At 73.5% G+C, this 57,671-nt stretch carries 38 protein-coding genes and 2 pseudogenes (2 of these 40 only partly in view); 23 read left to right on the top strand and 17 right to left on the bottom strand.

Annotation, left to right across the window (positions count from 1 at the left end; all coding sequences use genetic code 11):
• A protein-coding gene (locus ACZ4O3_RS26170; RefSeq protein ID WP_467724520.1) for a non-ribosomal peptide synthase/polyketide synthase crosses the window boundary here: on the top strand, positions 1 to 17,266 show its 3' portion. Its footprint begins 4,802 nt before the window's first position; 17,266 of the gene's 22,068 nt are visible here — the last part of the coding sequence; its start codon lies off the left edge, out of view; its stop codon occupies positions 17,264 to 17,266.
• Between the two features lie 70 nt (positions 17,267 to 17,336).
• Positions 17,337 to 17,540 (top strand): MbtH family protein, encoded by a 204-nt coding sequence (locus tag ACZ4O3_RS26165; protein WP_385000232.1) that lies wholly within the window; start codon positions 17,337 to 17,339, stop codon positions 17,538 to 17,540.
• A gap of 61 nt (positions 17,541 to 17,601) precedes the next feature.
• Here the strand turns inward: ACZ4O3_RS26165 and ACZ4O3_RS26160 are convergent, their stop codons facing one another.
• From ACZ4O3_RS26160 to ACZ4O3_RS26150, 3 genes are read right to left on the bottom strand one after another with little or no spacing between them, the layout of a single operon-like run.
• Positions 17,602 to 18,672 carry an iron-siderophore ABC transporter substrate-binding protein gene (locus ACZ4O3_RS26160; RefSeq protein ID WP_467724519.1) on the bottom strand — a complete coding sequence of 357 codons (1,071 nt, stop codon included), beginning with the start codon at positions 18,670 to 18,672 and terminating at the stop codon, positions 17,602 to 17,604.
• 60 nt (positions 18,673 to 18,732) lie between these two features.
• Complete coding sequence (locus ACZ4O3_RS26155) at positions 18,733 to 20,580, bottom strand: ABC transporter ATP-binding protein (RefSeq protein ID WP_467724517.1); 1,848 nt, start codon at positions 20,578 to 20,580, stop codon at positions 18,733 to 18,735.
• Positions 20,577 to 22,277: an ABC transporter ATP-binding protein gene (locus ACZ4O3_RS26150; RefSeq protein WP_467724516.1), complete on the bottom strand. Its 1,701-nt coding sequence runs from the start codon at positions 22,275 to 22,277 to the stop codon at positions 20,577 to 20,579. The genes ACZ4O3_RS26155 and ACZ4O3_RS26150 overlap by 4 nt, the downstream gene beginning before the upstream one ends.
• Before the next feature lie 742 nt (positions 22,278 to 23,019).
• Here ACZ4O3_RS26150 and ACZ4O3_RS26145 point away from each other — a divergent pair.
• The 7 genes from ACZ4O3_RS26145 (at position 23,020) to ACZ4O3_RS26115 (ending at position 29,184) form a co-directional block, all read left to right on the top strand.
• Positions 23,020 to 23,793: a HipA family kinase gene (locus ACZ4O3_RS26145; protein WP_467724514.1), complete on the top strand. Its 774-nt coding sequence runs from the start codon at positions 23,020 to 23,022 to the stop codon at positions 23,791 to 23,793.
• 29 nt (positions 23,794 to 23,822) lie between these two features.
• Positions 23,823 to 24,239, top strand: a complete 417-nt coding sequence (locus ACZ4O3_RS26140) for a DUF3037 domain-containing protein (RefSeq protein WP_362724964.1) — start codon at positions 23,823 to 23,825, stop codon at positions 24,237 to 24,239.
• A 171-nt stretch (positions 24,240 to 24,410) separates the two neighbouring features.
• Positions 24,411 to 25,172 carry a 3-oxoacyl-ACP reductase FabG gene (gene fabG, locus ACZ4O3_RS26135; protein WP_362724955.1) on the top strand — a complete coding sequence of 254 codons (762 nt, stop codon included), beginning with the start codon at positions 24,411 to 24,413 and terminating at the stop codon, positions 25,170 to 25,172.
• Positions 25,173 to 25,214: 42 nt separating this feature from the next.
• Positions 25,215 to 25,976: an SDR family oxidoreductase gene (locus ACZ4O3_RS26130; RefSeq protein WP_362724952.1), complete on the top strand. Its 762-nt coding sequence runs from the start codon at positions 25,215 to 25,217 to the stop codon at positions 25,974 to 25,976.
• A 230-nt stretch (positions 25,977 to 26,206) separates the two neighbouring features.
• Positions 26,207 to 27,781, top strand: coding sequence for an ABC transporter substrate-binding protein (locus tag ACZ4O3_RS26125; protein ID WP_467724512.1), 1,575 nt, complete (start codon positions 26,207 to 26,209; stop codon positions 27,779 to 27,781).
• Positions 27,782 to 27,873: 92 nt separating this feature from the next.
• Complete coding sequence (gene ung, locus ACZ4O3_RS26120) at positions 27,874 to 28,560, top strand: uracil-DNA glycosylase (RefSeq protein WP_467724511.1); 687 nt, start codon at positions 27,874 to 27,876, stop codon at positions 28,558 to 28,560.
• A 105-nt stretch (positions 28,561 to 28,665) separates the two neighbouring features.
• A complete protein-coding gene (locus ACZ4O3_RS26115; protein ID WP_362724946.1) occupies positions 28,666 to 29,184 on the top strand; it encodes a hypothetical protein in 519 nt (172 codons plus the stop codon).
• Between the two features lie 16 nt (positions 29,185 to 29,200).
• On the opposite strand, the gene ACZ4O3_RS26110 is transcribed toward ACZ4O3_RS26115, so the two are convergent.
• Both ACZ4O3_RS26110 and ACZ4O3_RS26105 read right to left on the bottom strand, forming a co-directional pair.
• Positions 29,201 to 29,662: a hypothetical protein gene (locus tag ACZ4O3_RS26110; RefSeq protein WP_467724509.1), complete on the bottom strand. Its 462-nt coding sequence runs from the start codon at positions 29,660 to 29,662 to the stop codon at positions 29,201 to 29,203.
• Between the two features lie 112 nt (positions 29,663 to 29,774).
• Positions 29,775 to 30,287, bottom strand: a complete 513-nt coding sequence (locus tag ACZ4O3_RS26105) for a DinB family protein (protein WP_467724507.1) — start codon at positions 30,285 to 30,287, stop codon at positions 29,775 to 29,777.
• Between the two features lie 94 nt (positions 30,288 to 30,381).
• Here ACZ4O3_RS26105 and ACZ4O3_RS26100 point away from each other — a divergent pair, with 94 nt between their 5' ends.
• Complete coding sequence (locus tag ACZ4O3_RS26100; RefSeq protein ID WP_467724506.1) at positions 30,382 to 31,293, top strand: Gfo/Idh/MocA family protein; 912 nt, start codon at positions 30,382 to 30,384, stop codon at positions 31,291 to 31,293.
• Here ACZ4O3_RS26100 and lnt read toward each other — a convergent pair.
• Both lnt and ACZ4O3_RS26090 read right to left on the bottom strand, forming a co-directional pair.
• Positions 31,211 to 32,791, bottom strand: a complete 1,581-nt coding sequence (gene lnt / locus ACZ4O3_RS26095; RefSeq protein WP_467724504.1) for an apolipoprotein N-acyltransferase — start codon at positions 32,789 to 32,791, stop codon at positions 31,211 to 31,213. The two genes, ACZ4O3_RS26100 and lnt, sit on opposite strands and share 83 nt — an antisense overlap.
• A gap of 74 nt (positions 32,792 to 32,865) precedes the next feature.
• Positions 32,866 to 33,351, bottom strand: a complete 486-nt coding sequence (locus ACZ4O3_RS26090) for a nuclear transport factor 2 family protein (protein ID WP_362730251.1) — start codon at positions 33,349 to 33,351, stop codon at positions 32,866 to 32,868.
• Positions 33,352 to 33,807: 456 nt separating this feature from the next.
• On the opposite strand from ACZ4O3_RS26090, the gene ACZ4O3_RS26085 reads away from it, so the two are divergent.
• Positions 33,808 to 34,548, top strand: coding sequence for an SDR family oxidoreductase (locus ACZ4O3_RS26085; protein WP_362730248.1), 741 nt, complete (start codon positions 33,808 to 33,810; stop codon positions 34,546 to 34,548).
• Between the two features lie 13 nt (positions 34,549 to 34,561).
• On the opposite strand, the gene ACZ4O3_RS26080 is transcribed toward ACZ4O3_RS26085, so the two are convergent.
• On the bottom strand, positions 34,562 to 34,741 hold the full coding sequence (locus tag ACZ4O3_RS26080) for a hypothetical protein (protein ID WP_362730245.1): 180 nt from the start codon (positions 34,739 to 34,741) through the stop codon (positions 34,562 to 34,564).
• Between the two features lie 245 nt (positions 34,742 to 34,986).
• Complete coding sequence (locus ACZ4O3_RS26075) at positions 34,987 to 35,811, bottom strand: helix-turn-helix domain-containing protein (RefSeq protein WP_467724502.1); 825 nt, start codon at positions 35,809 to 35,811, stop codon at positions 34,987 to 34,989.
• 134 nt (positions 35,812 to 35,945) lie between these two features.
• Between ACZ4O3_RS26075 and ACZ4O3_RS26070 the strand changes: the two genes are divergently transcribed.
• Entirely contained in the window at positions 35,946 to 36,653 is a 708-nt protein-coding gene (locus ACZ4O3_RS26070; protein ID WP_362730388.1) for an alpha/beta fold hydrolase, read from the top strand.
• A gap of 54 nt (positions 36,654 to 36,707) precedes the next feature.
• Entirely contained in the window at positions 36,708 to 37,073 is a 366-nt protein-coding gene (locus tag ACZ4O3_RS26065; protein ID WP_362730391.1) for a nuclear transport factor 2 family protein, read from the top strand.
• Between the two features lie 11 nt (positions 37,074 to 37,084).
• Here ACZ4O3_RS26065 and ACZ4O3_RS26060 read toward each other — a convergent pair whose 3' ends face one another.
• Entirely contained in the window at positions 37,085 to 37,960 is an 876-nt protein-coding gene (locus tag ACZ4O3_RS26060) for an undecaprenyl-diphosphate phosphatase (protein WP_362730394.1), read from the bottom strand.
• A gap of 281 nt (positions 37,961 to 38,241) precedes the next feature.
• Here ACZ4O3_RS26060 and ACZ4O3_RS26055 point away from each other — a divergent pair, with 281 nt between their 5' ends.
• The 4 genes from ACZ4O3_RS26055 to ACZ4O3_RS26040 all read left to right on the top strand — a co-directional run bounded on the left by ACZ4O3_RS26055 (position 38,242) and on the right by ACZ4O3_RS26040 (position 42,402).
• Entirely contained in the window at positions 38,242 to 39,408 is a 1,167-nt protein-coding gene (locus tag ACZ4O3_RS26055) for a Gfo/Idh/MocA family protein (RefSeq protein WP_467724500.1), read from the top strand.
• On the top strand, positions 39,405 to 40,334 hold the full coding sequence (locus ACZ4O3_RS26050) for a DUF6807 domain-containing protein (RefSeq protein WP_467724498.1): 930 nt from the start codon (positions 39,405 to 39,407) through the stop codon (positions 40,332 to 40,334). Before ACZ4O3_RS26055 ends, ACZ4O3_RS26050 begins: the two co-directional genes overlap by 4 nt.
• Entirely contained in the window at positions 40,328 to 41,056 is a 729-nt protein-coding gene (locus ACZ4O3_RS26045; protein WP_384997755.1) for a cupin domain-containing protein, read from the top strand. Before ACZ4O3_RS26050 ends, ACZ4O3_RS26045 begins: the two co-directional genes overlap by 7 nt.
• A gap of 173 nt (positions 41,057 to 41,229) precedes the next feature.
• The gene (locus tag ACZ4O3_RS26040; protein WP_384997753.1) at positions 41,230 to 42,402 is read left to right on the top strand and encodes a thiolase family protein; all 1,173 of its coding nucleotides are present in this window, start codon (positions 41,230 to 41,232) and stop codon (positions 42,400 to 42,402) included.
• 350 nt (positions 42,403 to 42,752) lie between these two features.
• Here ACZ4O3_RS26040 and ACZ4O3_RS26035 read toward each other — a convergent pair whose 3' ends face one another.
• Entirely contained in the window at positions 42,753 to 43,514 is a 762-nt protein-coding gene (locus ACZ4O3_RS26035; RefSeq protein WP_467724495.1) for a TVP38/TMEM64 family protein, read from the bottom strand.
• Positions 43,515 to 43,847: 333 nt separating this feature from the next.
• Between ACZ4O3_RS26035 and tuf the strand changes: the two genes are divergently transcribed.
• Together tuf and ACZ4O3_RS26025 are read left to right on the top strand one after the other, a co-directional pair.
• Positions 43,848 to 45,026 (top strand): elongation factor Tu, encoded by a 1,179-nt coding sequence (gene tuf, locus ACZ4O3_RS26030; protein WP_467724494.1) that lies wholly within the window; start codon positions 43,848 to 43,850, stop codon positions 45,024 to 45,026.
• A gap of 46 nt (positions 45,027 to 45,072) precedes the next feature.
• A complete protein-coding gene (locus ACZ4O3_RS26025) occupies positions 45,073 to 45,918 on the top strand; it encodes a spermidine synthase (RefSeq protein WP_467724492.1) in 846 nt (281 codons plus the stop codon).
• On the opposite strand, the gene ACZ4O3_RS26020 is transcribed toward ACZ4O3_RS26025, so the two are convergent.
• On the bottom strand, positions 45,880 to 47,190 hold the full coding sequence (locus ACZ4O3_RS26020) for an MFS transporter (protein ID WP_467724491.1): 1,311 nt from the start codon (positions 47,188 to 47,190) through the stop codon (positions 45,880 to 45,882). The genes ACZ4O3_RS26025 and ACZ4O3_RS26020 overlap by 39 nt on opposite strands.
• A gap of 69 nt (positions 47,191 to 47,259) precedes the next feature.
• The gene (locus tag ACZ4O3_RS26015) at positions 47,260 to 48,264 is read right to left on the bottom strand and encodes a DUF8017 domain-containing protein (protein ID WP_467724489.1); all 1,005 of its coding nucleotides are present in this window, start codon (positions 48,262 to 48,264) and stop codon (positions 47,260 to 47,262) included.
• Positions 48,265 to 48,420: 156 nt separating this feature from the next.
• Here ACZ4O3_RS26015 and ACZ4O3_RS26010 point away from each other — a divergent pair, with 156 nt between their 5' ends.
• Positions 48,421 to 48,858, top strand: a complete 438-nt coding sequence (locus ACZ4O3_RS26010; RefSeq protein ID WP_362729037.1) for a DUF4442 domain-containing protein — start codon at positions 48,421 to 48,423, stop codon at positions 48,856 to 48,858.
• A gap of 119 nt (positions 48,859 to 48,977) precedes the next feature.
• Here ACZ4O3_RS26010 and ACZ4O3_RS26005 read toward each other — a convergent pair.
• The 4 genes and pseudogenes from ACZ4O3_RS26005 to ACZ4O3_RS25990 all read right to left on the bottom strand — a co-directional run.
• Positions 48,978 to 49,514, bottom strand: a pseudogene (locus tag ACZ4O3_RS26005) (alpha/beta fold hydrolase); the annotation flags it as partial.
• Between the two features lie 121 nt (positions 49,515 to 49,635).
• Positions 49,636 to 50,484, bottom strand: a complete 849-nt coding sequence (locus ACZ4O3_RS26000; protein ID WP_362729035.1) for an alpha/beta hydrolase — start codon at positions 50,482 to 50,484, stop codon at positions 49,636 to 49,638.
• 258 nt (positions 50,485 to 50,742) lie between these two features.
• Complete coding sequence (locus ACZ4O3_RS25995; protein WP_467724488.1) at positions 50,743 to 50,865, bottom strand: hypothetical protein; 123 nt, start codon at positions 50,863 to 50,865, stop codon at positions 50,743 to 50,745.
• A 336-nt stretch (positions 50,866 to 51,201) separates the two neighbouring features.
• A pseudogene (locus tag ACZ4O3_RS25990) lies at positions 51,202 to 52,089 on the bottom strand (UTP--glucose-1-phosphate uridylyltransferase).
• 416 nt (positions 52,090 to 52,505) lie between these two features.
• Here ACZ4O3_RS25990 and ACZ4O3_RS25985 point away from each other — a divergent pair.
• The 3 genes from ACZ4O3_RS25985 to ACZ4O3_RS25975 all read left to right on the top strand — a co-directional run.
• Positions 52,506 to 54,356: an RICIN domain-containing protein gene (locus tag ACZ4O3_RS25985; protein WP_467724486.1), complete on the top strand. Its 1,851-nt coding sequence runs from the start codon at positions 52,506 to 52,508 to the stop codon at positions 54,354 to 54,356.
• An 82-nt stretch (positions 54,357 to 54,438) separates the two neighbouring features.
• Entirely contained in the window at positions 54,439 to 54,699 is a 261-nt protein-coding gene (locus ACZ4O3_RS25980; RefSeq protein ID WP_362732014.1) for a fibronectin type III-like domain-contianing protein, read from the top strand.
• 548 nt (positions 54,700 to 55,247) lie between these two features.
• Positions 55,248 to 57,671 carry the beginning of an SDR family NAD(P)-dependent oxidoreductase gene (locus ACZ4O3_RS25975; protein ID WP_467724484.1) on the top strand. The gene runs 4,353 nt beyond the window's last position, so only the first 2,424 of its 6,777 coding nucleotides appear in the window; the start codon lies at positions 55,248 to 55,250; its stop codon lies beyond the right edge, outside the window.

Here is a 57,671-nt window from a genome sequence, read left to right as displayed (position 1 = left end):
CATCCGGCTGACCGGGCACGCCTTCCACGACGCCGTGCACTATCCGCTGGCCCTGATCGTCAAGCCCGGCCGCCGACTCGACCTGCGCCTCAAGCACCACACCGGCCGGCTCTCCGCCGACGCCGCCGGGCTCCTCGCCGGCCGGCTCACCCTGGTCCTGGACGCCCTCGCCGACGACACCGCCCGTCCGGTGGCCGCCCTCGACCTGCGCACCCCGGCCGAGCGGGCCCACCCCGAGGGCGAGCGGCACACCGTGCCCGCGGTCACCCTGCCCGACGCCATCGCCGCGCAGACCGCCCGCACCCCCGGCGCCACCGCCGTCGTCTTCGCGGACACCACCCTCAGCTACGCCGAACTCGACGCCCGCGCCGAAGCGTTGGCCCGACGGCTGCGGGCCCGGGGAGCGGGACCCGAGCAGTTCGTCGCCGTCGCCGTGCCGCGCTCGGCGGAACTGATGGTGGCCCTGCTCGGCGTGCTCAAGGCGGGCGCCGCCTATCTGCCCGTCGACCTCGACTACCCGGCCGACCGCATCGCGTACATGCTCAGCGACTCCGGCGCCCGGACCGTCGTCACCACCGCCCGGGACGCCGTACGCCTGCCGGACCCGGACGGCCTGGACATCCTGTACGCGGAGGGGGGCGAGGAGGGCGCGGACCTTCCGGACACACCCCGGGGCGTGCCGCTCACCCCCGACCACCCCGCCTACCTGATCTACACCTCCGGCTCCACCGGCCGCCCCAAGGGCGTCGTCGTCACGCACCGCGCCATCGGCAACCGGCTCGCCTGGATGCAGGGTGCCTACCGGCTCGGCGCCGACGACCGGGTGCTGCAGAAGACACCGGCGAGTTTCGACGTCAGTGTCTGGGAGTTCTTCTGGGCGCTGCACGAGGGCGCCGCCGTCGTCCTCGCCGCCCCCGACGGGCACCGTGACCCCGCCTACCTCGCCCGGCTGATCCGGGCCGAGAACGTGACGACGGCGCACTTCGTCCCGTCCATGCTGGAGGCGTTCCTCGCCTCCGAGGAGGTCACCGCGGACCCCGCGTGGGCGGGCAGCCTGCGCCGGGTCCTCAGCAGCGGCGAAGGGCTGCCCGGACAGACGGCGGCCCGCTGGCACGAGCTGACCGGCGTCCCGCTGCACAACCTGTACGGTCCCACCGAGGCCGCCGTCGACGTGACCCACCACACCTTCGACGGCGCACCCGACACCACCGTGCCCATCGGCCGGGCCGTGTGGAACACCGGCCTGCGCGTGCTGGACTCCGGCCTGCGCCCGGTGCCCGACGGCGTCCCCGGCGAGCTGTACCTGACCGGCGTCCAGCTGGCCCGCGGCTACCACCGGCGCCCCGCGCTCACCGCCGACCGCTTCGTCGCCGACCCGTACGCGGCCACCCCAGGCGCCCGGATGTACCGCACGGGTGACCTGGTGCGCCGCCGCCCGGAAGGCACCCTCGACTACCTGGGCCGTACCGACCGGCAGGTCAAGCTGCGCGGAAACCGGATCGAACCCGGCGAGATCGAGGCCGCGCTGACCGGGCACCCGGCGGTGGCGCGCGGTGCCGTCGTCGTCCGCGACCAGCGCCTGGTCGCCTACGCGGTCCCGGCCGCCGGTGCCGTCGCCGACCCGGCCGAACTGCGTGCCGCGCTCGCGGACGCGCTGCCCGCCCCCCTGGTCCCGGAAGCGTACGTCGTCCTCGACGACCTGCCGCTCACCCCGAGCGGCAAGCTCGACCAAGCCGCACTCCCCGCTCCCGAGGCAGGACGCGCCGCCCGCCGCGAGCCCGCCGGCCCCCTGGAACGGCAGCTCACCGACATCTTCGCGGGCGTCCTCGGCATCGCCGACGTCGGCCCGGACGACGACTTCTTCCGGCTCGGCGGCGACAGCATCAGCTCCATCGGCGTCGCGAGCCGGGCCCGGGCCGCCGGCCTCGGCCTCAGCCCGCGCGACGTGTTCACCCACCGCACGCCCGCCGCCCTCGCGGCCAACACCGGCACCGCCACGGCCGCCACTTCGGCCGCCGCCTTCACCCTCACCGACGCCGAGCAGGCCCGCGTCCGCGCCCTCGCCGCCCCGGCGGCCGTCGCCGACGTCTGGCCGCTGGCCCCCCTCCAGGAGGGCCTGTTCTTCCACTCGGCCTATGACCAGGGCGCGTTGGACGTCTACACCGTCCACGAGACCTTCGACTTCGCCACCCGGCTGGACACGGCCCGGCTGCGCGCCGCGGTCCGCACGCTGCTCGACCGCAACCCCGGCCTGCGCGCCGGCTTCACCAGCGAAGGCCTGGACCGGCCGGTGCAGTTCATCGTCGAGGACCCGGGCATCCCGCTGACGGAGGTCGACCTCGCCCACCTCTCGGCGGCCGAACAGGACCTCTGTGTGCGGGAGTTGACCGACGCCGAGCGCAACCGGCGGTTCGACCTGTGCGCGCCCCCGCTGTTCCGGCTGCTCCTGCTCCGCCTCGGCGCCGAGCGAGGCGACCGGCTGGTCGTCGGCCGCCACCTGATCCTCTGGGACGGCTGGTCGGCCTGGCTCCTCCTCGACGAACTGTTCGCGCTGTACGAGACCGGCGGCGACGCCGGCGCACTGGCCGCGCCCGGCAGCTACCGGGACTACCTGACCTGGCTGGACCAGCAGGACGACGCCGCCGCCACCGCCGCCTGGCGCACCGCCCTGGGCGGCCTGGAGGAGCCCACCCTGCTCGCGCCGACGGCCGCGGACGGCCTCGAACCGGTCATCCCCGAGCAGCTCGGGGTACGCCTGACCGCCGCACTCGGCGACCGGCTGCGGGAGACCGGCCGCGCCCACGGCCTCACCCTGAACACCCTGCTCAACGCGGCCTGGGGCCTCACCCTCGCCTCCGCCACCGGCCGCCCCGACATCGTGTTCGGCACGACGGTGGCCGGCCGGCCCAGCGAGGTCCACGACGTCGGGAACATCATCGGCCTGTTCCTCAACACGGTCCCGACCCGGATCGTGTTCGACCCCGCCGAGCCGGTCCTCGGCCTGCTCCGCCGCATCCAGGGCGAGCGGCTCGACCTGATGCCGTACGAACACCTCAGCCTCGGCGTGCTCCAGGCCGAGACCGGGCACCGCAAGCTCTTCGACACCCTGTTCGTGCTCCGCAACAACGACACCGAGGACCGGCTGGCCCGGCTGCGCACCCGGCACGGCGCCACCGCCGTCGCCAACGTCGACGCCACCCACTACCCGGCCAACCTCGTCGTCACCCCGGGTCACCGGATCGCGGTCACCCTCACCCACCGGCCCGACCTCGTCCCCGCGGACCGCGCGCAGGACCTCCTGGACCGCTTCGCCCTGCTCCTGGACCGCCTCACCGCCGACCTGACGGCCCCCGTCGGCTCCCTGGACCCCCTGCTGCCCGCCGAACACGCGGCGCTGCGCGAGGAGTGGGCCGCCGGGCGGGTCGCGGACCCCGAGGACACCATCGCCGACCTGCTGGCAGCCCAGGCCGCCCGCACCCCGGACGCCCGCGCCCTGGTCTTCGGCGAGCGCACCCTGACCTACGCCGAACTCGACGCCGCCGTCAACCGCATGGCCCGGCTGCTGACGGAGCGCGGCGCGGGCCCCGAGCGGATCGTCGCCCTCGCCCTGCCGCGCTCCCTCGACATGGTCGTCGCCCTGTTCGCCGTACTGCGCACGGGCGCCGCCTATCTGCCGCTGGAGCTGGACCACCCGGCCGACCGGCTCTCCCTGACGCTGGCCGACGCCCGCCCGCTGCTGCTGCTCAGCAACACGGCCGTATCGGCCACGCTGGACGGCGACATGACCCGGGTACTGCTCGACGACCCGGACACCGAGGGGGAGCTGGCCGGGCTGCCGGACACCCCCGTGCACCGCCGTTTCAGCCTCGAACACCCCGCCTACGTCATCTACACCTCCGGCTCCACCGGCCGACCCAAGGGCGTCGTCACCCCCTACCGGGGACTGACGAACATGCAGCTCAACCACCAGAAGGAGATCTTCGGACCGTCCATCGCGGCGGCCGGCGGACGGCGGCTGCGGATCGCGCACACCGTGTCCTTCGCCTTCGACATGTCGTGGGAGGAGTTGCTCTGGCTGGTCGGGGGCCACGAAGTGCACGTGTGCGACGAGGAGTTGCGGCGCGACGCCGAGGCGCTGGTCACCTACTGCCGACACCACCGCGTCGACGTCGTCAACGTGACCCCCACCTACGCCCGGCTCCTCATCGAGCAGGGCCTGCTGGAGGGCCACGTCCCGCCGCTGGTGCTGCTCGGCGGCGAAGCCGTCCCGGAGACCGTCTGGACGGCCCTGCGCGACACCGAGGGCACCTACGGCTACAACCTGTACGGGCCCACCGAGTACACCATCAACACCCTCGGCGGCGGCACCCTCGACAGCGCCACCCCGACCGTCGGCAAGCCGATCCGCGGCACCCGCGCCCACATCCTGGACTCCTGGCTGCGGCCGGTGCCCGAGGGCGTGCCCGGCGAGCTGTACGTCGCCGGCATCGGCCTGGCCCGCGGCTACCTCGACCGGCCGGGCCTGACCGCCGAACGGTTCGTCGCCGACCCGTTCGGCGCGCCCGGCGAGCGCATGTACCGCACCGGCGACCTGGTGCGGCGGGGCCCCGACGGCAACCTCGGCTTCCTCGGCCGCACCGACGACCAGGTCAAGATCCGCGGCTACCGCGTCGAACCCGGCGAGATCGAGACCGCCCTGAGCCGCCACCCCCTGGTCTCCCAGGCCGCCGTGGTGGTCCGCGACGAACGCCTCGTCGGCTATGTCGTGCCGTCCGGCGCCGGCAGGGGCGAACGCACCGCCGCCGAGGCCGCACAGGTCGGGGAGTGGCGGGAGATCTACTCCGACGAGTACGAGGAGATCGGCACCGCCGTCTTCACCGAGCAGTACGACGGCTGGGACAGCTCCTACGACGGACAGCCCATCCCCTTCGAGCAGATGCACGAGTGGCGCGAGGCCACCCTCGCCCGTATCCGCTCGCTGAACCCGCGCCGCGTCCTCGAGATCGGCGTCGGCTCCGGCCTGTTGCTCTCCCGGCTCGCCCCGGAGGCCGAGGCCTACTGGGCGACCGACTTCGCCGCCCCCGTCATCCGGAAGATCGGCGCCGAACTGCGCGCCGGGGACCCGGAGCTGGCGGCCAGGGTCGAGCTGCGCTGCCGTCCCGCCGACGATCTCGGCGGCCTGCCCGCCGACTACTTCGACACGATCGTCGTCAACTCCGTCGTCCAGTACTTCCCGAGCATCGAGTACCTCGCCTCGGTCATCGACGGCGCCATGGCGCTGCTCGCACCCGGCGGTGCCCTCTTCATCGGCGACGTCCGCAACCTGCGGCTCGCCCGCACCTTCCACACCGAGATCCAGCACGCGCGGGGCACGGCGGACGGCGAGCTGGAGCGGGCCGTGGAACGCGGGCTGCGCCTGGAGAAGGAACTCCTGGTCGACCCCGACTTCTTCACCACCCTCGGCCACGGCGTCGACCTGCGCACCAAGCGCGGCCGGCACCACAACGAACTGACCCGGCACCGCTACGACGTCGTCCTGTACGCGGGTGAGCCAGACGTGCGGCTGGGCGAAGCCCCGACGGTCGAATGGACCACCGCCCACACCGTGGGTGAACTCGCCCGCGGCGGCTGGACCTCCGAAGCCGTCGGCCGGCTCCTGTCGGCCGGTTCCGGGCCGGCCGGCCGGCGAGGCGACCGCTCGCGCGCCGAGCCGCCCGCGGCCCTGCGCGTGACCGGCATCCCGGACGGCCGGACCGCCGAGGACGGCGTCGACCCCGAGACCCTGCACGCGCTCGGCGCGGCCGCCGGACACCGGGTGCTGACCACCTGGTCGGCACGGACCGGCACGTACGACGCCGTCTTCCTCACCGGCGAGCCCGCCGAACACCGCCTCACCGACGGCCTGTTTCGCCCCGGCGGCGGCAGCGAACCCTACGCCAACGACCCCACCGCGGCCCGCGAGACCAGCGCCCTGGTCCGCAGGCTGCGCGAGGACCTCGGCCGTGAGCTGCCCGCGTACATGGTTCCGGCCGCTTTCGTCACCGTCGACGGCCTGCCCATGAACGCCAACGGCAAGCTCGACGTCCGGGCCCTGCCCGAGGCCGAACCCGCCGTCGCCCTCGGCGGCGGGCGCGGCCCCCGCACCCCGCAGGAAGAGGTGCTGTGCCGCCTGTTCGCGGAGGTGCTGGGGCTGCCGGCGGCCGGCGCCGAGGACAACTTCTTCGACCTGGGCGGCCATTCGCTGCTCGCCACCCGCCTGGTCAGCCGGGCCCGCACCGAGCTGGGCGCCGAACTCGCCATCCGTGACCTCTTCGAGGCGCCCACCCCGGCCCGGCTCGCCGCCCGGGTCGGTGCCGCCGGCCCGGCCCGGCCGCCCGTCACCGCGGTGACCGACCGCCCCGACCGCATCCCGCTGTCCCCGGCCCAGCGCCGGATGCTGCTCGTCGAACAGATCACCGGCAGCGGCGTCGCCTACCACTTCCCGCTGGTCCTGCGGCTGCGCGGGGACCTCGACACCGAGGCCCTGCGTGCCGCCCTGCGGGACGTGGCGGGCCGCCACGAGGCCCTGCGCACGGTGTTCCCCGCCCACGATTCGGAGCCGTACCAGCGGATCGTCCCGGCCGGCGAGGCGGAGCCGGCCCTCACCGTCACCGACGCCCGTGAGGACGACCTGCCCGCGCTGATCGAGGCCGCGCAGCGCCGCCCCTTCGACCTCACCGCCGAACTCCCGCTGCGCTGCCAGGTGTTCCGGCTCGGTGCTGACGAGCACGTGGTGGCCGTCGTCCTGCACCACATCACCACCGACGAGTGGTCCGACCGGCCCTTCCTCGCCGACCTCGACACCGCCTACGCGGCCCGCCGCGCGGACACGGCCCCGGACTGGGCGCCGCTGCCCGTGCAGTACGCCGACTACACCCTGTGGCAGGACCGCCTCCTCGACCTGTTCGGGGAGCGGCAACTCGTCTACTGGACCGAGACCTTGCGCGGCGCCCCCGCGGAACTGGCCCTGCCCCTGGACCGGACCCGCCCGGCCGAGCCCTCCGGCCGCGGCGGCACCGTACGCCGGGCGGTGCCCGCGGACACCGGCCGAGCCCTGCGCGATCTCTCCACCGCCACCGGCACCAGCATGTTCATGCTGCTCCAGGCGGCCACCGCCGCCCTGCTGCACCGGCTCGGAGCGGGCGACGACATCCCGCTGGGCGCCCCCATCGCCGGCCGCACCGACAGCGGACTGGACGACCTGGTCGGCTTCTTCGTCAACACCCTCGTCCTGCGCACGGACCTCTCCAGCGCCGACGGCGAAGAGCTGACCTTCCGTCAGCTGCTGGCCCGGGTGCGGGAGTCGTCGCTGGCCGCCTTCGAGCACCAGGACGTGCCCTTCGACCGGGTGGTGGAGGCCGTCAACCCGCCCCGCGCCGCCGGACGCAACCCCCTCTTCCAGGTCATGCTCGGCTACCACCACCGGCCCGACGGCGACCCGGACACCCTGCTCGGACTGCCCGCCGAGTGGTACGACATGGCCACCGGCACCGCCAAGTTCGACCTCGACTTCACCTTCGTCGACGAGTCCGACGTCTCCGGCCGCATCACGCTCCTGCTGGAGTACGCCACCGACCTCGCCGACCCCGGGACGGCCGCGCTGCTCGCCGAGCGGCTCGTCCTCCTCCTCGACCGGGCCGCCCGCACCCCGGACGCCCCGCTCGCGGACCTGGACATCCTGACGCCGGACGAGCTGGCGAACGCCACCGGCGCCTGGAACGACACCGCGCACCCGGCGGAGACCCGCTCCGTCCCCGAGATCCTCGCCGACACCGCCTGCCGCCACCCCGCCCGTACGGCCCTGGTCACCGGCCCTTCCGGCACCCCGCGCCGCACCACGTTCGCCGAACTCCACGGACAGGTCCAGGCGCTGGCGCAACGGCTGCGCGCCCACGGCGCCGGTCCCGGCACGGTCGTCGGACTCGCCCTGCCCCGCCAGGAGATGGTGCCCGCGCTCCTCGGCGTCCTCGCCGCGGGCGCCGCCTACCTTCCCCTCGACCCCGAACACCCGGCGGAGCGCCTGGAGTTCATGCTCACCGACGCGGCCCCGGCGTGCGTGCTCACCATCTCCGCGCTCGCCGTGCGCCTTCCGGACGCCCCGGCCGTACCACGGCTGCTCCTCGACGCGCCATGGCCGATGGCCGGACCGGCCCGCACCGCCCCGGCCCCGCACCCACTCCAGGCCGCGTACACCATCTACACCTCCGGCTCCACGGGCCGCCCCAAGGGCGTCATCGGCACCCACCGCGGACTGGGCAACCTCTACGCAGCCCATCTGCGCGACCTGATCGAGCCCGCCGTCCGCGACACCGGGCGGGAGACGCTGCGCGCGATCCACGCCGCCTCCTTCAGCTTCGACGGCTCCTGGGAACCGCTGCTGTGGCTCCTCGCCGGGCACGAACTGCACGTCGTGGACGAGCCGACCATGCTCGACCCCGCGGCCCTGCTGCGCCGGCTTGCCGACTCGGACATCGACTTCGTCGACCTCACCCCCACCTATCTGCGCGAACTGCTGCACCATGGCTTCCTCGCGGCCGACGGCACCGGCCCGGTCCCGGCCGTCGTCGCCGTCGGCGGAGAGGCCACCCCGCCCGCCCTGTGGCGGCGCCTGACCGCCCTGCCCGACACCGCCGTGCACGACCTGTACGGACCCACCGAGTGCGCGGTCGACGCCTACGGCTGGCACCACGCCCCGGGCACCGGCCAGGCCGCCGACTGGGCCGCCCCGCTGGACAACATCCGCGCCCATGTCCTCGACGACCGGCTGCGGCCCACCCCCGCCGGGGTGCCCGGCGAGCTGTACCTCGCGGGCGAGGGACTGGCCCGCGGCTACCTGGGCCGTCCCGGCCTGACCGCCGGGCGGTTCGTCGCCGACCCGTACGCGACCACGCCCGGCGCGCGCATGTACCGCACCGGCGACCTGGTGCGCCGCCGGCCCGACGGCACCCTCGTCTTCCTCGGCCGCGCCGACGACCAGGTCAAGCTGCGCGGCTTCCGGATCGAACCTGGCGAGGTCGAGGCCGTGCTCGTCGGCCACCCCGCCGTCGCCGCCGCGGCCGTCGTCGTCCGCGAGGACCGGCCCGGCTCACCCCGCCTGGTCGCCTACGTCGTCGGGGACCGGACGAGCGGGCAGGTGCCCGACCCGGCCGAACTGCGCGCCCATGCCGAGGCCGCGCTGCCGGCGCCGATGGTGCCCGCCGCCTTCGTCGCCCTCGGCGCACTGCCCCGCACGGTCAACGGCAAGCTCGACACCGCCGCCCTGCCCGCCCCCGGCCCGACGGCCGCCGCGAGTGCCGGCGGGCGGCCGCCGCGCACCGCACGCGAGGAACTGCTGTGCGCGGAGTTCGCCGCCGTGCTCGGCGTCGGACAGGTCGGTCCCGACGACGACTTCTTCGCCCTCGGCGGCCACTCACTGGTCGCCATGCGCCTGGTCGGCCGGGTCCGCGCGGCGCTCGGGGGAGAGGTCTCGCTGCGTACGGTCTTCGACGCGCCGACCCCGGCCCGGCTCGCGGCCCGTCTCGACGCGGGCCGTGCCGTCGGCCGGCCCGCGCTGGACAGCGCACGGCCGCGCCCCGAGCGGCTGCCGCTGTCCTCCGCCCAGCACCGGCTGTGGCTCCTCGACCAGGTGGAGGGCCCCAACCCCGCGTACAACATCCCCGCCGCCTGGCGTCTCACCGGCGAGCTGGACCGGGCCGCCCTCGAAGCCGCCCTCAACGACGTCGTCGCCCGCCACGCGCCGCTGCGGACCGTGTTCCCGGCGGTGGACGGGGTGCCGTACCAGCGGGTGCTGGACCCCGCCGAGGGCCGCGTCCGGCTCGGCACCGGGCAGCACACCGAGCCGGCCGCCGAGGCCGCCCGCCCCTTCGACCTCGCGCGTGAACTCCCCCTGCGGGCCGCACTGTTCGAGACCGGCACACCGCGGGAACAGGTGCTGCTGCTCGTCCTGCACCACATCGCAACCGACGAGTGGTCCGACCGGCCGCTGCTCGCCGACCTCTCCGCCGCCTACGCGGCCCGGACCGCCGGCCGCGGCCCCGAGTGGGCTCCGCTGCCCGCGAGTTACGCCGACTACACACTCTGGCAGCGCGACCTGCTGGAGGCCACCGGCGCCGATCTGCTGGCCCACTGGACGGACACCCTGGCCGGGCTCCCGGCGGAACTGAACCTGCCCGTGGACCGGCCGCGCCCCGCCGAGTCCAGCGGCCGCGGCGGCACCGTCGGCTTCACCGTCCCGCCCCGCCTGGAAGGCGCGCTGCGGGCCATCGCCCGCGACCACGGCGTCAGCATGTTCATGGTCGCCCAGGCGTCCGTGGCCGCGCTGCTGCACCGGCTCGGCGCCGGCGAGGACATCCCGCTCGGCGCCCCCGCCTCCGGGCGCGGCGACGAAGCACTCGACGACCTCGTCGGTTTCTTCGTCAACTCCCTGGTCCTGCGCACCGACCTGTCCGGCGATCCCACCTTCGCCGAACTGCTGGCCCGCGTCCGGGAGACCGACCTGGCCGCCTACGAGCACCAGGACCTGCCCTTCGAACGGCTGGTGGAGGCCCTCAACCCCGAACGCTCCCTCGCCCGGCACCCGTTGTTCCAGGTGATGGTCGTCCACCTGGCCGGGCAGCGCACCGGACCCGTCCTGCCCGGCCTCACGGCCCGCCGGGAGAGCGTGGGCCAGGACGGCGCCAAGTTCGACCTCAGCTTCGACTTCGTCGAGCAGGGCGAGGGCAACGGCATCCAGGGCTGGATCGAGTACAGCGCCGACCTGTTCGACCCCGCCACCGCCGAGGCCCTGGCCCTCCGGCTGGAGTCGCTCCTCGAACAGGTCGCCGCCGACCCCGGCCGCCGCGTCGCCACCCTCGAGGTGCTGCGCGACGCCGAACGCACCCTGGTCCTCACCGAGTTCAACGACACCCGCCACGACGTCCCCCACCTCACCCTGCCCGAGCTGTTCCGCGCACAGGCCGCCCGCACCCCCACGGCCACGGCGGTCGTCTTCGAGGACACCTCGCTCACCTACGCGGAACTCGACCGGCGCGTCGAGCGGCTGGCCCACACCCTCGCCGCGCACGGGGCGGGAGCCGAGGCGACGGTCGCCGTCGCCCTGCCGCGCTCCCCGGCACTCGTGGTGACGCTGCTCGCCGCGCACCGCGCGGGCGCCGCCTACCTGCCCCTGGACACCGGCTACCCGGCCGAGCGACTCGCGTACACGCTCACCGACGCGCGCCCGGTCTGCCTGGTCACCACCGAAGGCGTCACCCTCCCCGGCACCGGCGTCCCCCGCCTCACGGTCGACGCCGGCGGCACCCCCGCCGAGCCGGCCCACGCACCCCTGCCCACCGCCTACGACCCCCGCCGTCCCGCCTACGTCATCTACACCTCCGGCTCCACCGGCCGCCCCAAGGGCGTCGCCGTCACGCACTCGGGCATCGTCAACCGGCTGCTGTGGATGCAGGACACCTACCGACTCGGCGCCGACGACCGGGTGCTGCAGAAGACCCCCGCCGGGTTCGACGTGTCCGTGTGGGAGTTCTTCTGGCCGCTGATCACCGGCGCCACCCTGGTCCTGGCCCGTCCCGAGGACCACCAGGACCCGGTCCACCTGGCCGGCCTGATCGAGCGGCAGCGCATCACCACGGCCCACTTCGTGCCGTCGATGCTGCGTGCCTACCTGGACGAACCGGCCGCCGCCGGCCGTACCGCGCTGCGCCAGGTGATGTGCAGCGGCGAGGCCCTGCCCGCCCCGCTGGCCGCCCGCTTCCACCAGGTCCTGCCGGGCACCCGCCTGCACAACCTGTACGGACCCACGGAGGCGTCCGTCGACGTCACCGCCCACGAGGTGCCCGCCGACCCGGCCGCCGTGCCGATCGGCCGCCCGGTGTGGAACACCCGGACCTACGTCCTCGACGGCGCCCTGAACCCGGTGCCGCCCGGCGTGAGCGGTGAACTCTATCTGGCGGGCGTCCAGCTGGCCCGGGGCTACCTCGGGCGTCCCGGCCTGACCGCCGAGCGGTTCGTCGCGGACCCCTTCGGCGAGCCGGGGGAGCGGATGTACCGCACCGGTGACCTGGCCCGCTGGAGCGGGAGCGGCGAGCTGGAGTACCTCGGCCGTGTCGACGACCAGGTCAAGCTGCGCGGCTTCCGGATCGAACCCGGCGAGATCGAGGCGGTGCTGGCCGCCCATCCGGGCGTCGCGCACGCCACCGTCGTGCTGCGCGACGAACGGCTCGTCGCCTACGTGGTCCCCGCCGGCTCCGGCACGGACCCCGCCGGACTCCGGGCCCACACCGCCCGGTCGCTGCCCGACCACATGGTGCCGGCCGCCGTGGTCACCCTCGACGCCCTGCCGCTCACCCCCAACGGCAAGCTGGACCGCCGGGCGCTGCCCGCGCCGGACTTCGCCGCCGAGGCCGGCGACACCCTGCCGCGCACCCCGCTGGAGGAGACCCTGTGCGCTCTCGTCGCCGAGGTGCTCGGACTCGGACGAGTCGGCGTCGAGGACGACTTCTTCGCCCTCGGCGGCGACAGCATCGTCGCCATGCAACTGGTCGCCCGGGCCCGCGCCGCCGGACTGGCGTTCAGCCCCCGGGACGTGTTCCGGCACAAGTCGGCCGCCGGACTGGCCACCGTGACCGCCACGGCCGTCGCCGAACACCGCGAGGAGAGCCTCCTGCTCGACCTCACCGACAGCGAGCGTGCCGAACTCGCCGCCCTGCCCGCCGGATCCGGCGTCCTGCCCGTCTCCCCGCTCCAGGCCGGCCTGCTCTTCCACGCGGCCCTGGACTCCGGCGACGAGGGACCCGACGTCTACACCGTCCAGGTCTCCTACGACCTCGACGGCCCCCTGGACCCCGACCGGCTGCGGGCGGCCGGGCAGGCCGTGCTCGACGCCCACGAGAACCTGCGCGGCGGCTTTTGGCACCTGTCCTCCGGACGGCCCGTCGCCGTCGTACCACGCACCGCCGTACTGCCGTGGCGGCGGCTCGACCTCACCGGGGAAGCGCAGGACTGGACCCGGCTGCTCGAACAGGAGCGGCGCCGCTTCGACCTCGAACACCCGCCGCTGCTGCGGATGCTGCTGGCCCGGGCCGGGCAGGACCGGCACCGGCTGGTCCTCTCCCACCAGCACCTGCTCCTGGACGGCTGGTCGCTGCCCCTGCTGGCCGCCGAACTGTGGGCGCGCTACGAGGGCCGCACCCCGGCACCGGCCGCCCCCTACCGTGCGCATCTGCGGCTGCTGGCCGCCCAGGACCCCGCCGCGGCCACCGCCGCCTGGAACGAGGCCCTCACCGGTCTCGCCGAGCCCACCCGGCTCGCGCCCGCCGACCCCGACCGGGCCGCCGCCGTCCCGCACACCCACACCGTGGAACTGGACGCCGGCCGCACCGCGGAGCTGGAGGCGTTCGCCAGGAGCCGGGGCGTCACCCTCAACACCCTGGTGCAGGCGGCCTGGGGCGTGCTCCTCGGCCGGCTCACCGGGCGCGAGGACGTGGTGTTCGGCGCCACCGTCGCCGGCCGCTCGCCCGAACTCGCCGGATCCGAGGCGATGATCGGCCTGTTCATCAACACGGTCCCGGTACGGGTACGGGTCCGCCCCGCCGAGAGCACGGCCGCCCTGCTGGAGCGGCTCCAGGACGAGCAGTCCCGGCTCATCGCCCACCAGCACCTCGGACTCGCCGACATCCAGCGGGCCGCCGGACTGGGCGAACTCTTCGACACCCTGCTGGTGTTCGAGTCCTACCCGGTGGCCGAGGACGACGAGGGGACCGGGGACGCGCCGCGCGTCACCGTCCGCGACCACGCGGACTCCACCCACTATCCACTGGCCTGGGCCGTCGAACCCGCCGAACGGCTGCGGCTGACCGCCGAGTTCCGCCCCGACCTGTTCGAGGCGGCCACCGTACGACGGATCACCGATGCCCTGACCGCACTCCTCACCGGCATGGCCGCCGACCCGGACGGTCCCGTCGGCCGGCTGGAGCTGCTCGGCTCCGCCGACCGGTACGCCGTCCTGGAGACCTGGAACGACAACGCACTCCCGACATCCGAACGACCGGGCACGGTACCGGCGTTGTTCGCCACACAGGCCGCCGCCACCCCGGACGCGGTCGCTGTCACCGACGGCCGCACCACCTGGACCTTCGCCGAACTCGACGCCCGAAGCTCCGAGTTGGCGTGGACGCTGGCCGGGCACGGCGCCGGACCCGAGCGGATCGTGGCGCTCGCGCTGCCCCGCACCGCCGGCCACATCGTCGCGATCCTCGCGGTGATGAAGGCGGGCGCCGCCTATCTGCCCCTCGATCCCGACCTGCCCGAGGCCCGGCTGGCCGCGACGCTCGCCGACGCCCGCCCGGCGCTGCTCCTCGCCACGACGGACACCGCCGCCGGTCTGCCGCCGGCCACCGGGGTCCCGGTCCTCCTCCTGGACGCCCCCGCGGACGGCCTGCCGCAGTCCGAGCCCACCCCGCCCGGCCCCGACCACCCGGCCTACGTCATCTACACGTCCGGTTCCACCGGCCGCCCCAAGGGGGTCGTCGTCACCCAGCGCGGTGTCGCCAACCTCTTCCACAGCCACCGCCACGACCTGCACGACCTGGCCAGGGAACGCACCGGACGACGGCACCTGCGGGTCGGGCACGCCTGGTCGTTCTCCTTCGACGCCTCCTGGCAGCCGCAACTGTGGCTCCTGGACGGGCACGCGCTGCACATCGCGGACGACGAGACGCGCCGCGACCCCGAGCTCCTCACCGCGTTCGTCCGTGACCAGGGCATCGACTTCGTCGAGGTCACGCCGTCCCTGCTCGCCCGGATGGCGGACAGCGGGCTGATCGGCCCGGACGGCCGCTGCCCGCTGGCACTGGTCGGCTTCGGCGGCGAGGCCGTGCCCGAGTCGCTGTGGCACCGGCTTGCCGCCCTCCCGGACACCGAGGCCGTCAACCTCTACGGTCCCACCGAGGCCACCGTGGACGCCCTCGTCGGCCGGGTCCGCGACAGCGCCCGCCCGGTCGTCGGACGCCCCGTCCACCACTCCCGCGCCTACGTCCTGGACACCGCGCTGCGCCCGGTCCCGCCCGGCGTCACCGGCGAGCTGTACCTCTCCGGGCCGGGCCTGGCCCGCGGCTACCTGGGCCGCCCGTCACTGACCGCCGAACGCTTCGTCGCGGACCCCTTCGGCAACCCGGGGGAGCGGATGTACCGCACCGGCGACCTGGCCCGCTGGACCGAGGAGGGACTCCTGGAGTTCGCCGGCCGCAGCGACGACCAGGTGAAGATCCGCGGCTACCGGGTCGAACCCGCCGAGATCGAGGCCGCGTTGGACACCCATCCGGCGGTCGTGCGGAGCGTCGTCGTGACCCGCGAACACCGCACCGGCGTACGGCAGTTGATCGCCTACGCGGTGTCGGCCGACGCGGCCGGCGCCGAACTGCGCGCCCATGCCGCGGCCGTCCTGCCCGACTACATGGTCCCGGCCGCCGTGGTCGTGCTGGAGCGGCTGCCGCTGCTGTCCAACGGCAAGCTCGACCGGGCCGCCCTGCCCGCCCCCGACTTCACCGCGGCGGGCGGCGGCCGGGCCCCGGAGAACGACACCGAGCACACCCTGCGCGACCTGTTCGCCGACATCCTCGGGCTGCCCGCCGCGGCCGTCGGCACGGACGACGACTTCTTCGCCTACGGCGGCGACAGCATCGTCGCCATGCAACTCGTCGCCCGGGCCCGCTCCGGCGGCCTGCGGATCACGCCCCGCCAGGTCTTCCGGCACCGCACGGTCGCGGCCCTCGCCGCCGTCGCCGTCCCGCTGGGAGCCGGCGAACGGCACGCCACGCACGACGACGGCACCGGCAGCGTCCCGCTCACCCCGATCATGCGGGCCCTGATCGACCGCGGCGGCCCGATCGCCGCCTACCACCAGGCGGCCCTGATCCGCACCCCCGCCGACCTCACCGGACCCGGCCTGCTGAGCGTGCTCGGGGCGCTCGCCGCCCGGCACGACATGCTCCGTGCCCGGCTCGTCCGCGCACCACAGGCCGCCCTGTGGGTGCCGGCCGCGCCCGACACCGACGTGCGGACCTGGCTCACCCGGGTCGACGTACGCGACGCCCTGGCCGACGAGTCCGCACTGCGGGACGCCATCGCCCGCCACGCGCGTACGGCCCTGGCGGAACTCGACCCCGACACCGGGGCGATGGTGCGGGCCGTCTGGTTCGACGCCGGTCCCGGCCGTCCCGGGCGGCTGCTGCTCCTCGTCCACCACCTGGTGACCGACGGCGTCTCCTGGCGGGTGCTGCTGCCCGACCTGGCCACCGCCTGGGCGGCCGTCCGCGGCGGCCGAACCCCCGAACCGGCCCCGGTGGAGCTGTCGTTCGGCCGCTGGTCGCGGCTGCTCGGCGCCCGCGCCGCCGACCCCGCGGCCGAGGACGAGCTGCCGTGGTGGACGTCCGTCCTCGCCGAGGGTGCCGGACTGCCTCTGGCCCGCCCCCTGGACCCCGCGCGGGACACGGTCGCGCGGACCCGCTACCTCTCGCTGACCCTGCCCGCCGCTGTCACCGGGCCGCTGCTCAGCCGGGCCCCGGCCGCCTTCGGGGCGAGCGTCAACGACGTCCTGCTCACCGCGTTCGCCCTGGCCGTCGGTGACTGGCGGGCCCGGACGCTGGGCGCCCCGAGCGCCGGCGGCCCGGTCCTGGTCGACCTGGAGGGCCACGGCCGTGAGGAGGAGATCGCGGGCGACGCCGACCTGTCCCGTACGGTCGGCTGGTTCACCAGCGTGGTCCCGGTACGGCTCGACCCGGGCACGGCCGGACCGGACGCGCTCGCGGGCGGGGCCGCGCTGGACGAGGCGGTGGCCCGGATCCGGGAGCACCTCGGCAATCTCCCCGCGGCCGGTATCGGCCACGGCCTGCTGCGCCACCTCCACCCCGTGACCGGCCCGCTCCTCGCCGAACTCGGCGAACCGCAGATCGAGTTCAACTACATGGGCCGCTTCGACCGGCCCGCGGACGCCGACTGGTCCTACGCCGCCGAGGAGTCCGCCGCCGACCTCGACGCCGACCCCGGCATGCCGATGTCGCACGCCCTCACCCTCAACGCCCTCACCGAGGACCGCCCCGAAGGCCCGGAACTCGGCGCCCACTGGGCGTACGCGGCCGACCTCCTCACCGAGGACGCGGTACGGGCGCTGGCCGAGACCTGGTTCCGCGCGCTGGAGGCCCTGGTACGACGCGCGGAGGAACGCGACTGACGGCCCGCACCGCACCCACCCACGCAGACCGAGCAGACCGAACAGACCGAAAGGCTAAGGACCCGCTGACATGAGCAACCCGTTCGAGAACCCCGACGGTGTCTACTTCGTCCTCGTCAACGACGAGGGCCAGTACAGCCTGTGGCCCGACTTCGCGGCCGTCCCCGCGGGCTGGACGGTCGTCCACGGCCCCGCCGCCCGGCAGGAATGCCTGGACCACATCGAGACCCACTGGACGGACCTGCGCCCCAAGAGCCTGATCGACGGCTCCTGACCGGTGAGAACGAGGAGGGGGGTGGGTCCCGGACCGGGACCCACCCCCCTCCTCGCCCGCGTCACGACGCCGGCTGCCCGACCTTCGTGGCGGGCTTGCCGTCCACCGCCGCCGCCAGCTGCGGCACCAGGCGGTCCAGGACGTAGGGAATGCTCAGCACGGTCGACAGGGACACCGCGTTGCCGTAGTCGCCGGTCTCCTTGACGAAGACCTCACGGCCCTGCTTCACCACGTTCAGATCGCCGTAGATCGCATCCCCGTGCAGCTTGGTGACCGCCGAGGTGGTGTCCGGCACGATCCACACGGCCACGTCCTGGTCGAGCAGGTCGTAGCGCTCCTTGCTGATGTTGGCGCCGAACTGGTCCCCGATCGCCTTGTCGAGGTCCTTCGGCAGCGAGAAGCCGAGGCCGGACAGGAGCCGGGAGCGCGGGTCCTCGCTGCCGTAGACGAACACGCCCTCGTACGGGGTCGCCATCACCGCCGTGGCCCTGGCGAACGCGGGGTTGGCCTGCTTGGCCGCCGCGAACTTGGCCTCGACGCCCGAGACCAGCGTCCTGGCCTCGTCCGCCTTGCCGAGCGCCTGGCCGATCTCCTCGGTCTGCCGCTGCCACGGCACGCCGTAGTCGTTGTACTGCTTCGGCTGGGCCACCACCGGTGCGAACTTCGACAGGCTCTCGTACTGCGCCTTGGTCAGTCCCGAGTACACGGCGAGGATCAGGTCCGGCCTGAGCGCGGCGATCTTCTCCACCTGGGGGCCGGTGCCGGTGTCCTTGAGCACGGTCGGCGCGGCCGCGCCGAACAGCTCGTCCCGGGCCCACGGGCCGATCGCGCCCTTGTAGCCGCCCACCCACTCGGTGGTGCCGACCGGGACCTTGCCGAGGGCGAGGACGGCGTCCTGGTCGGTGAGGCCGACCGTCACGATCCGCTTGGGCTCGGACTCGATGGTGGTACTGCCGTACTTGTGGGCGATCGTCACCGGGTAGGCGCCCGCGGACGCGGACGAGCCCGTGGAACCGGAGGAGGACGAGCCGGCGTCGGAGTCGGAGGAACCGCAGGCGACCGCCGTCGCCGTGAGCAGGAGTACGGAGGCGAGCAGGCCGGTGAGCCTGGACACTCTGGTGGCGCGGGGCATCGGGTGATCCTTCTGTTCTGGGCGACGGGGTCCGGCGGGGTCCGGCGGGGGCGGCTGGGATCAGGGGGAGTCGGTCGGCCGGCAGTTCGGCCAGGGGGCGGCTCGGGAGGCGGCGGGGGGGCGTCCGTCGCCGGCCCGGCTGCCGGCCCAGGCCTGCCACAGCGCCGCGTACCGGCCCCGGGCGGCCAGGAGTTCGTCGTGGGTGCCCTCTTCGACGACCCGGCCGGCGTCCAGGACGACGACCCGGTCGGCCGCGGCGGCCTGGCTCAGCCGGTGCGCCACGACCAGTGCGGTACGGCCCCGCAGCGCCTGTTCGGCGGCCTCGTCGAGCAGCCGGGCTCCCGAGCTGCCGGCCTCGGCGGTCGCCTCGTCGAGCACCACGACCGGCGGATCGGCCAGCAGCAGGCGGGCCAGGGCCAGTTGCTGGGCGCGGTCGGCGGTGAGCCGGTGGCCGCCGTCGCCGACGACCGTGTCCAGGCCCTCGGGCAGGGCCTCGGCCCAGCCGAGGGCACCCACCCGGGCCAGCGCGTCCCACAGCTCCTCGTCGCTCGCGTCCGGGCGGGCCAGCCGCAGGTCGTCGGCGAGCGGCCCGGCGAACACGTGCACCTCCTGGGTGACCAGACCCACCAGCCGTCCCGACTCGTCCGGTTCGGCACCGCCGATGCCGACCCGGCCCGCCGTCGGGCGGTGCAGCCCGGCCACCAGCTTGGCCAGGGTCGTCTTGCCCGCACCGGTGGTGCCGACCAGGGCGATCCGCTCCTTGGGCCGCACCTCCAGGTCGACCCCGCGCAGCACCGGGCGGCCGGGCACGTAGGCGTGCGAGACCCCGGCCAGGGTCACGGACGGTTCGCCCGGCCCGGCCGCCGTACGGGCGTTGCGCCGTCCGGCGACCGTGGGCGCGGGTTCGTCGATCACACCGACCAGCCGGGCCAGGCCCGCCGTCGCCGACTGGGCGTCGTCGAGCAGCACCAGCGCGGTGTTGACCGGACCGAACAGGCTGTGGAAGTACAGGGCGGCGGCCGTCGCCGTGCCGACCGACGCGGACCCGGACCGCACCAGCAGGAACCCGGTGACCAGGACGCCGGCGAGGCCCACGTACTCGGCGATGTGCAGCCTGCTGTAGAAGCGCAGTACCAGCCGCACCCCGCGCATGGTCAGTTCCACCGCGGCCCGCGAGCGTTCGGCGACCCGGCGGCCGTGGCCGTCCTGGAGCCGGTACGCCCGTACCGTGCGCGCCCCGCCGATGGTGTCCAGCAGCTGCTGCTGTTGCTCACCGGTGGCGATCCGCTCCTGCGCGTACAGGGGGACGGCGTTGTGGACGTACCAGCGTGCGGTGTGTGCCTGTACCGGCACGGCGAGCAGCGCGGCCAGCAGGAACCGCCAGTCCAGCAGGGCGAGCGCGGCCAGGGTCAGCACGATCGACAGTGCGGAGCGGGCGAGTTCGGGCAGGGCGGTCCGTACCGCGTCGGCGACCCGGGAGACGTCCCGGGTGACCCGGGAGCTGAGGTCGCCCGAGCCCGCCCGCTCCAGCCGCTCCAGCGGCAGCGCCAGCGCGTGTTCCACGAAGAGTTCGCGCAGCCGGGCGAGCACGGTCTCGCCGAGCCGGGACACCAGCGACATGCCGAGCGAGGCCGTCACGCCCTGGACCACGGCCACCCCGGCCAGCGCGAGCACGGGCGGGGTGAGGGTGGCGGGTGAGCGGTGCCGGGTGACCAGGTCGACGATGTGGCCGAGCAGCGGCTGGGTGAGCAGTCCGACGGCCGTGGCGAGCACCATCATGCCGAAGCCCGCGGCCGCCAGTGTCCGGTTCGGGCGCAGCAGTTCACCGACGGCCGCGCGGGTGCGGGCGGGCGTGGCCGTGGGCAGCAGGGCCCGCCCGGGACCGGCCCCTTGGTCGGTCCGGGTCATGCGAGCACCGCCGTCCGGTAGGTCTCGTGGGTCAGTGCCAGTTCCGTGTGCGTGCCCTCGGCGTCCACCCGGCCGCCGTCCAGGAACACCACCCGGTCGGTGACGGCGAGCAGCGCCGGACTGTTGGTGACCACGACCGTCGTCCGGCCGCGCCTGATCTCCCTGAGCCCCTCGGCGACGCGGGCCTCGGTGACCGCGTCCACCGCGGTCGTCGGATCGTGCACGACCAGGACCGGCGGTTCGGCGCGCAACGCCCGTGCGAGCAGGACGCGTTGCCGCTGCCCACCGGAGAGCGACCGGCCGCCCTCGCCGACTCCGGTGTCCGCGCCGTCCGGCAGCGAACGGGCGACCTCGTCGGCGTCGGCGGCGGCCATCGCCCGGGCCGTGCGCGGGTCCGGCCCCTCGACGCCCCCGGGGGTCACGTTCGCGGCCAGGGAGCCCTCGAACAGCGCCGCGTCGTGCGCGGCCACCAGCACCGCGGCCCGCAGCCCCGCCGGGTCCAGCCGGGTCAGCGGCACCCCGTCCAGCTCGACCGAGCCCGCCTCCGGGTCCGCCTCCCGGCCCAGACAGCTCAACAGGGCCTCGGCGCACGCCGGATCGGTCACGGCGATCCCGGTCAGCCGGCCGGCGGGCAGGTCCAGGTCGACGCCGTCGAGGCCGCCGAACCGCACCGCGCGCAGCCGCATCGCCCCGCGCACCGTGTCCGGCAACGGCTCGTCACCACCGACGACTGCGGGGCCGGCGGCCAGCACCCGGGCGATCCGGGCGGCGGAGGCGCGGCCCTGCGCGAGTTCGGTGTTGACCCAGGCGAACGTCTCCAACGGTCCCAGCAGGAACAGCGCGAGCCCGACCGCCGACACCAACTGCCCCAGCGTCAGGGACCCGTCGAGCGCCAGCCGGCCGCCCACCCAGGCGATCAGCGCGATGAACCCCCCGGTGAGGGCCAGCACCAGACCGGTCTGCCACGCCTCGGCCCGGGCCGCGCGCAGGGTGGCCGCGAGGGAGACCCTGCTGGTACGGCGGTACCGCTCCACCGCCGCTCGCTGCGCGCCGAGCCCCTTCAGCACCCGCAGCCCGGCCACCAGGTCGGCAGCGACCCCGGCGGCGCCCGCGGCCCGGTCCTGCTCGGCCTCGCTGCGCCGCTCCAGCGGCTTGCTGAGCAGATGTCCCAGCCACAGCAGCGCCGGGGTGCCCAGCAGCACGATCAGGCCGAGCGGCACGGAGGTCAGCAGCAGGACCACGGCGCTCACGGTGATGCCGGCGAGCGCCCAGATCCCGCTCATCAGCGCCATGCTGACCGCGCCGACCCGTTTGGCGTCCTCGGTGGCCACGTTGGCGAGTTCGCCGGAGAGCCGGTCCTCCTCCGCGCCGCCCCGGGGGTCGAGCACCCGGTGCACGATCGCCAGCCGGAGGGTGTGTGCGGCCTCCTCGGCGCCGCGTTCACCGGCGCGCGCGCCGAGCCGGAAGCTCCATGACAGGCACACGTACAGGACGGCCAGCACGCCCAGCCACAGCACCAGGCGCCCGGCGTCCTGTCCGGCCACGGCCTGGTCGACGACGACCCCGATGAGGACCGGGACCAGCGCTTCGCCGAGTTGGTGCACACAGCCGAGCGCGGAGCCGAGGGCGAGCCGCCGCGCCTGCCCCCTGACCGAGCGTGCCAGGACATCGCGCCCCGACGGTTCCCTTGATCCCACCAGCCACCCTCCGGAAACCGGATAACTTAGGTAAGGCTACTCTAAGTAAATACGGTGACGTCAATCCCCGACTCCCTTTCACAGCCCGGCCGATGACAATCCCCGCCCCCGACCCGCGGTCTGGCCCCGCGCCCCCGGCCCGTGGTCTCGACCCGCGGCCCTGGTACCCGGCCCGCGGTCTCGGCCCCTGGTGCCGGCCCTAGCCTCCGGCCCGCAGTGCCAGGCCCCCGGCCCCGACCTCCGGTCCCCGACCTTCGCCCTCCGGTCCCCGACCCGCGGTTCCCGGCCCCGGCCTTCGGCCTCCGGTCCGGGTCTTCTGCGCGCGGTTCCCGGCCTTCGGCCCCCGGCGGCAGGCGCGCGGTGCCCAGCGCCGACCTCCGGTCCCCGGCGGCAGGTCCGGGTCTTCGGTCCGGGGTTCTCGGCCCCCTGCCCCGGCCTTCGGCCCCGGCCTTCGGCCCCGGCCTTCGGCCCCGGCCTTCGGCCCCCGGCCCCGGCTCGCCCCCGGTCCGACCCCCGCGGCGCCCGGCCGACGGGTGCCGCGTCCGTGTCGCGGCCCGCGTATCGGGTGGTGCGGGCGGGTGACGAGTGGCGAGGGGTTCGACGGCCGTGCCGTCGGTGGGTGTGCTGCCCGGGCGTGATCACGCGCGGTTACTATGCTCACTTCATGCCGGGGACCGAGGTCCAGGAAGGCGCCGGAGCCGGCCGTGGATGGCAAAGCTGAAGAGACGGGTGGCCTGGGACAGTGCTGAAAGAGGTCATCGCGACCCGTTACATCACGCCCCTGCGTGAGGGTGGGTCCATGCCGGGGCTCGTCGAGGCCGACGACTTCGGGACGTACGTCCTTAAGTTCACCGGCGCGGGGCAGGGCCGCAAGACGCTGGTCGCCGAGGTCGTCTGCGGTGAACTCGCCCGCCGGCTCGGGTTCCGGATGCCCCGTCTGGTCACCGTGGAAGTGGATCCCGTGCTGGGGCTCGGCGAACCCGAACAGCAGGTGCAGGACCTGCTGCGGGGCAGCGGCGGCAGCAATCTGGGCATGGACTTCCTCTCCGGGGCCCTCGGCTTCGACCCCCTGGCCTTCACGGTGAGCCCCGAGGAGGCCGGGCGGATCGTCTGGTTCGACGCGCTGATCAACAACGTCGACCGTTCCTGGCGCAACCCCAACCTGCTGGTGCACCGCGGCGACCTGTGGCTCATCGACCACGGCGCCACCATGATCTGGCAGCACAACTGGCCCGCCGCCGAGGCCTCCGCCGCCCGCCCGTACGACGCCGGCGACCACGCGCTGAGCGGCTTCGCCCCCGATGTCCGGGCGGCCGCCGCCGAGTTGGCGCCCCGGGTCACCGAGGACCTGCTCGCCGAGGTGACCGCCGAGATCCCGGACGTCTGGCTGGCTGGCGAGCCCGGCTTCGAGACCACCGACGACCTTCGGCGGACCTACGCCCGGCCGCTGCTCGCGCGGGCCGCCGTCATCCACGACCGCATCACCGGCATCGAGCCCGGCAAGGGGGCCAAGTGAGCCAGACCCACATCCACGTGGCCGGACATGTGGTAGAGCGCCACATCACCCGGTCCGGCCAGGGCGGTGACCGGGATGTCTTCGAGTACGCCCTGGTGCGTGTCGTGCCCCGCGTGGAGCGCGGCGAGTGCATCAATGCCGGAGTGATCGTCTACTGCCGGGCCAAGGCCTACGTCGGTGCCCGCACCCATCTCGACGAGGCCCGGCTGCTGGCCCTGGACCCGGACGCGGACGTCGCCGGGGTGCGGGCCGCGCTCGGGGCGGTCGAGGCCGTCTGCGCGGGCGGGGAGGCGGCCGGGCTCGCGGCGGGCGACGACCCCGGTCGGCGCTTCCGCTGGCTCGTGGCTCCCCGCTCGACGGTCGTGCAGCCCGGTCCCGTGCACACCGGGCTCACCCTCGATCCGGCGGCCGAGACCGAGCGGCTGACCGACCTCCTGGTGAGGTAATGGATCACACCCGCGCGGTGTGACGTTGACACCGGGTGCCAGGGCTTCTAGCGTCACGTCTACCGAAGGTACTAAGCGGTCGCTCACCACAGGGCGGGCTCCGTGAGCGGGCTCACCCGATCAGGTTCTCTCAAGGGCGACAGGTTCTCTCAAGGGCGAGGAGACACAGGAATGTCCACCACAGAGCAGCGGGTCGCGGTCGTCACCGGTGCCGCACGCGGTATCGGCGCCGCCACCGCCGTACGTCTGGCCGCCGAGGGCCGTGCGGTCGCCGTGATCGACCTCGACGAGGCAGCCTGCAAGGACACCGTGGAGAAGATCACCGCGGCCGGCGGCAAGGCGATCGCGGTCGGCGCCGACGTCTCCGACGAGGCGCAGGTCGCCGCCGCGATCGCGCGGGTCGTCGAGGAGCTGGGCGCCCCGACCATCCTGGTCAACAACGCCGGTGTGCTCCGCGACAACCTGCTGTTCAAGATGTCCGCGTCCGACTGGGACACGGTCCTGAACGTGCACCTGCGCGGCTCCTTCCTGATGACCAAGGCCGTCCAGCAGCACATGGTCGAGGCCGGCTGGGGCCGGGTCGTCAACCTGTCCTCCTCCTCGGCGCTCGGCAACCGCGGCCAGGCCAACTACTCCGCCGCCAAGGCCGGTCTGCAGGGCTTCACCAAGACCCTCGCCATCGAGCTCGGCAAGTTCGGCATCACCGCGAACGCCGTCGCCCCCGGCTTCATCGCCACCGAGATGACCAAGGCCACCGCCGAGCGCGTGAAGATGGGCTTCGAGGAGTTCAAGGCCGCCGCCGCCACCCAGATCCCGGTGCAGCGCGTCGGTGAGCCCGAGGACATCGCCAACGCCATCGCCTTCTTCACGAACGAGGCGGCCGGCTTCGTCTCCGGCCAGGTGCTGTACGTGGCCGGCGGACCGCTGGACTAGCGGGCACCACGGACTCACCAGGGACTATCGAGGATCACGGACATGACTGAACTGCCCGAGCTGTCCGGCAAGGTCGCCGTCATCACCGGCGCCAGCCGTGGTATCGGCTACGGCGTCGCCGAGGCGCTGATCGCCCGCGGCGACCGGGTCGCCATCACCGGCCGCAACGAGGACGCGCTGAAGGAGGCCGTGCAGAGCCTCGGCTCCGAGCGCGTCATCGGCATCGCCGGCAAGGCGCACGACCTGGACCACCAGAGGGAGGTCGTCGAGCGCACCATGGAGGCCTTCGGCCGCGTCGACTTCCTGATCAACAACGCCGGTACCAACCCGGTGTTCGGCCCGATCGCCGACGTCGACCTGGACGTGGCCCGCAAGGTGTTCGAGACCAACGTGGTCTCGGCCCTCGGCTTCGCCCAGAAGACCTGGCACGCCTGGCAGAAGGACAACGGCGGCGCCATCGTCAACATCGCGTCCGTCGCCGGTCTTTCGGCCTCGCCGTTCATCGGCGCGTACGGCATCAGCAAGGCCGCGATGATCAACCTGACCCAGCAGCTTGCGCACGAGTTCGCGCCGCGCGTGCGGGTCAACGCGATCGCGCCCGCGGTCGTCAAGACCAAGTTCGCCGAGGCTCTCTACGAGGGCCGGGAGGCGGAGGCCGCCGCGGGCTACCCGCTCGGGCGGCTCGGCGTGCCCTCCGACATCGGCGGCGCCGCCGCGTTCCTGACCTCCGGGCAGTCCGACTGGATCACCGGCCAGACCCTCGTGGTCGACGGCGGCATCTTCCTCAACGCCGGCGTGGCCTGACGGCACGACAGACCGTCATACCCGTGCCGGGCGTCGTTTTCGTCACAGACATTTCGCCCAGGAGGGGCGGAAGCGACGCCCGGACCGCCGTACGAGATCCGCACGGCCGGGTGACAACGTCGTCATACCACAGTCGATCAACGCCCGTGTTTCCGGGGCGGTTCAAGGAGGACAACGCTGCGGTATGGTCTGCCGCCGACCCCTGGTGCGGCGGATCGAGGAGCGAGCGCGTGTTCAACCGGAACCGAGGCCTTCGAAGAGTGGCCACTGCCGCGTCCCTGTCCCTGGTGGCCGGTTGCGGGGTGTTCGCCGGCAGCGGCACGGGGGAGAGCGGGCCGATCGTCGTCGGGACCACCAGCGCCCCCAGCACGCTGGACCCGGCCGGTTCCTGGGACGGCTCCTGGGAGCTGTTCCGGAACATCTACCAGACCCTGCTCGCCTACCCGGACGGTGCCACCACCCCGCAGCCCGACGCCGCCGAGTGCGCCTTCACGGACTCCGGCAACCGCACCTACCGCTGCGAACTCCGCTCCGGCCTGAAGTTCGCCGACGGTGACGCGCTCGACGCGACGGCCGTCAAGTGCTCCATCGACCGGATCCGGACCATCAACGCGCCCAGCGGACCGGCCGGGCTGCTCGGCAGCCTCGACAAGGTGACGACGAGCGGTGACCGCGAGGTGGTCTTCCACCTCAAGAAGGCCGACGCCACCTTCCCGTTCGTCCTCGCCACCCCGGCCATGTCGATCGTCGATCCCGACGACTACCCGGCCAACTCGCTGCGCAAGGACGGCTCGGTGCACGGCTCCGGGCCGTACACGCTCAAGTCGTACGACGACGGCAAGCGCGCCGAACTCGTCGGCAACGACAGCTACCGGGGCTTCGCCCGCCGGCAGAACGACGCGGTGACCATCCGCTACTTCCAGGACTCGGCCACCATGGTCAAGGCGCTGCGCGCCGGGGACGTCAACGTCACCTACCGCGGCCTCGCCGCCTCCGACATCGTCGCCCTGGAAGCGCGCACCGACGGCGACCTGCAACTGGTCGACGGCACCGGCACCGACATCAGCTACCTGGTGTTCAACCCCAGGGACCCGTGGGCCAAGGTGCCCGCCGTCCGCAAGGCCGTCGCCCAGCTCGTCGACCGCGCCGCGATCGCCCACGCCGTCTACAAGGACACCGTGGACCCGCTCTACTCCATGGTCCCGGCGGGACTCACCGGCCACTCCACCGGCTTCTTCGACGACTACGGCGACCCCAGCACCTCCAAGGCCCGCAAGATCCTCGCCGACGCCGGCATCACCCGGAAGGTCCCGCTCACCTTCTGGTACACCACCGACCGCTACGGCTCCGAGACCGGCCTGATGTTCAGGGAGCTCAAGCAACAGCTGGACGACTCCGGGCTGTTCACCATCACCCTCAGAAGCCGGCCCTGGAAGACCTACGTCGTCGGCTACCAGAAGGGTGAGTACCCGGTGTTCGGGCGCGGCTGGTTCCCGGACTTCCCCGACGCGGACAACTTCATCGCCCCGTTCGTCGGCGAGGAGAACGCCCTCGGGACGCCGTACCCGGCACCCGTCATCACCGGCAAGCTGCTGCCCGAGTCGCGTGCCGAGAGCGACCGCGGCGAGGTCGTCAAGGAGTTCGAGGAGGCCCAGGAGATCCTCGTCAACGACGCCCGGCTGATCCCGCTGTGGCAGGGGCGGCAGTACGTCGCGGCCAGCGACGACATCTCCGGCGGTGAGCAGGCGCTCGACCCCTCGACGATCATGATGATGTGGGAGCTGCACCGCAAGACCAGCTGGTGAACCCGTGTGCGAGGACGATTGTCAGTGGCCGCCTGTAGGTTCCTGGGCATCAGCAGGAACTGCAAGTGACCGCACATCGTGAGGACGTTGACGTGACCGACATCGCCATGCTGCCCGAGTCCTGGCGCGGGGTTCTGGGCGACGAGCTGCAGCAGCCCTACTTCAAGGAGCTGACCCAGTTCGTCGAGAAGGAGCGGGCGAACGGCCCTGTCTACCCGCCTCGCGGGGAGGTCTTCGCCGCGCTGGAGGCCACGCCCTACGACCAGGTCAAGGTCCTGGTGCTCGGTCAGGACCCCTACCACGGCGAGGGCCAGGGCCATGGCCTGTGCTTCTCCGTCCGCCCCGGCGTGCGGATCCCGCCGTCGCTGCGGAACATCTACAAGGAGATGAAGGCGGAGCTGGGCTGGGAGGAGACGCCTGACAACGGCTATCTGATGCCGTGGGCCCAGCAGGGCGTACTGCTGCTCAACGCGGTGCTCACGGTCCGCGCCGGCGAGGCCAACTCTCACAAGAACAAGGGCTGGGAGAAGTTCACCGACGCGGTGATCCGCGCGGTCGCCGAGCGGCCCGACCCCGCGGTCTTCGTCCTGTGGGGCGGCTACGCGCAGAAGAAGCTCCGGCTGATCGACGAGACCCGGCACGTGGTCGTCCAGGGCGCCCACCCGTCCCCCCTGTCCGCGAAGAAGTTCTTCGGTTCCCGTCCCTTCACCCAGATCGACGAGGCGGTCGCGGCTCAGGGCCACGAGCCGATCGACTGGCGGATCCCGAACCTGGGCTGAGCGCGCGGGCCGGGACACGTCGGGTGCGGGGCGGGTCGGATGGCTCCGCGGGGCGCCGGTGGCGGTTAGCGTCGTCGCAGACAGCCGGCGAGCTCGGAGGACGCGGTGGCGGAGCGACAGGAGCGCACGGCACCCGATGCCGTGCTCACACGGATCGGGCAGGTCGTGATGCTGCACCACGCCGGGGACCGGGAGGAGGCCCGCCGGCGCCTGCTCGGCCTGTGGGCGGAGCTCGGTGAACACGGCGAGCCGTTGCACCGCTGCACCCTCGCCCACTATCTGGCCGACACCCAGGACGACCCGACCGACGAACTCGCCTGGGACCTGAGGGCGTTGTCGGCGGCGGACGAGGCGGGTGAGGCGAGTGCGGCGGACGGCACGGTGGGGCTGCGCGGCTTCTACCCCTCCCTGCATCTGAACCTCGCCGCCGACTACGTCAAGCTCGGCCGCACCGAGGCCGCCCGCACCCATCTGCGCCGGGCCCGAGGAGCGGCCGCCGCCCTGGGCGACGACGGATACGGCGACGGGGTACGGGCCGCGATCAGCCGCCTGGAGCTGCGGCTGGGGGAGGACGACACCCCGGGCGGCGACTCCTGGGGCCCTCCACGGCAACGGCCGAACTAGGACCGTTCCGAGTCCCTCAGCGCCCGTACGTCTGCTCGCAGAGCCGTGCCTGGGGGCTGTCCGGGGGCCAGCCGCCGTACTGCCTGCCGAGGGCGCACACGTCCGGGGCCTTCGGTACGGATCCGGACAGGCGCGGGGTGTCGGCCTGTGGGCTGCGGGTGCGTTGCGGGCGGGGACGCGGGGCGGCCGCCCGCGGAGCCGGGGAAGGCTGGTGCGCCAGGGGAGGGGGCGCCGGGGCGGGGGTGGGGGAGGCCCGACGGGCCCGGCGGGCCGGGCCGACCAGTTCCAGGGCCTCCTTGACCGGCGCCTGCACCACCCGGGGCGCGGCGGAGCCGTCCGGTCGGGGCACCGACGGCTGCGAGAGACCCACGCCGGGCGGCGGGCCGGGCGCCGCCGGACGCTGGACCGTCACGCAGCCGGAGAGGGCCGAGACGGTCACGGTGACCAGAAGAGCTGCGGTGGTGGTCGTTCGATGCACCCGCGCAACTCTGCTGGGTCCGCTCGAAGGTTGACACCGGCGACGGGAGTTTGATGCCCCGCTCGGGTGATCTCGTTGCCCGTACGGGGGGCCGGCGGGTGCGAGGCTGACGTCAGTCGCCGGTCGAACCGTCGATGCGCTCCCGGATCAGGTCGGCATGACCGTTGTGGCGGGCGTACTCCTCGATCATGTGGGTGTGGATCCAGCGCAGGCTGATCCGCTCCCCGGTGTGCCGGCTGCGCCCCTTGGACAGGTCGTCCAGACCGAAGCCGGCCGCGTTGCGCCGGGCGGTCTCGATCTCGGTCTGCCAGCCGGTGTACGCCTCCTGCCAGGTGTCCCCCTCGCCGAAGTGGAACTCGCCGTCCCGGTCCGCGTCGCTCCAGTAGAGCGGGGGCGCGTCCTCGCCGGCCAGCACCCGCCGGTACCAGGACCGCTCCACGTCGGCCATGTGCCGCACCAGCCCCATGAGGGAGAGCGGGGACGGCTCCACGGAGGCGATGGCGAGCTGGGCGCGGGTCAGGCCCGCGCACTTCGCCGCGAGGGTCTGCCGGTGGAACTCCAGCCAGCCCTCGAGCATGGTGCGTTCGTCGGCGTCGTAGGCGGGTGCACGGCGTTCGGTCGTCATGCCCGGCATCCTCGCCCACCCCGGCCGGTCCCACCACGGATTATCGGCCCGTATGCTTCCGGGCAGGGACATGGGCAACCGCTAGGGAGCGTCAGTGAAGGTCGGCTGCATCGGACTCGGCGACATCGCGCGGAAGGCGTATCTGCCGGTGCTGGGCGCCCAGCCAGGCCTCGAACTGCATCTCCAGACCCGTACCCCGGCCACCCTCGCCCAGGTCGCCGACAGCCTCCGGCTGCCCGTCGGCAACCGGCACGCGACCCTCGACGACCTCCTCGCCCAGGATCTCGACGCCGCCTTCGTGCACGCCCCCACGGTCGTCCACCCCGAGATCGTCGCCCGGCTCCTGGAGGCGGGCGTACCCACCTACGTCGACAAGCCCCTCGCCTACCGGCTCGACGACTCCACGCGCCTGGTGACGCTCGCCGAGGCGCGGAACGTTTCGCTGTTCGTCGGCTTCAACCGGCGCCACGCCCCCGGCTACGTGCAGTGCGCCGACCACCCGCGTGAGCTGATCCTGATGCAGAAGAACCGCGTCGGGCTGCCCGAGGAGCCCCGCGCGATGATCCTCGACGACTTCATCCACGTCGTCGACACCCTCCGCTTCCTGGCCCCCGGCCCCGTCGACGACATCACCGTCCGTGCCCGCGTCGCCGAGGGCCTGCTGCACCACGTGGTCCTGCAGCTGTCCGGGGACGGCTTCACCGCGCTCGGTGTGATGAACCGGCTCAGCGGCTCCGCGGAGGAGATCCTCGAGGTGTCCGGTCAGGACACCAAGCGTCAGGTCGTCAACCTCGCCGAGGTGATCGACCACAAGGGGCAGCCGACGGTCCGGCGGCGCGGCGACTGGGTGCCGGTCGCCCGGCAGCGCGGCATCGAACAGGCCGTGCTCGCCTTCCTCGACGCCGTCCGCGCCGGCAAGGTGCTCAGCGCCCGGGACGCACTGGCGACTCATGAGCTGTGCGAGCAGGTGGTACGAGAGGTCCGGCGGTACCCCGGCGCAGCCTGAGCGCCCGCGCCCGCAGTCCCTCGCCCACGCAGAAGCCGGCCACCACCAGCAGCGCGCCGTCCACCGTCCAGTCGCCGTACCGCACGAACGGCGTCACCCCGCGGGCGATCGGCACCTCGTAGACCCGCGCCGTACTGGCGTCCGTGCCCAGCCACGGGCCCAGCCGCTCCCCGTCCGGTCCGTACACCGCGGAGACGCCGGTCAGCGTGGCGTGGACCATGGTGCGGCCGGTCTCGGCGGCCCGCAGGGCGGCCAGCGAGGCGTGCTGTTCGGGGGCCCAGCTGTGCTGGAACGACGAGGTCGACGTCTGACCTATCAGCACCTCCGCGCCGTCCTCGGCGAGATGCCGGCTCATGTCGGGGAACGCGGTCTCGAAGCAGACCATGGGCCCGATCCGCAGCCCGTGGCCGACGTTCATCACCACCTGCCCGGTGCCGCGGCGCCGGTCCTCACCGGCCGCTTTGCCGACCGAGGTGGCCCAGCCGAGCAGCGAACGGGCCGGTATGTACTCGCCGAAGGGGACCAGCCGCATCTTGTCGTACCGGTCCCCGGTCGGGCCGTCCGCGCCCACCAGGAGGGAACTCTTGTAGATGCCGGGCCGGTCGGAGCGCCGGGCGTCCACGTTGACCAGGATGTCCGCGCCGGTCGCCCGGGAGAGGGCGGCGATCCGCCGGGCGAGATCGGGCCGGTCCCCGAGGTCGTACCCGACGCTGCTCTCCCCCCAGACGATCAGATCGGGGCGCTGCCCGGCCAGTTGCCGGGTCAGCTGCTCCTCGCGGGTGAAGCGCCGGTCACCGCTTGCGGCGCCGTCGACGATGCCGGGCTGTACGACGGCGACTCGGACGTGCCCGTCGACGTCCGGGCGCGGTGACCAGACCCAGGCGGCGGAGGTCGCGGCGGCCGTGGCCACCAGCGAGGCCACCGCCGGCACCCGCGCCTCGCGCACCCGGACGAGCACGGTCAGCGCCACGTTGACGGCCACCACCAGGAAGCTCAGCAACCACACCCCGCCCACGGAGGCCAGCCGCAGTGCGGGCGTCACCTGCCACTGGGTGGCGCCGAGCATGCCCCACGGCCCGCCCAGCCCCTGCCAGGACCTCACCAGTTCCACCGTCAGCCAGCCCGACGGCAGCACCAGCACCGCGGCCGCGGCCCGCCCCGGTGACGGCGCCCCGCCCAGCAGCCGGCGGGTCAACAGGCCCCAGGGCGCCCACAGGAGGCTCAGCAGCCCGGCGATCAGGAAGATGAAGACGTGCAGGCTCGGCAGCAGCCAGTGGTGCACGGCGACCATGAACCCGAACCCGCCGCTCCAGCCGTCGTACGCCGCCCGCCGCCCGGTCGGCGCCGAGCGCGCCAGCAGCAGCCAGGGGACCAGGGCCACATGGGCGAACCACCACAGCGACGGTGCGGGAAAGGCCAGGACGGGCAGCGCGCCCGCGAGCGCCGCCACGCACGATCGCCGCCAGGGCGAGGTGAGCCAGCGCTCGACGGTCCTCATGCGTCCTCCTGCCTGCGGGTCCTTCCAGTGTGCGGGACCGGCCGGGATCTCCGACAGGGGGCAGGGGTGCGGGGTCAGTCGGATACGGCCGCCGCGCGCTGGTCGCTCATCCTGCGCCACTTCTCCTCGACGACCACCTGGCGCAGCCGCCAGCCGTCCCGGGTGCGCAGGAACGCGAAGGCGTAGCGGCCGCCGCACACGAAGTCCGGGGCGGTGGAGGTGTCGTCGCCGCCGGCGAACCGCATGGGGTTGATGTAGTCGGCCTGGAGGCGGGCGGTGTCCCCGGCGTCCTGCTCCAGGATCCCGAACCGCACCTGGCGGTTGACGATCAGGTGCTGCCGCATCGAGAACAGCGTCAGGCTCCCCGAGAGCCACCCGGCCACCTGCGCGGCGTCCCCCTCGATCCCGCCGGCCGACCGGTAGTCGGCCCGCCCGTCCGCGGTGAACAGTCTGCGGTACGCCGTCCAGTCGCCGTCGTCGACGGCCACCGCGTAGTCGGTGACCAGTCCGTCCACGGCCAGCCGGTCCATCACGGTCGCGAGCTCCACGCGCTGCGTCATCGGCTCAGTGTTGGGCACGGGGCGGCACCAGCCAAGGGGTGCGGGCGATATGCGGGTGATATTCGGCGATGTTCGAACCGGTCCGCCCCGAGCCTCGGGCAGGTGAACGACCGATCGACCGAAGGGGAACCCGAGTTCGACCGGAACCGGCGGGTGCCGATCGGGCAGGCGATAGGGACCGGATCCTCACGGCTTCCGTGCCCCTCGGCGCCCGAGCCCGGGCGGGCCGCCGCGTCCGACCCCGAGGACGGCGTCACCGGGGCGGATCCCGATCTGTCGTGCCCCGGCCCGGCCCCCCGAACGGGTCCTGCTCTCCCGTGGGGGCCGGCTGCCCCCGCTCCGGGCCGCGGGCCTCTCGCCGTCCGGGCCGCCCCTGGCCGTGGCGGTGGGCGGGGATCCGTGCCGTTGGTCCGGTCGGCCGTAAGATCATCGTCCGGTCGGTCCCAGGAGGTCTGCATGTCACGTCCCGTCACCGTCGTCACCGGTGGGAGCCGCGGTATCGGCGCCGCGACCTGCCTGCGGCTCGCGGCCGACGGGCATGACGTGGTGATCGGATACGTCCGGGACGCGGGTGCCGCCGAGGCGGTCGCGGAGGGGGTGCGCAAGGGCGGGGCACGCTGTGCGCTCGTACCGGTGGACACGGCCGTGGAAGCCGATGTGGAGCGGCTGTTCGACACCGCGGAACGCGAACTGGGCGCCGTCACCGGGCTGGTCAACAACGCCGCCGTCACCGGGCCGCTGGGGCGGCTGGCGGACACGGCGACCGCCGATCTGCGCCGGGTCGTGGAGGTCAACCTGCTGGGCACGCTGCTGTGTTCACGGCGGGCGGCCGCGCTGATGGCCGCGCGCGGCAATGGGGCGATCGTGAACGTGTCCTCGGCGGCGGCCACGCTCGGCAGCCCCGGCGAGTACGTCCACTACGCGGCGACCAAGGCGGCCGTCGACGCCCTGACGGTGGGCCTCGCCAAGGAGCTCGGACCGGACGGGGTGCGGGTCAACGCGGTCGCGCCCGGAGCCGTCGACACCGACATGCACGCGGCGATGGGTGACCCCGGCCGGGCCCAGCGGATCGGCGCCGCGGTGCCGTTGGGACGCCCGGGCCGGCCGGAGGAGATCGCCGCCGCCATCGCCTGGCTGCTCTCGCCGGACGCCTCCTACACGACGGGCACGGTGCTGCGGGTCTCCGGCGGGCGCTGAGCCCGGTTTCCGGTCAGGCCGCCTCGATGATCCGCCCGCGGATCGCCTCGGCCCACTCGATCACCAACAGCTCGTACTCCGCCCGCTCCTGCGCCGACAGGGTGCCGCCCGCACGCAGCCACAGCGCCCGGATGCTCTCGTTGACCTCGGCAGCAGACCGTTCGGAACCAGGGGTTCGGGAATCGGGGGACATACCGAACAGCCTAGGGGCAAGAACTGACCGTGCGCTACCGGGCGGCTACGCACACCGTATGGGGTTGGTCACGGGTGAGCGGGCGGTCCGCGCGCCGAGCCCTGGCATGTGCCGGGTGAGTGGTCCCGGCGCGGACCGGACGGACCGCCCCTGGCCCGCACTTCCCCCTCGCCGGAGCCGATACGACGCCCCCGGAGCCCCGGTACGGGGTGGCCGCCGGGGTTGGCCGAGATGTGCCGCCCCCCTCACGCCGTGGCCGTCACCGAGGCGAGCAGGGCCAGCTTCGCGGCGCTGTCGGTGCCGGGGGACGGGTGGTAGACGACGAGGGTCTGGCCGGTCGTGCCGGTGACGGTCAGGCGTTCGCGGTTCAGGTGCAGGCGGCCGACCTGGGGGTGGTCGACGAGTTTGGCCGCGCCCTCGCAGGCGGCCACGTCGTGGCGCGCCCAGAGCCGGCTGAAGTGGGGGCTCGCGAGGGAGAGTTCGCCGACCAGGTCGATGACACGGGGGTCGTCCGCGTCGGCCCCGACGGACTGGCGGAAGCCGGCGATCATGCCGGCGCCCGCGTCGGCCCAGTCCGGGTGCAGGGCCTGCTCGGCGGGGTCGAGGAAGGTGTCCCGCAGCCGGTTGGCGCCTACCGTCAGACGCGGTGACAGCGCCGTCGCCAGGGCGTTCACCGCGAGCACGTCGAAGAAGCGGCCCTCGACGAGCGCGGGCAGCGCGAGGGCGGCGACCAGCTGCACGACGCCCGGCGGAACCGTCTCCTTGCGGTGGCGCCGTCGCTGCCGCCGGGGCCTTCCGGCGCCGAGGCCCAGCAGGTGGGCCGTCGCGGCCTCGTCGAGCCGCAGTACCCGGGCGAGGGACTCCAGGACCTGTACCGAGGGGTTGCGGTCGCGGCCCTGTTCCAGACGCAGGTAGTAGTCGGCACTGATCCCGGCGAGCATCGCCACCTCCTCCCGGCGCAGGCCCGGCACCCGGCGTACCCCGAGCACGGGGATGCCGACCTGCTCCGGCGTGACGAGCTCGCGGCGGGCCCGTACGTACGCGCCCAGCAGGTTCGGTTCGTCGCTCATCCCGTCACCGTAATCCGCTCCGCCATGCAGCTGCCTGGCCCTGTCACCCCCAGGACCGGCGGGGCTCTGCCCCGGCGGGGGCCGGTGCGGAAGCGTGACCGGCGACCGTCACGGCCACAGTGAGGAGCGGGATCATGTCGACGTATCTGCTGGTGCACGGCGCCTGGCACGGCGGAGAGTGCTGGGCGCGGGTCGTCCCGACGCTGACGGCGGCCGGACACCGGGTGTTCGCGCCGTCGCTGACCGGACACGGCGACAAGGCGCATCTGCTCGGCCCGGACGTCGGCCTCGACACCCACGTCGACGACGTCGTCGCACTGATCGCGGACGAGGACCTGACCGACGTCGTACTCGTCGGACACAGCTACGCGGGACTGGTCGTCTCGTCCGTGGCCAACCGGGTCCCCGACCGCGTCGGGCACCTGGTGTACCTGGACGCGATGGTCCCGCGGGACGGGGAGAGTGCCGCGGACGTACAGCCCGTCACGCAGCTGCTGATCGACCGCGCCCTGGCCTCCGAAAGCGGTTGGCGGGTCCCGCCGCTGCCCGAACTGCCACCGCCGCACGGCCTGTTCGGAGTCACCGATGCCGCGGACCTGGCCTGGCTGCGCACCATGCTCACCGACCAGTCCGTGCGCTGCCTCCAACAGCCCGTCCGGCTCGACAACCCGGCCGCGCAGGCCGTCCCCCGGACCCACATCCACTGTGTGGCCGACGTACCGGAAGGCATCGTCCGCCGCCCGGTCCCCGCGGCGGAGCGGGTGTGGCGGCTGCCCACCGGCCACGACTGCATGATCACCATGCCGGCCGAACTCGCCGGACTCCTGCTCGCACTCGGCTGATCCGGCGGGGGATATCCGCTGTCCCCGCGCGGTGCGGGGCCGTAGCCTCCACGTATGACGGACCAGGACGTACACGCGGTACAGGCGGCCATCGACGGGGAGCTGCGGCTCCTCGATCCCGAGGTGCGCGCCCGCCCGGAGCTCGTTCTGGAGCTCCTCGACCCGGAGTTCACCGAGATCGGGGCGTCCGGCCGGCGCTGGGACAGGGTGTCCATCCTCACGGTGACCAACGACGGATCGGTGTCCGCGGAGTCGCCGGTCCACGTGAGCGAGATGTCAGGGACCGTGCTCGCACCGGGTCTTGTCCACCTGACGTACTTCGCGGACAACCAGGGGCGCCGGGTCTGGCGCAGTTCCGTGTGGCGGCTGACGGAGACCGGCTGGCGGGTCTACTTCCACCAGGGCACGCCTGCCGCCTGACCGGGGCCGCCCTAGCCCGCCGACTCCGCCGCGTGCGGGCTCAGCACGTCCGCCGAGACCAGGGCGATGATCACGACCCCGAGGGCGATGCGGTACCAGACGAACGGCATGAAGCTCTTGTTGGAGATCCACTTCATGAACCACGCGATGACCGCGTATCCGGAGGCGAACGCGATCACGGTGGCGAACAGGGTCGGCCCCCAGGCCACATGGCCCTCGCTCACCGAGTCCTTGACCTCGAAGGCGCCGGAGGCCAGCACCGCCGGGATGGCGAGCAGGAAGGAGTAGCGGGCCGCCGCCTCGCGCCGGTACCCCATGAACAGGCCGCCGCTGATGGTGGCGCCGGAACGGGAGACGCCGGGGATCAGGGCGCAGGCCTGGCAGAGTCCGTAGACCAGGCCGTCCTTCACGCTCAGGTTCTCCAGCGTCTTGCGCTGCTTCGGTGCCCGGTGCCGGCCACCCGTCTCGTCACGGGCGGCCAGCCGGTCGGCGACGCCGATGACGATGCCCACGACGATGAGCATGGTCGCGGTGATCCGCAGGTCGCGGAACGGGCCCTCGATCTGGTCCTTGAGCGTCACACCCAGCAGGCCTATCGGAATCGAGCCGACGATCACCAGCCAGCCCATCTTGGCGTCGTGGTCGCGTCGCATCGTCTTGTCGAACAGCGACCTGAACCAGGCCGAGACGATTCGCCCGATGTCCTTGCGGAAATAGATGAGGACCGCGGTCTCCGTGCCGATCTGGGTGATCGCCGTGAAGGCCGCGCCCGGGTCCTTCCAGCCGGAGAAGGCCGCGGTCAGCCGCAGATGCGCACTGGAGGAGACGGGCAGGAACTCGGTCAGCCCCTGGACGAGTCCGAGGATCAGCGATTCAAACCAAGACATGAAGGTACGGCGTCCCAGGGGTGAGAGAGCGGCTGGCGGGCGCGCGGGCGCGCGTGATCATCCGTGTGCAACGGCAGCGTAGCGGGCGGCGACGACAGCGTGGACACAGGGGTTCGGCGGGTGGACAGGGGCGACGGGGTGTTGACCGGCCCGGGCACCGACGCTTACGTTTCCCCAGGAGAAAGCGCTTGCTCCTGCACATCGGGGTGCGGGTGCGGCGCACGTCGGGCGACGGTTCGCGCCCATCGCCGGTCCCACCCCGAGGAGTGCTGATCACGTCCATGCCCCGCACGCCCCATGCCCCCCTTCCTGGAGCCCCCTTCGCCGGTCGCCGTATCCGGGCCGCCGTCGTCGGCGCCGGTGCCATCGGACGCGGCTCGCACCTGCCCGCGCTCGCCCAGCTGGCCGCGGAGGGCGAGACCGAGGTCGTCGCCGCCGTTGACATCGATGCCATGGCCGTCGAGGCCTTCCGCGCCGAGGCCGGCATCCCGCACGCCTACACCGACCTGGACCGGATGCTCGCCGAGCAGCGGCCCGACCTGGTCACCATCGGCACCCCGCCGACCCTGCACCGGGACCAGACGGTGGCCGCGCTGCGGGCGGGTGCCTGGGTGTGGTGCGAGAAGCCGCCGGTGCCGTCACTCGCCGACTTCGACGCGATCGAGGCGGCGGAGGGTGCCGACGGCGGCCCGTACGCCTCGATCGTCTTCCAGCACCGGTTCGGCTCCGCCGCCACCCATGTGCGCCGGCTGCTGGCGCAGGGGGCGCTGGGCCGTCCGCTGGTCGCCCACTGCCAGACCACCTGGTACCGGGACACCGCTTACTACGCCGTGCCCTGGCGGGGCCGCTGGGCGACCGAGGGCGGCGGTCCGGCGATGGGCCACGGCATCCACCAGATGGACCTGCTCCTCGACCTGCTGGGGCCCTGGAGCGAGGTGCGGGGCATGGCCGCCCGGCTGGTGCACGACGTGGAGACCGAGGACGTCTCCACCGCCCTGGTCCGGTTCGCGAACGGCGCTCTGGCGACCGTCGTCAACAGCGTGCTCAGCCCGGACGAGGTCAGCCGGATCCGCATCGACTGCGAGCGCGCCACCGTCGAACTGACCCACCTCTACGGCCACTCCAACGCGGACTGGCGCATCACTGCGGCTCCGGGCGTCCCCGCCGAGGAGGCCGCGGCCTGGCGGGACTTCGGGCCGGACGTGCCCAGCTCGCACCTCGCCCAGCTGCGCGAGCTGGTCGGCGCCATGCGCGCCGGGGAGCGGCCGCGCAGCAGCGGCGCGGACGGGCGCACCAGCCTGGAGCTGATCACCGCGCTCTACAGGTCGGCGTTCACCGGCACCACCGTACGTGCGGGCGAGATCGGTCCCGGTGATCCCTATTACACGGCCCTGCACGGGGACGCCCCGGGCTGGGCGCCGGGCGAGCGCGAGGAGGAGTCCGCGTGAGCGGCGAACTGCGGATCACGCACACCCACGGCGACCGGATCGCCGTGACCGAGCCGGTCAGCGGGGTGCAGCTCTTCGCCTACGTCTACCGGCCCGAGGCGGCCTGGGAGGCGCCCAAGCCCTATCTGCACCCGATCCGCACGCTCGCCGGGGACGTCGTCACCGACTACCGGCCCAACGACCACCGTTGGCACAAGGGCCTCTCGCTGACCGCCTCGCACCTGTCCGGCGCCAACCTGTGGGGCGGCAACTCCTATGTCCACGGCGAGGGCTACCTCGTCCTGCCGGAGCGGGTCGGATCGATGCGGCACGCCGGTTTCGACGAGCTGTCCTCGGCGGACGGCCGGCTGGTCGTCGCGGAGCGGCTGACCTGGCACCCGTACGAGGGGACGCTGTGGGCCGAGGAGCGGCGGCGCATCGAGGTCCCCCACGTCGACCCCACGTCCGGTGTCTGGGCGCTCACCTGGTCCAGTGCCGTCACCAACGTCCGTGACGAGCCGCTCCGGTTCGGCAGCCCGACCACCGCGGGACGCGAACAGGCGGGCTACACCGGCCTGTTCTGGCGCGGCCCGCGGGCCTTCCGGGGCGGCCGCATCATCGGCCCCGAGGGCGAGGGCCCAAAGCTGATGGGCTCCCAGTCGTCCTGGCTGGCGCTGTCCGGCGAGCACGACGGCACCGACGGCCATGCCACCGTCGTCTTCGAACACGCCCCGGAGAACGACCAGTCGGGTGCGGACGGCACCCACCCGGCGCACTGGTTCGTGCGCAACGACCCGTTCGCCGGCATCGCCCCCTCCTGGGCCTTCCACGACGAACTCGAACTGGCCCCGGGGGACACCCTCAGGCGCCGCTACCGGGTCGTGATCGCGAACGGCGCCCGGGAACGTGCGGACATCGCCGGGTACCTGGAGGCGCATCCATGGTGAGCGGCGGGGAAACCGGGTTCGCGGGACTGCCGGGCGGGGTCGCGGTCTCGCGTCTGTGCGTGTACGACTGGCCGGCAGCCGACGGGGTGCGCGGCGGAACCCCGCACGTGCACCTGGCCTGTTCGGAGGGGTACGTGGTCACCGGCGGCCGGGGCGCGGTGCAGACGCTCACCACCTCCGGGTACCTGGTCACGCCTCTCACCCCCGGCACCGTCGCCTGGTTCACGCCGGGCACCGTGCACCGCCTCGTCAACGAGGGCGACCTGCGCATCACCGTGCTGATGCAGAACGGCGGCCTCCCGGAGGCCGGGGACGCGGTGCTGACGCTGCCGCCGCGCTGTCTGGCCGACCCGGAGACCTACGCCTCGGTGACCACCGTTCCCGCGGACGCGCCGGAAGCCGAGCGGGAGCGGATCGCCCGTGCCCGCCGTGATCTGGCCCTGGAGGGCTACCGGGCGCTGCGCGAGGCCACCGGCCCGGAGCCGCTGGCCGCCTTCCACCGGGCCGCCGCCGCCCTCGTACGGCCCCGGCTCGCCGAGTGGCGCGCCCGCTGGGAGCGCGGTGCCCGGGCCGCCGCCGCGGCCACCGGGGAGCAGCTCGACCGCCTCGAACGGGGCGATGCCGGCCACCTTGCCGACGCCGTCGTGCACGCCGAACAGCCCTATGAGGAGGGACGGTTCGGGATGTGCGGCCGGCTGGACGTGTACCGGCAGGGTCAGTAGGACGCAGGGCCGCAGGGCGCGGACGGTCTCCGGACCGTCCGCGCCCTGCGGCGTGTGCGCGCCCGGACGGCGGCGCCGCTTCCTGGACGGTTGGATTTTCCTACTCACGGGGTTATGGTGAGTTCGGATTTCCTACTCACCGGTAATCGAAGACTGGCAATCGAGGTCCCCAGATGCGTGACGCAGTCATTGTCGAGGCCGTACGCACCCCCGTCGGGAAGGGCAAGCCGAACGGGTCCCTGGCGCACGTCCACCCCGTCGAACTCCTCGCCCACACCCTGCGCACGCTGGTCGAGCGCTCCGGTGTCGACCCCGCCCTGATCGACGACGTGATCGGCGGCACCGTCGACCAGGTGGGTGAGCAGGCCATGAACACCACCCGGTACGCCGTGCTCTCGGCGGGCTTCCCGGAGACCGTCCCCGCCACCACCGTCGACCGTCAGTGCGGCTCCTCCCAGCAGGCCGTGCACTTCGCGGCGCAGGGGGTCATGTCCGGGGCCTACGACGCCGTCGTGGCCTGCGGTGTCGAGTCGATGAGCCGGGTGCCGATGTGGTCCAACGTGCCGCCCGGCAAGGACCCCTTCGGTCCCGGAGTCGCCGCCCGCTACCCGGAGGGCCTGGTTCCGCAGGGCATCAGCGCCGAGCTCATCGCGGCGAAGTGGTCGATCAGCCGGGCGGAGATGGACGCGTTCGCCGTCTCCTCGCACCTCAAGGCGGCGGCCGCCTGGGACGCGGGGCTGTTCGACGCCGAGGTGGCGGGGCTGGAGGGCGTCGGCCGGGACGAGTCCGTGCGGCCCGGCACCACCGCCGAGGTCCTCGCCGGACTCAAGCCCGCCTACTACGACCCCGGGTTCGCCGAGCGGTTCCCGCAGATCGACTGGAGTGTCACGGCGGGCAACGCCAGCCCGGTCAACGACGGTGCCTCCGCCGTGCTGATCATGGCCGCCGAGACCGCCGAGCGGCTCGGGCTGCGGCCGCTGGCCCGCCTGCACGCGTTCGCCGTGACCGGCTCCGATCCGCTGCTGATGCTGACCGGCGTGATCCCGGCCACCGAGAAGGTGCTGCGCAAGGCCGGGCTGGGCCTCGGCGACATCGACCTCTTCGAGGTGAACGAGGCGTTCTCCAGCGTGGTGCTCGCCTGGCAGCAGGAGACCGGGGCGGATCTGGCCAAGGTCAACGTGCACGGCGGGGCGATCGCGCTGGGGCATCCGCTGGGGGCCAGCGGGACCCGGCTGACCACCACACTGGTGCACGCGATGCGGGAGCGCGGCGCTCGCTTCGGGCTGCAGACCATGTGCGAGGCGGGCGGGCTGGCGAACGCGATGATTCTCGAGGCGCTGCGGTAGGGCCGGTCCTGTCCGGCGGATCAGGCCGGGGGAAGTCGACTGTGCCTCGTCAGCGCCGGTGCGCGGGGTCTGGTGCGGCCGGCTGCAAGGCGGAGGAGGGCGGCAGCGCGGTGGGGGCACCTTCCGGCCGGCTGGGGGACGTCGAGAGCCGACGACAACCCCGCTGGGGTCCCCCTTTGGGGTCCTCCTCGCGGAAGGGCGTGACGGGCCCCGTGCCCGCGGCGTGATCCGCCGGACAGGCCCTGGGGCCGGGCGCCTTCCGGGACGGGTACCGCGCCGTCTCGCGAGTGCGGCCTCGTCGTGGCTCGTCGCGCCGTTGCCGCGCCCCCGCGCCCCTTTCGGGGCGCGGCCTATCCGGCGCGTAGGTGGTGGCGCTTGCGCCAGGCCACCACCGCGCCCGCCAGGGCCGGGACCACGATCGCGGCCACCGAGATCAGGAAGACCGGGGACGTCGGGGTCGAGGCCCGGGCGCCGGCCACCACGTACGCGGCGACGTTCGGGATCGAGCCCAGCCCCGTCGCCAGCAGGAACGGCGCGTAGCGCATCCGGGAGACGGACGCCGCGTAGTTCGCGGCCCAGAAGGGGACGCCGGGGAACAGCCGTACCGCCAGCATCGAGCGGAAGCCGTGCTTGCTGAACTGGTTGTCCGCCGCGTTCAGCAGCCGGCCGCGCAGCAGCGGGCGCAGCGCGTCCTGGCCGAGGAGGCGGCCGAGCGCGAAGGAGATCCAGGCCCCGAGCAGGGTGCCCGCCATGGCCGCGCCCATGCCCAGCGCCGAGCCGAACAGCGCGCCGGCCGCGAGGTTCAGGAACGGCCGCGGCACGAACGCCACCGTGATCAGGCCGTACACCACGGCGAAGACCACCACCGCGGTGGTGCCCTCGACCTGGGGCGGCCAGCCCTGCGTCAGCAGCTTCTGCGGCTCGAAGAGCAGTACCGACGACCCGGCCGCCGCCAGCAGGGCGACGAGCAGGGCCAGCCGGGACCACGGCGACAGCAGAACTCTTGTGCAGCGGGCGGCAAAGCTCACCGGACCGGACACGGCAATGGTCAGCTCCTTGGCGGCGGCCGGGGGATCGGCCGTGGCGGTGCCAGAGCGGTTGGCATCGAGCATTCGGTGACAGTAGCCGAAGCAGATGTGTGATCGCCGTACGGTCCCTGTCCATCGGGCGAAACCGGCACCACGGAAAACCGTTCGACGTGCGGCGACGCATCGGCAATGATCTGCGTCATGTTCCGGTACGCCTTCCTCCTCGCAGCATCCGCAGCCGCGGATGCGCCGAAGGCTGCCGTGCCCGTTGTGGCGGCCGCTGCGGACGGCGCCCGAAGCTGACCCTCCCCGGAACGTCCGGCGGACCCCGCAGGGGGAGGGTCGGCGGTCCTTGGGGGTCCCCGCGTCCCGCGCTGACGAGACGCTCCACCGCAGTTCAGGCTTCGAGGTAGAGCCATGCCCAAGACGGCATACGTCCGCACCAAACCGCATCTCAACATCGGCACGATGGGTCACGTCGACCACGGCAAGACGACCCTGACCGCCGCCATCACCAAGGTCCTCGCCGAGCGCGGCAGCGGCAGCACCACCCAATACGTTTCGTTCGACCGCATCGACCGGGCCCCGGAGGAGGCCGCCCGCGGCATCACCATCAACATCGCGCACGTCGAGTACGAGACCGACACCCGGCATTACGCGCACGTGGACATGCCGGGCCATGCCGACTACGTCAAGAACATGGTCACCGGTGCCGCCCAGTTGGACGGCGCGATCCTGGTGGTCTCCGCGCTCGACGGGATCATGCCGCAGACCGCCGAACACGTGCTGCTCGCGCGTCAGGTGGGCGTCGACCACATCGTGGTCGCGCTCAACAAGGCCGACGCGGGCGACGAGGAGCTCACCGACCTCGTCGAGCTGGAGGTCCGTGAACTCCTCACCGCGCAGGGGTACGGCGGCGACTCCGTGCCCGTCGTACGGGTCTCCGGGCTCAAGGCCCTGGAGGGGGACCCGCGGTGGACGGCGTCCATCGAGGCGCTGCTCGACGCGGTGGACACGTACGTGCCGACGCCCGAGCGGTATCTGGACGCGCCGTTCCTGCTGCCGGTGGAGAACGTGCTCACCATCACCGGGCGCGGAACCGTCGTGACCGGTGCCGTGGAGCGGGGGACCGTACGGGTCGGCGACCGGATCGAGGTCCTCGGCGCGGACGTCGAGACCGTCGTCACCGGCCTGGAGACCTTCGGGAAGCCGATGGACGAGGCGCAGGCCGGCGACAACGTGGCGCTGCTGCTGCGCGGCGTTGCGCGGGACGCGGTGCGACGCGGGCACGTGGTGGCGGCGCCGGGGAGTGTGGTGCCGGCGCGGCGGTTCTCGGCAAGGGTGTACGTGCTCTCGGGGCGCGAAGGGGGCCGTACGACCCCTGTCTCTACGGGGTACCGCCCGCAGTTCTACATCCGCACGGCGGACGTGGTCGGGGACGTCGACCTCGGTGAGGCGGCGGTCGCCCGGCCCGGCGACACGGTGGAGATGACGGTGGAGCTGGGGCGGGAGGTCCCGCTGGAGGCCGGACTCGGGTTCGCCATCCGCGAGGGCGGCAGGACGGTGGGGGCGGGGACCGTGACCTCGGTGGAGTGAGGTCACGAGCGCCCCCGGGCGGGCACGGGCACCGCACAATGGAGGGGTGAACGAAGCCATACCCGTCGTCCGGGTCACCGATCACGGCACCGCCAAGCTCATGCCCGACGTCGACCGGGAACGGGCGTGGCTGCTGACCGTCGACGGGGCGCCCCAGTCGTACGTCGATCTCGACGAACCGACGCATCTGGAGTTCGAGTACACCCGGCGGCTCGGGTTCGTGCTGGATGCCGTGGCGGAGACCGGGGCGCCCCTGGACGTGCTGCATCTCGGCGGGGGCGCCCTCACCCTGCCCCGGTACGTGGCGGCGACCCGGCCCGGGTCCCGGCAGGACGTCGTGGACGCCGACCGGGGGCTGCTCGACCTGGTCACCGAGCAGCTGCCGCTGCCCGACCACGCCGGGATCGCCCTGCACGCCGCCGACGCCCGGGGCTGGCTGCAGGGCGCTCCCGGTGACTCGGCCGACGTGCTGATCTCCGACGTCTTCGGGGGGTCCCGGATCCCCGCGCATCTGACCTCGCTGGGCTACGCGCGGGAGGCCCGGCGGGTGCTGCGCGAGGACGGCGTCTACCTGGCCAACCTCGCGGACTCCGCGCCCTTCGACTTCCTGCGTTCCCAACTCGCCACGTTCGCCGCCGTGTTCGAGGAGCTGGCGGTCATCGCGGAGCCGGGGGTGCTGCGCGGGCGGCGGTTCGGGAACGCGGTGCTCATCGCCTCGCGCCGGCCCGTCGACATGACAGGGCCGGCCCGGCGCACGGCCGCCGACGCCTTTCCGGCGCGCGTCGAACACGGGCCCGCGCTGCGGCGGTTCATCGGCGGTGCCGCACCGGTCGGCGACGCGGACGCGGTGCCGTCACCCGAGCCCCCCGGCGGCGCGTTCGGCATCGGATGACGCCGGCACCGGCCGGGCGGTGACGGAGACCGTGCGGCGGGTGAGACGGCGGACGTCCGGCACCAGCAGCACCGCGGCGGTGACGGCGACGATCAGGCCGGAGCACCCCCACAGCGCCGGACTCCGGCCGAAGGCGTCCTCCGCCGGGCCCGCCAGCGCGGTCGCCAGCGGCAGCAGGGAGACGGAGCCGAACCAGTCGTACGCCGAGACCCGGGACAGCTTGTCCTCGGGGATCTCCTGGTGCAGCACGGTCATCCAGGAGACGCCGAAGACCTCGACCATGGTCCCGGAGACGAACATCACCCCGTAGAGGATCCCCACCGGGACGGGCACCGCCAGCGCCGCCGAGGGCAGGGCCAGCGGGAAGATGCAGAGAGTGCCGGCGAACAGCGGCCGGCGGGGCTTCCACCGGGTCATCAGCAGGGCGCCGGCCACCGTGCCCGCGCCGAAGGCGCCCAGCGCCAGCCCCCACGGGCCGGATCCGCCCAGGCTGTCGCGGGCGACGAGCGGCCCGTAGACCGCGTCGGCCGCACCGACCACCGCGTTCACGATCGAGAACTGGACGACGATGCCCCACAGCCAGGGGCGCCCCTTGACCTCCCGCCAGCCCTCCCGGAGGTCGGCCAGCAGCCCCTCCCCGGGGGCACGCGGCGGGATGTGGCTGACGTCGAGGAACGACCGCAGCGCCGCGGCTACGGCGAACGCGGCCGCGTCCACCGCCAGAACCCAGCCCGGGCCCACCGCGGCCACCAGCGCACCGCCGAGGGCCGCCCCGCCCAGGGCCGCGCCCTGCATCGCGATCCGGAAAGCGGCGAAGGCGCGGCCCGCCTGCTCCCCGCTCACCGAGGACATCAGCATGCCCTCGGCCGCCGGGCTGAAGAAGGCCTGGCCGGTGCCGCCCAGCGCCGTGAGCAGCATCATCTGCCACAGACGGGGGTCGCCGGCGAGCACCAGGACGGCGAAGGCGCCCTGGGAGAGGAAGTTGAGGGCGTTGGCCGCGACCATCACCCGGTGGCGGGGGAACCGGTCCGCCACCGCGCCGCCGATGAGCAGGAAGAGCACCAGCGGAAGGGTCCGGGCGGCGGCCACCAGGCCGACGTCCCCGCCGTCGCCGCCCGCGTCCAGGACCGCGAAGGCGGCGGCGATCAGCGAGCCGCCCGCGCCGAGGCTCGTCACGACCGCCGCCGCGGTCAGCAGACTGTAGTTGCGGCCCGCCCAGCCGGGTCTGCGCGGGCCGGCGGGGAAGGCGGGGGCGTCGGAGGTGGAGGTCACCGCCTGACTATCCCCGCCGACCGTCCGGCCTGCCAAACCGATAAGCGGTCGGCCGGCCCTCTGACCAGGTCAGTTCGCGGTCGGTGTGCCGTGCAGCCGGACCGTGCTGAGGATCTTCATGATCGTCTCCGTGGGGACCTCGCCCTTGACGCCCCTGGCGCCGTAGAAGTCCCAGGACACCAGGTCGCCGGCCGAGTTCTCGAAGCCGAACGTGATCGCCTTGCCGTCGCTCGCGCACTTGCCCTTCTGCGGGGTGTTCGCCGAACGAGCCCAGGCGTAGGCGCCCTTGAGGCCGGACGCGGTGGTGTAGGCGGTGGCCTTCTCGTCGTAGCCGAGGCTCTTCTTGTCCGGTTGCGTGTAGCCGCCGTACACCCACCAGGGGACTTCCCGGACGGCCGCGTCGCCGCCGCTCTTCGCGCCGCTCTCGCCCTTGGTGCCGACCCCCGCGAGGGAGGTGTCCTCGGTCCTGCCGTCCTTGTCGTCGTCGCTCGTGCACCACTTCGACTTGTACTGGGCGGCCCCCGACATGGTGATGATCGGCTTGCCGTCCTTGTCCTCGAAGCCGATGGACGTACCGGGGGTGAGCACCTCCCAGTCGGCCGGCACGTCGAAGGCCGTGCCCCACTTCGGGTTGACCACGGTCTTCCAGCCCGCGACCGTCGGCTTCTCGGTCTCGTCACCGCGCGGGTCGTCGTCCGCCGAGGCGGAGGCGGAGACGGTCGGCGACGGGGCCGGCGACGGGGACGTCCGCTGGTCCTTGCCGTTGTCCGCCTTGTCGTCCTTCTTGCCCCCGAGCACCAGGAACCCGGTCACCCCGGCCGCCACCACGACGGCCGTGGCCGCGATGATCGCGACCAGCTTCGTCCGGTTGCCGCCGCCCCCGCCCTGCGGTGGCCGTGGCCCGCCGGCCTGTCCCGGCTGACCCCACGGCGGCTGCTGCCCGTACCCGCCCGGCGGCGGATACTGCTGGTAGCCGGGTTGCTGGTACGGATTCGGCTGCTGGTAACCCGGTTGCTGGTACGGGTTGTTCCGCGGGTTCTGCTCGCCCCCTGGCGGCTGCTGTTCTGGCCACATGGCCCGTAACCCTAGTGCCGCCCGGGACGTCCTACATCCCTGGTACCCGCGCACGCCGGGCCCGCGGGCCGCCGCCGGGAGGACTGTGATCTGCGCACCGGCACTGTTCAGACTCTGCTACCCATGAGTAACATTGCCGTCATGAGCACTGACCAGATGTCGATCGGCGAGATGCTCGCCGCCACGGTCCCGATGGTGCGGACCCTCAACCTGGAGTACCTGGAGACCACTCCGGAGCGGGCCGTGCTGTCCCTGCCGGACCAGGGTGACTTCCACAACCACATCGGCGGACCGCACGCGGGCGCGATGTTCACCCTCGCCGAGTCGGCGAGCGGCGCGATCGTCCTCGCCGCCTTCGGCGACCAGCTCTCCCGCGCCGTGCCGCTCGCCGTCCGCGCCGAGATCGCGTACAAGAAGGTGGCTCTGGGCCCGGTCAGGGCGTCCGCGACCCTGGGCCGCCCGATCGCCGACGTCGTCGCCGAACTCGACGCGGGCAAGCGCCCCGAGTTCCCGGTCGCCGTCACTCTCACCCGCGAGGACGGCGCGGTCACCGGCGAGATGACGGTGATCTGGACGCTCCGCCTGAACGGCTGAGCAGGACCGGGCCGAGCGGCAGGCAGGCCCGCCGTCGACGCCGCCGTCCGAGCGGCTTCGGCAGCGCCGAAGGGGCCGGCCTGCCTGCGGATTCCGCGCCGCCGTACCGCGGGCTGCTCCTCGATGAAGGCGAGGATGTCCGGGTTGAGGACCTCCGGGTGTGCCGACAGCATGCCGTGGGGTAGCCGTCGTGGCTCTTGAGCCGCCCGTGCCGTGCGTGACGAGCACCGGGACCTCGATCCTCTTGAGGTCCTCGGTGAAGTCGGTCTCGGAGAAGGTCTTGACGCACTCGTAGTGCGCGTTGGCGGCGCCGGTCATGCCCCGGAGCCACCAGCGGTCGATCAGGGCCTGCGACTTCTCGACCCCGGGCGGGTCGAAGCCGTAGAACGGCCCCGACGGCACGTCGATGCAGAACTGGGCGCGGTTGGCGGCCGGCGCGGCGCGGAACCCGACGGACCCCTCGACGGGCAGGCCCTCGGGGTCGCTCTCCTTCTCGATCATGACCGGCGGGACGGCCGGGACGAGGATGCCCTTGGCCACCCGCCCCGGCTCGGCCCGCGCGACGTAGCGGGCGACCTCGCCGCCGCCCGTGGCTCGACCACGTCGGCCGCGTAGGTGTCCGTGTCCTGACAGGTGGCGGTCTGGCTCGAACGGCCTGTCCTTACGCGAGGCCGGCCTGACCGGCGGGATCGAACGGACCGGACGGTCCCGGGCAGGTGCGGATTCCGCGGCCGAAGGCCCGCCGCCGGTTCCGAGACGCGTCGGTCGCCCGCCGCCTCATCGCACGGACGAGGCCGCCGACTGGATCACTTTCGTCACGGCCGCCGGGTCCGACACGAGCGTGAGGTGCGAACCGCCGTTGTAGACGGTCACGTTGGCCTTCGCGCGGCGCGCCATCATCTTCTCCGAGCTGGGGGTGATGATCTGGTCGCCGGTGCTGATGAAGTACCAGGAGGGGATCGTCTTCCACGCCTGGTACTTGGAGGGGGTCTTGAAGGCCACCGTGGTCGCGGCACGCTGGGTGGCCCACAGGCCGACCGCCTGGTCGTGCGGCACACTGTTCGCGAACTTCGTGACGAACACGTTCTCCTTGAGGTACAGCGCGGACGCCTTGGACGGTGCGTTCGCGTAGGGCACGGCGTCGTACAGGTCGGACGGCGATCCCTTGGTCAGGACGGACGTCGGACCGCTGAGCTGCGCCGTGGTCTCCCCGACCGCCGGCGCGGCGGCGTCGACGTAGACGAGTGCCTTGACGTTGGCGACTCCCTGTGCGGCGTTGGTGATCACCGATCCACCGTAGGAGTGCCCGGCCAGGACGATCGGGCCCTTGATGGTCTTGAGGAAGTCCTTGACCGTCTGCGCGTCGGTCGTCAGGTTCTCCAGCGGGTTGCCGATGGCCCGCACCGTGTAGCCCGCGCGGCGCAGGAGCGTGACCTCGCCGTTCCAGCTCGACGTGTCCGCCCATGCGCCGTGCACGAGGACGATCGTGGGTTTCGTCTGCCGGCCGGCTGTCTGCCCGGTGCTCGCCGCACCGCCTGGCGGGGCCGCGGCTGCCACGCCGGTGACGGCCATCGTGACGGCCGTCAGAGTCATCGAGAGATTCCGCCGCCATGCGGTGGACGCCATCGGAAGCCTCCCTAGTTCCAGCTTCTCCGGAGGGAACGCGTTCCGACAGGAAGGAAGGACCGGTCCAGGACGGCAGAGGGAGCCCGCTGCACCGGTGAACACGTCCCCGGCTCTCCACATGACGGTAGCCCCATGCCGCCGCGTCAGCACCTGGGCCCGGAACGGCCCGGCCGGAGCGCCGGAGCGCCGGTGCGGGGCTTCCTCGGATCAGCGGCCCGGTGGCTGGTCGCGCTGGTCGCGAAGGGCTGCCGGTCGGCGTCACAGGATCTCGACGAGCCGGGGGCCGGTCGCCGTGGCGCCCTGGCGGATGCGGCCGCTCAGGTGGTGGAGGACCTCGGCGCGGTGCGCCGCCGGACCGTGGCCGCGGTCGGTGTCCGGCACGCCGAGGCCGAGACGCCGAGGTGTGCGTGTCCGTGGACGTGGCCTGGGCGAAGCCGTCCGCGGTACCGGTCGCGGCGCCCTCCTTCAGGACCGGGTGCTGGCGCCCTCCGCCGGGACCGGGTCATGGGGGATGTCGTCCGGGGCTCCGGTGAGGAGGGGCGGTTCGCCGGACCCGGGGTTGCCGAAGGCGGCCCCGACCGCCCGCGGGGTGCGGGACGACGACGCCGTGATCGCGTCGCGCCGGGCGCTCCGGCACACCGGCACGGCCTCGTCCGCACCGGCCCGGCGCTTCGGCCGGTCCCGGCGGCGGTGCGGCCCCCCTCTCGTGTGGCTCGCTCAGGCGCCCCGGCCGGAGCGGCGTGCGATCTCCTCGGCTGCCAGGTCCGCCACGAACTCTCAGCCATGCGGTGAACTCGGGCCCCAGAACCGGCCGTTCGCAGGCGAGCCGGACCACCGTGCGCAGATAGTCGGCCTGGTCGCCGGTGTCGTAGCGTCGTCCGTCGAAGACCACCCCGCGCACCGTGCCGGCCGCCGCGAGTTCCTGGAGCGCGTCGGTCAACTGGATCTCGCCGCCCCGGCCGGGCCCGGTTCGCTCCAGGAGGCCGAACACCCCGGGGTCGAGGACGTAGCGGCCGATGACCGCGTATGTGCTCGGCGCGTCCTCGGGGGACGGCTTCTCCACCAGGCCGGTCACCCGCACCACGCCTTCCTCGCCGGTGTGCTCGACGGCGGCGCAGCCGTAGAGGTGGACCTGTCACGGGTCGACCGGGTCTCGCGCGCGTCGATGAGGTCGTCACCGAGGAGCACCGCGAACGGCTGGTCGCCCACGTGGTGCTTCGTGCGCAGCACCACGTGGCCGAGGCCGGGCGGGTCGCCCTGGCGGACGTGGTGGATGTCGGCGAGCAGCGCGGGATCGCGTACCGCGTCCAGGCGTAGGGTGTCGCCCCTGGCGGCGAGCGCCTCCTCCAGCTCGAAGGCGTTGTCGAAGTGGTCCCCGATGGCCCGCTCGTGCCGGCCGGTGACCCTGAGGATGTCGTCGAGCCCGGCCTGGGCGGCCTCCTCGACGACGTACTGGATCGCCGGCTTGTCGACGACCGGCAGCATCTCCTTCGGGGTCGCCTTGGTGGCGGGCAGGAACCGGGTGCCCAGTCCGGCGGCCGGTACGACGGCCTTGCGAACCGGCCGGGAGGACGTGGGGGCGGTGGAGGCGTGGGGGGCGGTCATGCGGCACATGCCGGGCCGCCGGGATGAAGAGCGGGCCCGGAGAAACGTGGGAGGCGGCTGTGGAAGGCCGTGCTCCGCCCCACGGTGCGCGAATGTGAGGGAGTTGGAGATTCCGTGCGCCATCGGGGCCCTCACGCGCACAAGGTGAACCTGTGAGGCCGCTGAATCCGACCCACTCGTCGATACCGACGGTAACTCATCTGAATTCACTGAACTCTGGACCCGGGTCACCTCCACTTCTTGTTTCCTGCGAGGCCCGTGTGCGAAGGTGAGCCTCCCCGCGGGAGGGTTCAGAGACCGGCATGGCCGTTAGTCCGGTCCTTATGGGCTCCAAAAGGTACGCACCAATCAGGCAACCGCATTCCGTCAGGGCGCCATTTCGCATGCCGTCCTGCGGCTCGGAAGGAAATGGTTCAGTGCAATCGCCCTACCCCCCACGCCCGCCCTGCCCGCCTCGCCCCGGTCCGACTCCGGGGGAGTCCGACCGGGATCTCATCGACCAGCTCACCAAAACGCCCGCGGCCAAGCACCATGCCGTCGCCCTGCTGCTCACCCGGCACTGGCGCGCCACCTGTGACTACGCGGTGGTCTGTCTCGCCTCCGCCACCCCTGTCGCCCAACTGGTCGCCAGCGCCGCCTTCGAGCGGGTGCTCGGCCGGCTGACCGGGCGCGCGGTCGGCGGCGCCCTGCGGCCGCAGCTCCTCGTGGCCGTACGGGAGACGGTCCGCGCCTGGGCCGCAGACGAAGCCATTTCCCTGGTCGTACCGGAACTGCGCAGAACCACCGGCGGCCGCGGACTCGGCGCCGTGAGGCCGGGCACCCCCGAAAGGCGGCAACTCGCGGAACGCGCTTTCCAGTCTCTTCCCGCGGCCTCGCAATGCCTCCTCTGGCATACCGAGGCAGAAGCCGAACCCATAAACATACCCGCTGGTCTGTTGGGTGTCGACGCCCCCACCGCGACAGCCGCCCTCGCCCAGGCACGCGAACAATTCCGGGTCGGCCTGGTAGGCGCCCACCGGGAACTCGCGCCCTCGAAGGAATGCCGTTTCTACAACCGGCTCCTCGACGTCCCCATGCGTCGCGGTGGTGCTCTGCTCCCCGATGTGCAAGAGCACCTGACGGTGTGCCGGTTCTGCCGGCACGCCGCCGAACAGCTCAGCCATTTCGACGGCGGCCTGGAGGTGCTGCTCGCCGAGACCGTGCTCGGCTGGGGCGCCCGTCGCTACCTCGACGCCCGGGCCGGCCGCGACGCCGCGGAGGCCTGGCCGGCCGGCGCCGGACCCGTGTCCGCCGGGGTGCCCGGCGGCCGGCACCGCACGGTGTCCGAGGGCGGCCGGCGCAAGGCCCTGCTGGCCGGTGCCGGCCTGGTCTCCCTCGCGCTGCTCGCCACCGTGCTGGTGGCCAAGGGCTGGTCCGACGACGACGGTGTCCCACACCCCGGCGCCACGACCTGGGGCGCTCCCGTCACCGGCACCACCGGGTCCGGTCCCGGCCGGAAACCGTCCACCGCCACCTCCCCGTCCCCGGCCTCCGCGGGCGAGCCTGTCGAGATCGCCCACGGCAGACTGCGCAGCCTCGGCTCCGGGCTCTGCCTGGACGTGCGCGGCGGCCGGCCGCGGGACGGCGCGGACCTGCGGCTCGCCAGGTGTGCGGACACCGGGTCCCAGCAGTGGTCGTACCAGGACGACGGCATGCTGCGCAGTGTCCTGGATCCCGGCCTCTGCCTGGCCGCCGACCCCGGCGCGCACACGGTCGTGGTCTCGGGCTGCCTGGTGCACGCGGGCGAGGTGTCGTACGACCTGACGGTGCGCGGTGAGCTCCTGCTGCGCTGGGACAAGGACCTCGCGCTGGCCGCGGACGGCGCGAAGGCGACCGTGGCCCGACGTGACGGATCCTTTCACCAGCGCTGGGAGCTGGCGTCTGGCGACGGCGGCGCACCGGTGACGCCTGACGTCACGCACTCCGCGCCGGCAGGGCCGAAGAGGGACGGGAAGAACGACGCGAAGAACGACGGGAACTCGCAGGATTCCGCGCCCCCGCCGGATCCCGCGGCGCCGCCGCAGACGCCTGGTACTGCGCGGGACCCGTACGGCACCCGGGTCGCGCAGGTCGGCTCCCACGACGGTTCCGCCCCGGTCGTCCCCGCCGGGCCGCAGGGGCAGCCGGAGTCCGTCGCGACGCTCGCCGGAAGGGCCGACGACGTCCTGGGGTCCGTGCCGGCCACGGTGGCGGGTGTCGTGAGCGGAGTGGGGGGCCTGCTCGGTTAGCCGGTGGCGGCAGCATGCGGGGGCGGTGGAGGTCCGGCGCGAGGGCCGAAGGAGGGCCACGGTGTGAAGTGGCCCTCCCGGCGTGGCGGTGCCGCAGGTGTACGTCGCGCGCTCGCCCGGTCTCCGACTCGACCGGGCGGTCCGGGTGCCGGGCGGATTCCGGCGGCTGGTGCTGGGGTCGGGGGAGCGGCGCCGCGTCACGGTACGGGTCGCCGCGCGCACCCTGTCGTCGTGGGACGCCGGCCGCCGTCGCTGGACGCTCGGCACCGGAACGCGCACCGTCTGGGTGGGTGCGCCGTCGGGCGATCTGAGGCTGCGCACCGGCGCCCGGGTCAGCGGCTGAGAACACTGAATCCATGTCAATGAGCGGCCGGCGGGCGAAGGCTCTCCGGCCGCATTCCTTCAGGGTTTACGAGGATTTTCCCCGTCGCGTGTTTCATGTGAAGTAATACGCTTGGGGACAGGTTTTTGTCAGGCTTGGGTCAGGGTTGGTGCAGGTTTCGTACCGGAGTGGCCGTCACGCGTTCTTGGTGTGCCACGATCGAGCCAGCGGACCGAAGTCATCTCGAATTTACAGAGCTGGGCGCGCCCGCACGGGGTGTTGCGCCGGGGTGAGTGCCGGGTGAATGACCCGGGCGCTTTGACGGACTTGTGGCGGTGTGACGGCGTCGCTCCACCGGTTCCGAAGCCGTTTCGATGCAGTGGATTGCTCTGATTTTCGGCTCTTGCGGTGAATTTCCCCGACTGGCCGAATCAATGCCCCCGGGCGTGATAGGGCCGTTCCGTTATTGACCCGCGAGTAATGAACTCGCTACTTTCCGGGGGCCTCACCCCGAGCACTCCGCCGCACACATCCCCCACCGTGCTGTCCTCCCGATTATTCGGAGCATCATGACGTTCCCTGTGCGTGCCGTCGACCTGATCATGTGCGTCACCCCGTTCGGAGAACCCGACCACCGGCTCACCGCAGCGGTCTGCGCCTCGGGCGGACTCGGTGTCCTGGACCTGGGGCGCGGTGACCGAAGAACCCGGGAGGCGCTGGCCCGGCTGAAACGGGCGGTGCGGGCCCCCTACGGCGTGCGGGTCGCCCCCGGCTGCGCGCTCACCCCCGAAGACCTCGACGAACTGCCCGACACCGTGGTCCTGGCCGCCGACGCGCCCTGGTCCGCCGGCCGGCTCCCCCCGCACGTCCGGGTACTGGCCGAGGTGACCGGCCTGCCCGGGGCCCGCGAGGCGGTCGCGGCCGGGGCCCACGGGCTGATCGCCCGGGGGGCCGAGAGCGGCGGCAGGGTCGGCGGCCTCAGCACCTTCGTGCTCCTCCAACAGCTACTCGGCACACCCGAGTTGTGCGTCCCGGTGTGGGCCTGCGGAGGCATCGGACCGCGTACCGCGGCGGCCGCGGTGGCCGGCGGCGCGGCCGGAGTCGTCCTGGACAGCCAGCTGGCCCTGCTCGCCGAGTCCCGGCTGCCCGAGGCGACGGCAGCCGTACTGCGCTCCCTGGACGGTTCCGAGACCACCGTCCTGGCCGGCCACCGGGTACTGCACCGGCGTGGTCCGGACGCCGTGCGCCCACCCGCCGACGACCCGGCCGCGGTCGCCGCGCTGCTGGGCGCCGAGGACCCGCGCACCCAGCTGCTGCCGGTCGGACAGGACGGCTTCCTCGCCGCCCGGTTCGCCGAGCGGTGGGGCGATGTACGGCGGACCGTAAGGGAGTTGACGGCGGCGATCCGGGAGGGCGACGCCGTCGCCCCGGACGCGTTACGGCCCGGTGCCTCCGCCATGAGCCGCGCCCTCGGCACCCGGCTGCCCGTCGCCCAGGGCCCGATGACCCGGGTCAGCGACCGGGCCGCCTTCGCCGCCGCCGTCGCCGCCGACGGGGCGCTCCCCTTCCTGGCCCTGGCCCTGGCCGACGGCGCCCGCGCCCGGGAGATGCTCACCGAGGCCAGGAGGGCACTGGAGGGCCGGCCCTGGGGCGTCGGCGTGCTCGGCTTCGCCCCCGAGGAACTCAGGACCGCCCAGCTCGACGCCGTACGGGAGCTGCGGCCCAGCCACGCGATCATCGCGGGTGGCCGCCCCGCCCAGGCCGAGGCGCTGGAGCGGGCCGGGATCAGCACCTTCCTGCATGTGCCCTCACCCGGGCTGCTCCGGCAGTTCCTGGAAGCAGGGGCCCGCAGGTTCGTCTTCGAGGGCTCCGAGTGCGGCGGCCACGTCGGACCGCGCGCGAGCTTCCCGCTGTGGGAGGCCCAGCTCGCCGTCCTGGAGGACTTCCCGCAGGCCGAGGGCCTGGAGGTGTTCTTCGCGGGCGGGATCCACGACGAGCGCTCCGCGGCGATGGCCGCCGCGCTCGCCGCGCCGCTGACCGCCCGGGGCGCGGCCGTGGGCCTCCTCATGGGCACCGCCTACCTGTTCACCGAGGAGGCCGTGGACCGGGGCGCGATCCGGCCGCTGTTCCAGCGCCAGGTCATGGCCGCCGCCTCGACAGCACTGCTGGAGACCGCGCCCGGCCACGCCACGCGCTGCGTGCCCAGCCCGTTCACCGTCGGCTACCACAAGCGCGAGGCGGAACTGCGGGCCGACGGGGTGCGGGACCGGCAGCTGTGGGAGGAGCTGGAGCGGCTCAACGTCGGCCGGCTGCGTATCGCCAGCAAGGGCGTGGACCGCCCGGACGGCGGTGAGCTCGCACCTGTGGACGAGCAACGCCAGCTGAACGAGGGGATGTTCATGGCCGGGGAGGTCGCCGTGCTGCGCTCGGCGACGACCACCGTGGCCGCCCTGCACCACGCCGTGACCGACGGCGCCGCCGACTACCTGGCCCGCCGCCGCCCGGCACCCGAACAGCGTGCGGAGCCGCCCGCCCCCGCCCCGCTCGACATCGCGATCGTCGGGATGGCCGGGATGTTCCCGCACGCCCCCGACCTCGCCACCTTCTGGGCGAACGTGGTCGGCGGACACGACGCGGTCACCGGGGTACCGGCCGAGCGCTGGGACCCGGCCGTCCACCACGCCGACGGCCACACCACCTCCCGGTGGGGCGGCTTCCTGCCCGCCATCCCCTTCGACCCGCTGAGCTACGGCATCCCGCCCGCCTCCCTCGGCCACATCGAACCGGTCCAGCTGCTCGCCCTCGAGGCCGCCCGGCGCGCCCTGGACGACGCCGGATACGGCGCCCGGGGACGGGAGTTCGACCGCTCCCGCACCTCCGTGGTCTTCGGCGCCGAGGCCGGCAGCGACCTCTCCAACGCCGCCACCCTGCGGGCCGTACTGCCCTCCTACTACGGCAAGGTCCCCGACGGCCTCGACGCGCAACTGCCCGGG

This window comes from Streptomyces sp. NPDC026515 (assembly GCF_055567595.1).
The sequence above is the reverse complement of the archived record's forward strand: the minus strand, read 5'-3'. Positions and strand labels throughout refer to the sequence as shown.

What these genes read in the sequence shown, in the direction of transcription:
- ACZ4O3_RS26075 (WP_467724502.1), bottom strand. Translation starts at nt 35,811, where the DNA reads ATGAGCGACGAACCGAACCTGCTGGGCGCGTACGTACGGGCCCGCCGC.
- ACZ4O3_RS26015 (WP_467724489.1), bottom strand. Translation starts at nt 48,264, where the DNA reads ATGTGGCCAGAACAGCAGCCGCCAGGGGGCGAGCAGAACCCGCGGAAC.
- ACZ4O3_RS26045 (WP_384997755.1), top strand. Translation starts at nt 40,328, where the DNA reads ATGGTGAGCGGCGGGGAAACCGGGTTCGCGGGACTGCCGGGCGGGGTC.
- ACZ4O3_RS26090 (WP_362730251.1), bottom strand. Translation starts at nt 33,351, where the DNA reads ATGACGCAGCGCGTGGAGCTCGCGACCGTGATGGACCGGCTGGCCGTG.
- ACZ4O3_RS26010 (WP_362729037.1), top strand. Translation starts at nt 48,421, where the DNA reads ATGTCGATCGGCGAGATGCTCGCCGCCACGGTCCCGATGGTGCGGACC.
- ACZ4O3_RS26080 (WP_362730245.1), bottom strand. Translation starts at nt 34,741, where the DNA reads ATGTCCCCCGATTCCCGAACCCCTGGTTCCGAACGGTCTGCTGCCGAG.
- lnt (WP_467724504.1), bottom strand. Translation starts at nt 32,791, where the DNA reads ATGAGGACCGTCGAGCGCTGGCTCACCTCGCCCTGGCGGCGATCGTGC.
- ACZ4O3_RS26105 (WP_467724507.1), bottom strand. Translation starts at nt 30,287, where the DNA reads ATGACGACCGAACGCCGTGCACCCGCCTACGACGCCGACGAACGCACC.
- ACZ4O3_RS26065 (WP_362730391.1), top strand. Translation starts at nt 36,708, where the DNA reads ATGACGGACCAGGACGTACACGCGGTACAGGCGGCCATCGACGGGGAG.
- ACZ4O3_RS26040 (WP_384997753.1), top strand. Translation starts at nt 41,230, where the DNA reads ATGCGTGACGCAGTCATTGTCGAGGCCGTACGCACCCCCGTCGGGAAG.
- ACZ4O3_RS26165 (WP_385000232.1), top strand. Translation starts at nt 17,337, where the DNA reads ATGAGCAACCCGTTCGAGAACCCCGACGGTGTCTACTTCGTCCTCGTC.
- ACZ4O3_RS26085 (WP_362730248.1), top strand. Translation starts at nt 33,808, where the DNA reads ATGTCACGTCCCGTCACCGTCGTCACCGGTGGGAGCCGCGGTATCGGC.
- ACZ4O3_RS26000 (WP_362729035.1), bottom strand. Translation starts at nt 50,484, where the DNA reads ATGGCGTCCACCGCATGGCGGCGGAATCTCTCGATGACTCTGACGGCC.
- ACZ4O3_RS26155 (WP_467724517.1), bottom strand. Translation starts at nt 20,580, where the DNA reads ATGACCCGGACCGACCAAGGGGCCGGTCCCGGGCGGGCCCTGCTGCCC.
- ACZ4O3_RS26130 (WP_362724952.1), top strand. Translation starts at nt 25,215, where the DNA reads ATGACTGAACTGCCCGAGCTGTCCGGCAAGGTCGCCGTCATCACCGGC.
- ACZ4O3_RS26060 (WP_362730394.1), bottom strand. Translation starts at nt 37,960, where the DNA reads ATGTCTTGGTTTGAATCGCTGATCCTCGGACTCGTCCAGGGGCTGACC.
- ACZ4O3_RS26070 (WP_362730388.1), top strand. Translation starts at nt 35,946, where the DNA reads ATGTCGACGTATCTGCTGGTGCACGGCGCCTGGCACGGCGGAGAGTGC.
- tuf (WP_467724494.1), top strand. Translation starts at nt 43,848, where the DNA reads ATGCCCAAGACGGCATACGTCCGCACCAAACCGCATCTCAACATCGGC.
- ACZ4O3_RS26160 (WP_467724519.1), bottom strand. Translation starts at nt 18,672, where the DNA reads ATGCCCCGCGCCACCAGAGTGTCCAGGCTCACCGGCCTGCTCGCCTCC.
- fabG (WP_362724955.1), top strand. Translation starts at nt 24,411, where the DNA reads ATGTCCACCACAGAGCAGCGGGTCGCGGTCGTCACCGGTGCCGCACGC.
- ACZ4O3_RS26055 (WP_467724500.1), top strand. Translation starts at nt 38,242, where the DNA reads ATGCCCCGCACGCCCCATGCCCCCCTTCCTGGAGCCCCCTTCGCCGGT.
- ACZ4O3_RS26035 (WP_467724495.1), bottom strand. Translation starts at nt 43,514, where the DNA reads ATGCTCGATGCCAACCGCTCTGGCACCGCCACGGCCGATCCCCCGGCC.